Here is a 57671-nt window from a genome sequence, read left to right as displayed (position 1 = left end):
CCGGCCCCAGATCGTCTTTACCGAAGGCAGCGGCATGTGGATGACCGATAGCACCGGCAAGCGCTATCTCGATTACCTGCAGGGATGGGCCGTGAATTGCCTCGGCCATGCGCCGCAATGCATCAGCGACGCGCTGGTGGCGCAATCAAAAAAACTGATCAACCCGTCGCCGGCATTTTTCAATGAGCCATCGATTGCGCTGGCAGCGCGGCTGACCGCGAACTCGTGTTTCGACCGCGTGTTTTTTGCCAGCAGCGGCGCCGAAGCCAACGAAGGCGCAATCAAGCTGGCGCGCAAATATGGCAAAAAATTCAAGAACGCCGCCGGCGCCAACCGCTATGAAATCATCACCTTCGACCATAGCTTTCACGGCCGGACGCTGGCCACCATGTCGGCCAGCGGCAAGCCCGGCTGGGACACGATGTATGCGCCACAGGTCGACGGCTTTCCGAAAGCCGACCTCAACGACATCGCCAGTGTCGAACGCCTGATCACCGACAAAACCATCGGCGTGATGCTCGAACCGGTACAAGGCGAAGGTGGCGTGATTCCGGCCACACGGGAATTCATGCAGGCCCTGCGCGCATTGACCAAAGAACGCGGCATCCTGCTGATGGTCGATGAAGTCCAGAGCGGCATGGGACGCACCGGCGAACTGTTCGCGTATCAGCTGTCGGGCATTGAACCCGACATCATGACACTGGGCAAAGGCATCGGCGGTGGCGTGCCACTGGCCGCGCTGCTGTGCCGGGAACAGATCGCCTGCTTCGAACCGGGTGAACAGGGCGGCACCTACAACGGCAACCCGTTGATGACAGCCGTCGGCGTGGCGGTGGCTGATGCGTTGCTGGCGCCGGGTTTCCTGCAATCGGTGAAGGACAAGGGTGCGTATCTGCGCCAGGGTTTGCTGGCGTTGAGCGAGCAACACGGTTTGCAGGGAGAACGCGGCGAAGGCTTGCTGCGTGCCCTGAAGCTGGGCAAGGATATCGGTCCGCAAATCGTCGAAGCGGCGCGCAATCTGGAACCGCTCGGCCTGCTGCTGAACTCGCCACGTCCCGACCTGTTGCGTTTCATGCCGGCGCTGACGGTTACGCATGCCGAAATCGACCAGTTGCTGGCGATGCTGTCGACTGTCATGCGCCAGCTCGGACACTGACTCGTGTACGTGCCGCAGCACTTCCGCGAGGAAGACCCGGCGCTGCTGCTGGAGGTGATGCAGCGCTATAACTTTGCGACGCTGGTCTCGACCGTCGATGGCATGCCGTTCGCCACCCATGTGCCGGTGCTGGCGCGGCAGATCGATGGCGTGGTGCAGATCGACGGTCATGTGGCGCGGGCCAATCCGCACTGGCAGGCACTGGAAGCTGGCCCGTCGGCGCTGGTGATATTTCATGGGCCGCACACGTACATTTCTCCGACGCTGTACACAAAACCGAACCGGGTGCCGACCTGGAATTACATCGCCGTCCATGCCAGCGGCAACGCCGTCATCGAGCACGATGACGCGTCCAAACTGGCATTGCTGGCAGCGCTGGTGCAGCATCACGAGCCTGCCTATCACGCGCAGTTCGACCAGCTCGATGACGGCCTGCGCGCCGGCCTGCTCAATGCCATCGTCGCATTCACGATCCGGGTTGACCGACTGGAAGGCAAGTTCAAGCTCGGCCAGCATCGACTGGCCGACGACAAACCACAGATGCAAGCCTGGCACGACGCAGGCGGCGAGAATGAACAGGCCATTGCGCAGTGGATGCAGCGTCTTGGCCACTGGCCCCTACAGGGACCAATCAGTAACGGCCAGTGAGCTACATACTGCGATGGCATTCGTCGTAGCGCAAATCAATCTGCTGTTGTCGTTCGGTCGACAGAGCCGACGCTGGTCACTGATGTCATCGAAGCCAATGAAGGTCGTTTATTGATCCAGATAGCCGACCTAACGATCCTGTTCGGGATGCTGACGCAAGAAGCCGTGCTGGTGGAATGCGACGTTGTCGAGACCGAACCAGAAAAACTGGCGGCGTAAAAAAACCCGTCAGCGCGATTGCGGTGACGGGTCGATGGCAAAGGTTCGGTAGCGGATTACTTCTTCGGAATATACAAATCCGTAATCGTCCCCAACGCCATTTCGGCAGCGAACATCGGTGTCTCCGACAAAGTCGGATGGGCATGGATGGTCAGTGCAAGGTCTTCGAGGTCCGCGCCCATTTCCATCGCCAGCACCAGCTCGGCCAGCAATTCGCCGGCATTCACGCCAACGATACCGGCGCCAATCAGGCGCTTGGTGGCCGGGTCCCACAACAGCTTGGTCGAGCCTTCGTCGCGCCCCACCGCCAGCGCACGACCACTCGCCGCCCACGGGAAATTGACTTTTTCAAACGGAATGCCCTGCGCCTTGGCGTCGGTTTCGGTGACGCCCATCCACGCGATTTCCGGGTCGGTGTACGCGACCGATGGAATCGTCATCGCGTCGAACTGGACCTTGTGGCCACCGATGACTTCGGCAGCTACCTTGGCTTCGTTGGTGGCTTTGTGCGCCAGCATCGGATCGCCGCAGATGTCGCCAATCGCGAAGATGTTGGCGACGTTGGTGCGCTGCTGTTTGTCGACCGGGATGAAGCCGCGCTCGTTGACGATCACGCCAGCCTTGTCGGCCCCCACTTCCCTGCCGTTCGGACGACGGCCAACAGCCATCAGCACCATGTCGAACAGTTGCGGTTCTTTCGGTGCTGCATCGCCTTCGAAGGTCGCCAGCAAACCGTCGTCGCGGGCTTCCAGTCTGGTGACTTTGGTTTTCAGGAAAATCGCGTCGTAGCGTTTTTCGATGCGCTTTTGCAGTGGCCGCACCATGTCGCGGTCGGCAGCCGGAATCAGGCCATCGGCAAATTCGACGACGGTGATTTTTGTGCCCAATGCATCGTACACGCAGGCCATTTCCAGCCCGATGATGCCGCCGCCGATAACCAGCATTTTTTTCGGGATCTGGCGCAGTTCGAGTGCGCCGGTCGAGTCGATCACGCGTGCATCGTCGTACGGGAAACCCGGAATTTTCGCGACGGCGGAACCGGCCGCGATGATCGCGTGTTTGAACGCAATGACCTTGCTGCCATCCTTGGTCTCGACTGTTACCGTGTTGGCTGACGAAAATGCACCCTTGCCTTCGACGACCTGGACTTTGCGCGCCTTGGCCAGGCTGGTCAGACCGCCGGTCAATTTCTTGATGATGCCGTCTTTCCAGCTACGCAGCGTGTCGAGGTCGATTTCCGGCGACGACATCTTGATACCGAAGTGGGACATTTCTTCGGCTTCGGTAATCACTTTTGCGGCATGCAGCAGTGCTTTGGAAGGAATACAACCGACGTTCAGGCAGACGCCGCCGAGGGTCTGGTAACGTTCGATCAGGACGACTTTCTGGCCGAGGTCGGCAGCACGGAACGCAGCGGTATAGCCGCCCGGACCGGCGCCGAGTACCAGCGTGTCGCATTCGATATCGGCCTTGCCCGTGAAGCTGGCGGCGGCCGGAGCGGATGCCGGCGCAGTGGCCGATGCGGTTGCCGCTACCGGCGCTGCCGCTGCAACAGCCGGCGCAACTGCCGTCGGTGCCGCAGCAGGTGTGGCGGCCGCTGGCGCAGCAGCATTGCTCGCTTCCAGCATCAGCAACAGCGAACCCATTGCCACCTTGTCGCCGACCTTGATCTTCAATTCCTTGATGACACCAGCGTGGCTGGACGGAATCTCCATGCTCGCCTTGTCGGACTCGACCGTGATCAGCGATTGATCGACCTTGATCGTATCGCCCGGCTTGACCAGCAATTCGATCACTTCCACTTCCTTGAAATCACCGATATCCGGGACTTTCACTTCGATCAGACTCATGGTTCATGGCTCCGTTGTCATCACTCGCGCTGGCGCGAGGTGGTGTTGCATTGTCTGGTCCGCGCTGGCGCCACCATGGCGACGCCGCGCGCTGTATTCACTGGCTGTATTGCACTGGACTGCGCGACTGACCGGCTATTGTTACAGCAGCGTGCGGCGCAGGTCGGCCAGCGCATCCGACAGGTACACCGAGAAGCGTGCACCCATCGCGCCATCGACGACGCGGTGGTCGTACGACAGCGATGTCCCCATCATCAGGCGTGGCTGGAATTGCTTGCCATCCCAGACCGGCTTGATCGAGGCTTTCGACAAGCCAAGAATGGCGACTTCAGGCGCGTTGATGATCGGCGTGAACAGCGTGCCGCCGATGCCACCCAGCGATGAAATCGTGAAGGTCGCGCCCTGCATGTCGGCCGCCTTGAGCTTGCCGTCTCGCGCCTGCGCGGACAGTTCTCCCATCTCGGTCGCGATCTGTGAAATGCCTTTTTTGTCGACGTCCTTGATCACCGGAACCATCAGGCCGTTCGGGGTATCGGCGGCAAAACCGATGTTGTAGTAATGCTTCAGGATCAGGTTCTCGCACTTGGCATCCAGCGACGAATTGAAAGCCGGGAATTTTTTCAGCGCAGCGACACTGGCCTTGATGACGAACGCCAGCATGGTCAGCTTGACGCCGGACTTGGCCAGCGCCGCGTTCGACGACTTGCGGAATTCTTCGAGGTCGGTGACGTCGGCTTCGTCGAATTGCGTGACATGCGGAATCATGACCCAGTTGCGATGCAGGTTCGGACCACTGAGTTTCTTGATGCGCGATAGCGGCTGCAATTCGGTGCTACCGAACTTCGCGAAATCCAGCGATGGCCACGGCAGCAGGTCAAGACCGGCACCGGAACCGTTGCGCGGCACGCCCGACCCAGCCGGCGCGACGCTGCCCGCGATTACCGCCTTGACGTAGTTCTGGACATCCTCGTGCAGGATGCGGCCTTTCGGACCGGTACCGCCGAGCTGCGTCAGATCAACACCGAGTTCGCGGGCGAACTTGCGGATCGATGGCGAGGCGTGGGAGGGCTTTCCTGCGACCGGGGCTGCTGGAGCGGTGGTTGTTGCCACGGGTGCTGCCGCGACCGGGGCGGCGGCGGGTGCTGACACCGGTGCTGCCACGGGTACTGCTTCCGCAGCAGGCGCAGACACTGGTGCAGCAGGAGCGGCCGCTGCCGGTGCAGCCGTCTCTGCCGGTGCTGCCGCATCCGACGCTTCAAGCAACAACAGCAGCGAACCCATTGCCACCTTGTCGCCGACCTTGACTTTCAATTCCTTGACCACGCCGGCACCGCTGGATGGAATTTCCATGCTGGCCTTGTCGGATTCGACCGTGATCAGCGACTGGTCCACCTTGATCGTATCGCCGACCTTGACCATCAGTTCGATGATTTCCACTTCCTTGAAATCGCCGATATCCGGTACTTTAATTTCACTCACACTCATGGCGTTGGCTCCGTATTCTTTTGTCGGCCACGACTCCTCCCGGGAGCCGTGGCGGTATCAATGTGTTGGATGAATTACAGCGTGACCGGATTCGGTTTTTCCGGATTGATACCGTATTTTTCAATCGCCTGGGCCACGATCGATGCCGCGATGGCACCCTCGTCGGCCAGAGATTTCAGCGCGGCGATGGTCACGAAGTAGCGATTGACTTCAAAGAACTCACGCAGCTTGGCACGCGAGTCCGAGCGGCCGAAACCGTCGGTGCCCAGTACCTTGTAGCTGCGACCTTTGGGTACGAAGGCGCGTACCTGTTCGGCAAACGTGCGCATGTAATCGGTCGAGACCACGATCGGGCCTTGCGAGTCCTGCAGGCACTGGGTGATGTGCGCCACCCGCGGTGTCTCTGACGGATGCAGCATGTTCCAGCGCTCGACATCCTGGCCATCGCGCGCCAGCAAGGTGAACGACGGTGCCGACCAGACATCAGCGGCAATGCCGAAGTCATCCTGCAACAAATCGACGGCCGCGATGACTTCGCGCAGGATGGTGCCGGAGCCCATCAGCTGGACGCGCAGCTTGGATTCCTTCTTGCCTTCCTGCAGCAGATACAGGCCTTTCAGAATGCCCGCTTCCTGGCCTTCCTTGATACCGGGGTGGCTGTAGTTCTCGTTCATCAGGGTGATGTAATAAAACACGTCTTCCTGTTGCTCGATCATCCGCTTGAGACCGTCGTGCATGATGACGGCGACTTCATGCGCGAAGGTCGGGTCGTACGGTACGCAATTCGGGATGGTCGATGCCAGCACATGGCTGTGACCATCTTCGTGCTGCAAACCTTCGCCATTCAGCGTGGTCCGGCCGGCGGTACCGCCGAGCAGGAAACCGCGTGAGCGCATGTCCCCGGCAGCCCAGGCCAGGTCGCCGATCCGCTGCAGACCGAACATCGAATAGAAGGTGTAGAACGGCACCATGATCCGGTTGTTGGTCGAGTAGGACGTCGCCGCCGCGATCCATGAACTCATGGCGCCGGCTTCGTTGATCCCCTCTTGCAGGATCTGGCCGGCCTTGTCTTCGCGGTAGTAGCTGACCTGATCCTTGTCGACCGGCTCGTACAACTGACCTTGCTGGTTAAAAATACCGATCTGGCGGAACAGGCCTTCCATACCGAAAGTGCGCGCTTCATCGACCAGGATCGGTACTACGCGCGGACCGAGGACCGGGTCACGCAGCAGGATGGAGATGATCCGCACATACGCTTGCGTGGTCGAGATTTCGCGGCCTTCGGCAGTTGGATCGAGCACGGCCTTGAAGGCCGACAGTTCCGGCACGGGCATGGTCTCGTCGGCTTTGGGGCGGCGCTGTGGCAGGTAACCGCCGAGTGCCTGACGACGCTCGTGCAGGTACTTCATTTCAGGTGCGTCGTCGGATGGTTTGAAGAACGGCACATCGGCCAGGTCCTCGTCCCGAATCGGGATCGCGAAACGGTCGCGCATTTCGCGGATCGCTTCATCGTCGAGCTTCTTGGTCTGGTGAGCGGTGTTGCGCGCTTCGCCCGACTTGCCCATGCCGAAGCCCTTGACGGTCTTGACCAACAGGACGGTCGGCTGGCCGTGGGCTTCCTGGGCGATCTTGAAGGCGGCGTAAATCTTGTGCGGATCGTGACCACCACGAGTCAGGCGCCAGATATCGTCGTCGGTCATGTTGGCGACCATTTCGAGCAATTTCGGATGCTTGCCGAAGAAGTGCTTGCGCACGAATGCGCCATCCTTGGCCTTGTAATTCTGGTATTCGCCGTCGACGGTTTCCATCATCACGCGCTGCAGGATGCCATCCTTGTCCTTGGCCAGCAGTTCGTCCCAGCCCGGACCCCAAATCACTTTGACAACGTTCCAGCCAGCGCCACGGAAATCAGCTTCGAGTTCCTGGATGATCTTGCCGTTGCCGCGCACCGGACCGTCGAGACGCTGCAAGTTGCAGTTGACAACCATGACAAGGTTATCCAGACGCTCGCGCCCGGCCATACCGATCGCACCCATCGATTCCGGCTCGTCCATTTCGCCATCGCCACAGAAGACCCAGACCTTGCGGTTATCGGTCTTGGCGATTTCACGCGCATGCAGGTATTTCAGGAAGCGCGCCTGATAAATCGCCATCAGCGGACCGAGGCCCATCGAGACCGTCGGGAACTGCCAGAATTCCGGCATGAGTTTTGGATGCGGATACGACGACAAGCCTTTGCCATCGACTTCGCGACGGAAGTTCAGCATCTGCTCTTCGGTCAGGCGACCTTCGAGGTAGGCGCGGGCATAAATACCCGGTGAGGAATGGCCCTGAATATAGAGCAGGTCGCCGCCATGATCTTCGGTCGGGGCGTGCCAGAAGTGGTTGAAGCCGATACCCAGCATGTTGGCCAGCGAGGCAAAACTGGAGATATGGCCGCCCAGATCGCCATCAGCGCGGTTGGCCTTGACCACCATCGCCATCGCGTTCCAGCGCATCCACGAGCGCAGGCGCTCTTCGAATTCCAGATTGCCCGGGCAATGGGCGCCGAGATGGTTCGGGATGGTGTTGACGTAAGCGGTATTGCTGGAAAATGGAATGTGGGCACCGCGACGGCGGGCCAGGTCGACCATGCGCTCCATCAGATAGTGGGCGCGTTCGGGACCTTCGTTTTCAATAACGGACTCGAGGGCGTCGAGCCATTCTTGCGTTTCGATGACATCGGGATCGTTGGCGGCTTGCGCCAGGACTTGATCGAGCTGAGCTGACATTCATTGTCTCCTGATATTTTTTACCTGCATCGAACGGGCTTCGCTGTCAGGCATTCTGCAGTAATTCCGGGGGCACGGATATTGGTTCCGACAGATTCTATCAGCACTTTTTGGCTTTTTCAAATAGTGAATGATGTTTTCATAATGCGGAATAATGCTGCGCAGCGTCAAATTTTCCGGGTGACGATTGCCTGCGATGACACCTGCCGTTTCAATTGCAGATGCCGTGATGCTGGCGCGTGGCGGGCTTTATAATCGCGTCTTTATTGCCACTTCTGACCCCATCACCATGACAGCTCAATTGATCAGCGGCACCCGCCTTTCCCAGCAATTACGTGAAGAAGTGGCGCACCGCGCTGCAGCATTGACGGCACGCGGCAACCAGCCAGGCCTGGCCGTGATCCTGGTTGGTGAAGATCCCGCCAGCCAGGTCTATGTGCGCAACAAGGTCAAGGCTTGCGCCGACGCCGGCTTCCACTCCCTGCTCGAAAAATACGATGCCTCGCTGCCCGAGGCCGACCTGCTTGCGCGCATCGACGCACTCAACAATGATCCGGCGATCCACGGCATCCTTGTCCAGATGCCGCTGCCGAAGCACATCGATCCGACCAAGGTGATCGATGCGATTTCGACCGTCAAGGATGTCGATGGCTTCTCGGTACAAAGTGCCGGCGAACTGATGGCCGGCCTGCCGGGTTTTCGTCCTTGCACGCCATTCGGTTGCATGAAAATGATCGAAAGCACGGGCGTCCCGATCAAGGGCAAGCATGCCGTCGTGATCGGACGCAGCAATACTGTCGGCAAGCCAATGGCGATCCTGCTATTGCAAGCCAATGCCACTGTCACCATATGCCATAGCAGTACCCCGGATCTGGCGTACCACACCCGTCAGGCCGATATCGTGGTGGCGGCGGTCGGCAAGCGCAACACGCTGACCGCCGACATGGTCAAGCCTGGCGCCATCGTGATCGATGTCGGCATGAACCGCGACGACGATGGCAAGCTGTGTGGTGATGTCGATTTCAACGGGGTCAGCGACGTCGCCGGCTGGATCACGCCGGTGCCGGGCGGCGTGGGCCCGATGACCATCACGATGCTGTTAGTAAATACCCTTGAATCTGCCGAAAGAAACTGACCCGATGACTACTCCTTCCCTTGCCGCCAATCCCTTGCTTGATTTCTCCGACCTGCCCCGCTTCGACGCCATCACGCCAGCCGACGTGACACCCGCAATCGACAGCCTGATCGCCGAATGCAGCGCGGTGCTGGCGCAACTGGAAGCGCCGATGACGGAAGTCACCTGGGACAATTTTGTCGAACCGCTGGACCTGTCGACCGAAAGACTCGGCCGGGCCTGGGGCATCATCGGCCATCTGAATGGCGTGATGGACACGCCCGAACTGCGTGCGGTGTACAACGAAAACCAGCCCAAGGTCACCGAGTTCTGGGCCGCACTGGGGCAGAACCTGGCGCTGTTTGAAAAATACAAGGTGCTGCGGGAACGTGCCGATTTTTCCAGCCTGTCGCCCGCGCGCCAGAAGATCATCGACAACGCGGTGCGCGACTTCCGTCTGGGCGGCGCCGAGCTGCCCGACAACCTGAAGCCGCGCTTCGCCGAAATTCAGGAAAAGCACGCTGAAATTTCGACGCGCTTTTCCGAAAATGTGCTCGATGCGACCAACGATTACGCGCTGTTCATCGACAACGCCACCGAACTGGCCGGCCTGCCACAGGATGTGCTGGATGCCGCCCGCGGCGCAGCCGAAAAAGACGGCAAGAGCGGTTACAAGTTCACGCTGCACTTCCCCTCCTTTTTCCCGATCCTGCAATACGCCGATAACCGCGCCCTGCGCGAACAGGTGTATCGCGCCAATGTCACCAAGGCGTCCGAACTGGGTGCCAAACCCGACTGGGACAACACGCAGAACATTCTCGAATTGCTGAAACTGCGCAAGGAAGAAGCGCAGTTGCTCGGCTATGCCAATTACGCCGAGGTGTCACTGGCCTCGAAGATGGCGGAGTCACCGAAGCAGGTCATCGACTTCCTGCTCGACCTGGGTCAGCGGGCGCGCCCGTTTGGCGAGCAGGATCTGGAAGAATTGCGCACGTTCGCCCGCACCGAACTCGGTCTCGACAAGCTGGAATCATGGGACGTGGCCTATGCCTCCGAAAAACTGCGCGAACAGCGCTATGCCTTCTCCGAACAGGAAGTGAAGCAGTACTTCCCGCAAACCAAGGTCACCGAAGGCTTGTTCCGCCTGGTGCAAAACATGTTCTCGGTCGAGATCAAACCCGACACCGCAGCAGTCTGGCATCCGGATGTGAAGTTCTTCCGGATTGAGCGCAACGGCACATTGATCGGCCAGTTTTATCTCGATTTTTATGCCCGTAGTGGCAAGCGCGGCGGTGCCTGGATGGACGATGCGCGCGGACGCCGCCTGCATGGCCAGCAAGTGCAAACGCCTGTGGCGTACCTGACCTGCAATTTCACCGAACCGACCGTGGTCGACGGCAAACTGAAGCCGGCCTTTTTTACCCATGACGAAGTCATCACGCTCTTCCACGAATTTGGCCACGGCCTGCACCACATGCTCACGCAGGTCGACGACATCGGCGTCTCGGGCATCTCGGGCGTGGAATGGGATGCGGTTGAATTGCCGTCCCAGTTCATGGAAAATTTTTGCTGGGAATGGGATGTGCTGCAACACATGACGGCCCATGCCGATACCGGTGCGGCCCTGCCACGCGCACTGTTCGACAAGATCACGGCCGCGAAAAATTTCCAGTCCGGTTTGCAGACGCTGCGCCAGGTCGAATTCTCGTTGTTCGACATGCTGCTGCACCACGACTTTGATGCCGCCAGCGCGGTGGAATCCGAGTCGGTTGCCGCGCTTATCGACAGTGTGCGGCAACAGGTTGCGGTATTGATACCACCCGATTTCAACCGTTTCCAGAACGCGTTCAGCCATATCTTTGCCGGCGGTTATGCCGCCGGTTACTATAGCTACAAGTGGGCTGAAGTCCTGTCGGCCGATGCCTACGGTGCGTTCGAAGAAGCCCGTGCTGCAGAGGGTGACAGCGGTTACAGCGAAGCCGGCAAGCGCTTCCAGCGCGAAGTACTGGCGGTAGGCGGATCGCGGCCGGCACTCGCGTCCTTCACGGCATTCCGTGGCCGCGAACCGAACATTGATGCGTTGTTGCGACACAGCGGCATGGCAACGACACCAGGCTAAAAAGGGAATCCAAATGAAACTTGGCAGCACAATCCTGTCCCTGGTGCCGGTGCTGGCATTGGCTATAGCCAGCCACGCGGCGGCCCAGCAAATGTACAAATGGGTCGGTGCCGATGGCAAAGTCAATTACACCGACACGCCACCGCCGGCATCTGCAAAAAGCGCCGAAGCCAAAGGACCTGTGAGTGCGTCCGAGAACAGTCCGGCGCTGACCTACGAACTGGCGCAAGTCGCCAGAACCAGTCCGGTCGTGCTGTACACGATGTCCTCCTGCGTACCGTGTGACAACGCGCGTTCGCTGCTGTCGACACGCGGCATTCCCTACACCGAAAAAACCGTCGCCACCGTGGCCGACTCGGAACGCCTGAAGCAGGCCGGCGGCGATGGCACCATGCCGATGTTGTTGGTCGGACGCGCGAAGCAGATCGGATTCGAACCCGCCGCCTGGGGCACGATGCTGAGCGCGGCCGGATACCCCGAGAGCAGCCGGTTACCGTCCGGCTATCGCAACCCGCCACCGACGCCAGCGGACCCGGCGGCCCCGGTGGCACTAGGCGCGGGCAAGGCCAACAGCACCGGATCTGCTGCGGAAGCGGCCCCCGCACCGGTAAAACGGCCCCCTCCGCCCGGCGACAAGGGCGTACCGGGATTTCGTTTCTGATGCCGCACCGATGACACGCGTCGACTTCCACAGCAATATCCCCGACAAGATCAGCTACGCCTGCCGTCTGGTGCGCAAGGCGCGCACTGCCGATTGTCGCGTCGTATTAGTCGGGGACGCGGCCCAGCTCGCCCAGCTCGACACGGCACTCTGGACTTTTTCCGAGCTCGACTTCGTACCGCACGTGATGGCCACTGATCCGCTCGCTGCGCGCACTCCCGTGATCCTGGCGGTGAGCGCGGGCAGCGATGCCAACCTGCCGCACCATCAGATACTGATCAACCTGACCGGCCAGGTGCCAGCCGATTTCGCCCGTTTCGAACGCTTGTTTGAAATCGTCGCGAGTGATCCGGCTGACATTGCCAGCGGTCGTGAACGCTACAAGTTTTATCAGCAGCGCGGCTACCCGCTAACGCACTCCATTGCAGACAAATCATGAGCATGCATTCGTCGGATAGCGGCATCCCTTTGTTGACCGAAATCCTGCCCGTACCGGCGGACGACAGCCCGGCGCAGGATGGACCGGCAGCGGTGCTGGCGCATCCCGTTTTATTGCTCGACATCGCCGCGCCATTGCAAACGCCGAGCCCGACATCCGGCGACGCATCGGCCGCGTCCTCTGCGCTGCATTGGGATGAGCAGGATCGGGAATCCATGGAAGCGCGGATCAGCGATCGCATCACGCGACAGGTGCTGCGGCGCCTCGATTTCGTGCTGGAACAGCGGGTGCGCGACAGCCTTGCCGACGTGCTGCAAGTGGCCGTCGAAGGACTGACGCAGGAAATCCGGCGCGGTTTGCACCAGACGCTGGAAGACACGATAGGCCGCGCTGTCGCGCAGGAACTGTCGCACTTGCAAAAAACAAAGGATTAAGCTGAAATCTTTCGCCCATCGCCATTCCGAGCTAATTATCTTTGATTAATAAATATTTCAGGGTGCTTTTTGGCTACCTGAAGCAGGCAGAACTTTCTACAATTCACTGATCGTAAATTGGAGATTGCCATGAAAGTCATCGTATTGGGTTCGGGGATCGTCGGTACCGCTTCTGCCTGGTTTTTGAACAAATCCGGCCATGACGTCACCGTCATCGACCGTCAGCCCGGCGCGGCACAGGAAACCAGCTTTGCCAACGGTTGCCAGATTTCGGTATCGCATGCCGAGCCATGGGCCAATCCCGCTGCACCGATGAAAGTCCTGAAATGGCTGGGCCAGGAAGATGCACCGTTGCTGTATCGCTTCCGTCCGGAATGGCTGCAATGGCGCTGGGCCCTCAACTTCCTGCGTGAATGCACGCCTGGCCGCACCGCCGACAACATCCGCCAGATCGTTGCGATCTGCGAATACAGCCGCCAGACCCTGCAAGCCGTGCGTGCCGAAACCGGCGTGGACTACGACTGCCTGACCCGCGGCATCCTGCATTTTTACACCGACAAAAAAGACTTCGAAGAATCGCTGCCTGCCGCCAAGCTGATGCGCGACCTTGGCTGCCAGCGTGACTCGATCGGCGCCGATGAAGTGGTCCGCATCGAGCCGGCCCTCGCCAGCATCCGCGACAAGATCGTCGGCGGTGATTTCACCGCCACCGATGAATCCGGCGACATCTACAAATTCACCACCGGCCTGGCAAAAAAAGCCGAAGAAGCCGGCGTCAAGTTCCAGTTCAATACGCAGATCACGCGTCTTATCACCGAAGGCAGTGGCGCTTCGGCCAAAGTCACCGGCGTCGAAATCATCAATGAACACGGTCGCCATGAAGTAATGCATGCCGATGCATTCGTGATGGCGATGGGCAGCTTCTCGGTGCCGATCCTGAAACCGCTCGGGATCGATCTGATGATCTATCCGGGCAAGGGTTATTCGGCGACCTACAAGCTGACCAATCCGGAACTGGCGCCATCGGTTTCGCTGACCGACGACGGCTACAAGCTGGTGGTCTCGCGTCTCGGCGACCGCCTGCGCGTGGCAGGAACCTGCGAACTCAACGGCTACACCCGTGAACTCAACACCGCCCGTTGCGAAGCCATCACGCGCCGCACCCGCGAGCTGTTCCCGAATGCCTGCGACTACGACAACCCGACTTACTGGACCGGCCTGCGGCCGCTGACGCCATCGAACGTGCCGTACATAGGCAAGACCAAGTTCAGCAACCTGTTCCTCAACACCGGCCACGGCACACTCGGCTGGACCATGGGTTGCGGGTCCGGCAAGGCGATCGCCGAAATCATCTCGGGACGTCAGCCGGAAGTTGATTTTGCGTTCACCGGTATGCCACGTCGGCCAGCTGGTTCGAGCATCAACAGTGCGCCGGCTCGGGCCTGAGCCGGGAATCTTCCCGCCACACGCTTATTGGAATTACTGAATCACTGATTGACGTCGTACCGACCGAGGTCGCCAGGCGCACTGCCTGGCGACCTCGTTTGCGCTGTGACGCGAGCAAGTGCATGACTGACCGCGCACCGGAGTTACCGCAGCGCCATTTATAGCGACGTCCGCAACGAAAACAGCTCCGGAAACAGCACCACATCCAGCATTTTTTTCAGATAGCTTGCTCCAGCGGTACCACCGGTGCCCGCCTTGAATCCGATGATGCGCTCGATGGTGGTCAGGTGGCGGAAACGCCAGGTGCGGAATGCCGTTTCCAGGTCGACCAGTTTTTCGGCCAGCTCGTACAGTTGCCAGTAGCGCGCGGGATCGCGATACACGATCAGCCATGCGTTTTCGACGGAGGCGTCGGCGGCGGTAGGCCGGGTCGGATCGGCGGCGAGCCGCGCTGCATCGATCGGCAAACCTGCACGTGCCATCGCCGCAATCGCGTCATCATAAATCGATGGTTCGACCAGGGCGCTACTGAGGCTGGCATGGGCTTGCGGTGCGCTTTCATGCACTTTCAACAGCGCGGCATTCTTGTTACCGAGCAGGAATTCGATTTCGCGGTATTGATGCGACTGGAAGCCGGACGAGCTGCCAAGGTAAGGCCGGATTTCGGTATATTCCGGCGGCGTCATCGTGGCCAGTACATCCCAGGCATGCACCAGCTGGTCCATGATGCGGGCAACCCGCGACATCATCTTGAAGGCCGGCGGCAAGTTGCCCTGACGCAGTTGCACACGTATCGCATGCAGTTCATGCAGCATCAGCTTCATCCAGAGTTCGCTGGTCTGGTGCTGGATGATGAACAGCATTTCGTTATGGTTCGGCGACAGCGGTTGCTGCGCCGACAGGACCTGGTCAAGCTTCAGATAATCGCCATAGCTCATGGCATTACTGAAATCGAGCTTGGCGTCATGCCAGGCAGGAGCTGCGTTGAAAGGACATTCCATGCTGAGTTCTCCGGTACGTTGCCGTGAAAGATATCAGCCGTTCGGCCGCCCACCGCCCTCGCCCGACAGCGATGCGGTGGGTTGATGTGAAGTAAAACGAATTGAGTGCTTTGCAGGTCGACACTGCCATTCGAATGACATCCCTGCATTACGGCGTCTCGTACCGCCAGTTTCTTTCATTGTTCAGGGCGCCGCAAGGTGCGCTGCATGACTGTTGGGCTGCGAAGCTATGCCTTTCAAGGTCGGCCTATGTAACTCATTGATTTATATAGGCTTTCATTTTGAAAAATTAAAATCGCATGCCTGTAACTCATTGAAAATAAAGACAAAAATTCTTCACCTTGAGACGCATAGCTGCGAAGCCCAACCTGCGTCAGGTTGCTTTGCTGGTCGCCACGACGCGCGGTCTGCGGCCTGCGGTAGCTAAAACGGGTTGCGCTCCGTGGAGCCAAGCCGGGTACGGCCCGGCAGCCGGTCACTTCTTTTTGCTTCGCCAAAAAGCAGTAACCAAGAAAAAGGCGACCGCTAGACCGCTGCCCTGCGGGTTCCCAAATACCGTGCCCGGTCAGGGGGAGGGCCGCAAACTCGCTACGCTCAGACAGTGCGGCCCTCTTGTCCCCTGCCCGGACACGGTATTTGGCAGCGGCCTTTTATGCGGAATTCAACGTCAAAACCAAGCCCAGCCTTGATGATTGATTGATGGCCAGGCTCGCTTTGCGCGAGAAAGATGGCTTGTAAAAGCCTTGTAGGTTTTGGTTTTGACGTTGGTTTTGACGTTGGTTTTGACGTTGGTTTTGACGTTGGTTTTGAACTCGATGTCGATCACGACGAGGAAGTTTTCTCGCGCAAAGCGAGCACGACCATCTCGCTGGTTCCAAGGCTGGGTTTGGTTTTGACCTTGAATTCCGCTTAAAAGGCCGCTGCCAAAAACCGGGTACGGCAAGAGGATAAGAAGCCCGCACTGTCTGAGCGCAGCGAGTTTGCGGGCTTCCCTCTTGCCGTACCCGGTTTTTGGGAACCCGAAGGGCAGCGGTCTTGCGGTCGCCTTTTTCTTGGTTACTTCATTTTGGCGAAGCAAAAAGAAGTGACCGGCTGCCGGGCCGCACCCGGCTTGGCTCCACGGAGCACAACCCGTTTTAGCTACCGCAGACCGCACGCCGTGGCGACCTAGAAGGCAGCTTGACGCATGTTGGGCTTCGCAGCCCAACCTACAAAACAGCGAAGCAAAAAGAAGTGACCGGCTGCCGGGCCGCACCCGGCTTGCATCAACGGAGCGCAACCCGTTCTAGCTACCGCAAACCGCAAAGAAAGCTAACCGCATGTTGCGACTTTCAGCTCGTAGGTTGCCGTGAAAGATATCAGCCGTTCGGCCACACCCCCCCTCGACCGACAGCGATGCGGTGGGTTGATGTGAAGTAAAACAAATTGAGCGATTTGCAGGTCGAAACTGCCATTCGAATGACATCCCTGCATTACGGCGTCTCGTACCGCCAGTTTCTTTCATTGTTCAAGGCGCCGCAAGGTGCGCTGCATGACTGTTGGTTCAGGTGACCGCATCCTGCTGCGCGGCCACGTCGTATTCCTGATCATCGAGAATCTGACGCAGCACCTCGACCGCGTCCCAGACATCGGCATAGCCGATATACAGCGGCGTGAAACCGAACCGGATCACACCCGGCTCACGGTAGTCGCCAATCACGCCACGCGCAATCAGCGCACGCATCACGCCATATCCATGCGGATGCACGAAGCTGACATGGCTGCCGCGTTCGTGATGCGCGCGCGGCGTGATCAGCGCCAGTCCGTGACCGGCACAGCGACGTTCGACCAGCGCAATGAACAGATCGGTCAGCGCCAGCGACTTGGTGCGCAAGGCCGCCATGCTGGTGGTCGCAAACGTAGCGAGTCCGCATTCGATCAGGGCTAGCGAAACGATCGGCTGGGTGCCGCACAACATGCGACGTATGCCTTCAGCAGCGGTGTAGCCGGGTTGCATGGCGAACGGTGCCTGGTGACTCCACCATCCCGATAACGGCTGGCGGAAAGCCGCGTGATGGCGCGGTGCCATCCACGCGAAGGCGGGCGAACCGGGTCCGCCATTGAGATATTTGTACGTGCAACCGACCGCAAAATCCGCCTGCGCAGCTTGCAGGTCGACCGGCACGGCACCAGCCGAATGGGCTAGGTCCCAGATCACCAGCGCGGCTTGCGCATGCACCAGCGCCGTGACTGCAGGCAGGTCGTATTGATGGCCGGTACGGTAGTTCACGTGGGTCAGCATCACCACCGCGGTCTCGGCATCGATGGCCGTGGCCAGCTCCTGCGGCGAATCGACCAGGCGAATGCGATAACCGCGATCCAGCCATTCGGTGAGGCCCTGCGCCATGTACAGATCGGTCGGGAAATTGTCGCGCTCGCTGACGATGACTTTTCGTTGTGCCCCGTCCGGCAAGGCCGCCTGCATCTCCAGCGCGCCAGCCAGCAGCTTGAACAGATTGATCGAGATCGAGTCGGTAATCACGACTTCATCCACGCCAGCACCGATCAATCGCGCCAGCTGATTGCCCAGCCGCAGCGGCAGGTCGAACCAGCCGGCCTTGTTCCAGCTGCGAATCAGGTCGGTACCCCACTCCTGCGCAATGACTTGCTGCGCCCGTTGCAGCGCAGCCCTGGGCCGGGCACCGAGCGAATTGCCGTCGAGATAGATCACGCCAGCCGGCAGGTCGAACTGATCGCGCAGTCCCGCCAGCGGATCGGCGCGATCATGCTCGAGACAATCCTGACGTGTCGTGCAGTGCGTAATCGGGGGCAAGCTCATAGGATGGCTCCTGTGCATTCAGTTGCATCAATGGGGGGCGGAAGCCGCCGCAATATGGCTCTTACCGGACTCGCGTCCATGCCGGCCAGGCGCAGCGGCAAGGCGATCAATTCATAGTCGCCAGCGTCGACCGCATCAAGCACGATGCCTTCGAGTATGGCCATGCCGTGGCGACGTACGGCGTGATGCGCATCGAGGGTTTTGGATTCCTGCGGATCCAGCGATGGCGTATCGATACCGATCAGGCGCACGCCGTGCCGGGCAAGCAGCGCTATCGTCGCCGGAGCGACGGCGGCAAAGTCCGGGTCCCAGTGCGCTTGCGGCGCTGTGCGATAGGTACGCAGCAACACTCTGGCCGGCAACGCCACCAGAAAATCGCGAATATCGTCGGGCTGTACCAGCGTGACACCTACGCAGTCAATCACGCGGCATGGCCCGATATAGGCCTCCAGCGCTACCTGATCGATGCTCGCGCCGGCCATGTCGTAGTGCGAGGGCGCATCGCAATGCGCACCCGTGTGGGTCGACATCGTGACGCGGCTGACATGCACCGGGCAGCCGGCATCGATCTGCCAGGTGGGGCTGGTACTCAATGCCGTGTCGCCGGGCCAGACCGGCGTATCGGCGGACAACAGCGGGCTGATGTCCCACAAGGTTGGTGTAGGCAAGGTCACTTTGCGTGATTCTCCGTGGTGTGCAATTCAGGGCGCTCTTTTAGAGCGAGGCGGCTTACAGCATATCCGTTCGACTGTCGTGCTGCAGATGACCAGGCAAACCCATCGCATCAGGAACCCTCCACCGGCAGCTCCAGCGTTTCCTTGATTTCTTCCATCACGACATAACTTTTCGACTGCGCCGCGCCGGGCAGTTGCAGCAGCATATCGCCGAGCAATTTGCGGTACTCGGCCATCTCGCGTATCCGCGCCTTGATCAGGTAATCGAAATCGCCCGACACCAGATGACATTCCATGACGGCAGGAATACGCAGGACTTCGTGGCGAAACTGTTCGAAGGCTTTGGCGGATTTCTGGTTCAGCGTGATCTCGACGAAGACCAGCAGGTTCATGCCGATTGCAGCCGGACTGACGCGGGCGTAATAGCCTGCAATGACGCCATCGCGTTCCATGCGCTTGACACGCTCGATACACGGCGTAATCGACAGACCAACCTGCTCGGCCAGATCCTTCATGACCATGCGGCCGTCGCGTTGTAACAGACGCAGGATGTGCCGGTCGATCTTGTCGAGCGTCCGGGCCGATTCTTTTTGTACGCGCATGACAGTCTCGCAGGATGAATGACTAAAAAAAGAGTTTTATACGAAAACTAATACTGGTGATAAGCCACTACGATAGCTGCTTATCTGGACATTCTTTCAGTTGGCATTTTATCGGAGTCTGACATGCGGGTAGTTATTCTTGGCAGTGGCGTCGTCGGCATCACCAGCGCCTGGTATCTGGCCCGCGCGGGCCACGACGTCACCGTGCTCGACCGGCAACCGGCGCCGGCGCAGGAAACCAGCTTCGGCAATGCCGGTCAGATTTCACCCGGCTATGCCGCTCCGTGGGCCGCACCCGGGATTCCGCTGAAAGCCATGAAATGGATGGTGCAGGAACATGCGCCATTGTCGATCCGGCCCGATGGCACGCTGTTCCAGTTGCAGTGGATGTGGCAAATGCTGCGCAACTGCAGCGCCTCGCGCTACGCGGTCAACAAGGAACGGATGGTGCGCCTGTCCGAATACAGCCGCGATTGCCTGCGCGACCTGCGCAGCGCCACCGGCATCGACTACGAAGGACGCCAGCAAGGCACGCTGCAACTGTTCCGCACGCAACAACAATTCGACGATGCCGCCAAAGATATCAACGTCCTGAAAAGTGCCGGCGTGCCGTATCAACTGCTCTCGCGCGATGAACTGACCAGTGCCGAACCGGCACTCGCGGCAGTACGCCAGAAGCTGGTCGGCGGCTTGCGCCTGCCCAACGATGAAACCGGCGATTGCCAGTTATTCACCACGCGTCTGGCCGCGATGGCCGAAGAGATCGGTGTGAAATTCGCCTACAACACGCCGATCGATTCCCTGCTGATGGACCAGAACGGGATTGCCGGCGTACGCTGCGGCAGCCGCACCGTGACCGCCGATGCGTATGTGGTCGCGCTGGGCAGTTACTCGCGCGCGCTGCTCAAGGGCCTGGTCGACGTACCGGTCTATCCGCTCAAGGGATATTCGATCACGATCCCGATCGTCAATGCCGCGATGGCACCCGCGTCGACCATCCTCGATGAAACCTACAAGATCGCCATCACGCGATTCAATGACCGCATCCGTATCGGCGGCATGGCCGAAATCGCCGGCTTCGATACTTCGCTCAATCCGAAGCGACGCGCCACGCTGGAAATGGTGGTCAACGATCTGTTCCCGCACGGTGGTGATATTGCACAAGGCAGCTTCTGGACCGGCCTGCGGCCAATGACGCCGGACGGCACGCCAGTAGTCGGTGCCACACCCATTCCCAACCTGTTTCTCAATACCGGCCACGGCACACTCGGCTGGACCATGTCGTGCGGGTCGGCCAGCTTGCTGGCGGACCTGATCTCGGGTCGCCAGCCGGCGATTGCCGCTGACGACTTGTCGGTGTTGCGCTATGCCGGTAACCGTGGCACTGCCGAACCGGCCTTTGCCTGACAGGTTCGCGCAACACTAACAGTGTGAGCAGCGGGTGCCGCAACCGCTTTCACTTGCTTGTGCGCACCTGGATTTCCGCCAGCTTTTCATCGAAGACAATTTGGGTCGCGAACTTGGAGCGCTTCATCGGAAAACGGGACTGAAAGTGCCGCACGTTGCCGGAGCCTGAAATAACTCTGCGCACAAATTGATAGTAGGCGTCCATATCGATCACATGGACAGCCAGGAAATAATCGAAATCTCCCGACACGAAATAACACTGCATGACCTCGGTTTCCTTGTCCATCCGGACTTCGAATGCCTGCATGCATTCGTCAGACTGATTGGTTAGTGAAATTTCGAGAAAAGCCAGCATGCCGTAGCCTAGTGCGAACGGATCAACCAGCGACACATCGGCACCAATGATTCCTGCGGCGCGCAAATCGCGCAGACGACGCAAGCAGGTTGGTTGTGAAATATGAGCCTTGTCTGCCAAGGTCCGTGTCGGCGTCTGATTGTCCTTTTGCAGCAGGTTCAGCAGCTTGCGATCGACTTTATCGAGCGCGTAAAATTTAGGCATATAAAATTGAGCGAATGGAAAAGAAAACCGCACAAAAACGCTATGCGATCGGGTTTTTGTGTTGTAACGTCCTTGTTGTTCAGAATGCAGGAAAAACTGAATTGGCAGTGTTGCAGCAAGCTTGTTTTTTTTCAATCCTCAGGAGCGTAAATATGCAGTTCAAGACAAAAATGATTCCACTCGCTGGCGCGATTGCCTTTGCTCTGGCAGGGACTGCCTCAGCACAGGAACAAGTCATCAAGATCGGTCACGTTGGTCCAATTTCAGGTGCGATCGCGCATCTGGGTAAAGACAACGAAAATGGCGCAAAGATGGCAATCGACGAACTGAACGCCAAAGGCGTGATGATCGGCGGCAAGAAGGTCAAGTTTGAATTGCTTCCAGAAGACGATGCAGCCGATCCTAAACAGGGTACCGCAGTCGCACAGAAACTGGTCGATGCCAAAGTCAACGGCGTTATCGGTCACCTGAATTCCGGCACCACGATTCCAGCCTCGAAGATCTACTACGAAGCCGGCATCCCGCAAATCTCCCCATCGGCAACCAATCCAAAGTACACGCAGCAAGGCTTCAAAACGGCCTTTCGCGTAGTTGCCAATGACGGCCAGCTCGGTGGCACACTGGGCCGCTACGCAGCCCAGGTATTGAAAGCCAAGAAAGTTGCGGTCATCGATGACCGTACCGCCTACGGCCAGGGCGTTGCAGAAGAGTTCATCAAGGGTGTCAAGAGCAAGGGGTCAGGCGTCGAAGTCGTCGCAACCCAGTACACCAACGACAAGGCAACCGACTTCAATGCCATCCTGACGTCGATCAAATCGAAAAATCCTGATGTCGTGTTCTTCGGCGGCATGGATGCCGTTGCCGGCCCGATGCTGCGCCAGATGAAACAGCTTGGCATTAATGCCAAGTTCATGGGCGGTGATGGTATTTGCTCCGAAGCGCTGGCAACTCTGGCTGGCGATGCCATGGCAGACAACCAGGTCGTTTGCGCTGAAGCCGGCGGTGTCGAAGATGCCCAGAAAAAAGGCATGGACGATTTCAAGGCAGCCTACAAGAAGAAGTTTGGCATCGATGTGCAGATTTATGCACCGTACGTGTATGACTCCGTCATGACGATGGTTGATGCGATGGTTCAGGCCGGCTCGGCTGACCCTGCAAAGTACGCTCCAGTCCTGGCAAAAATCCAGCACAAGGGTGTGACCGGCAATATCGCTTTTGATGCCAAAGGCGATATCAAGGACGGCACACTGACCCTGTATACCTACAAGGGTGGCAAGCGTGTCCTGCTGGCTGTGACCAAGTAATTAGAACAAGCTCCATGAAGCGCCCCGACCGCAAGGTAGGGGGCGCTTTTTTTTTGCCCGTTTCTTCGGTCGAACTGAACGCGTGGGTCTGGCGAATGATAGCCAGCGCCGGCAAAAATCTTGCAAATCGCCTATCCTCTATGGCGGAAAAAACATCAAGACATTTTCCCGGTTCATCCCTAATCAACCACACGGACACTTTTCATGCGATCAACACCTTTTCATTTTGCAAAACGCAGTCTGCTGTCGCTGGCCCTCGCCAGTGCAACCGCCTGCACAATGATGGCGCCTGTATTGGTTCAGGCAGCAGCAACTCCACAAGTCAAGACGCAGGTGCCGGGATTCTATCGGATGGCGCTGGGCGATATCGAAGTCACGGCGCTGTATGACGGCTACATCGAACTCGATCAATCGCTGTTCAAAAACGCCACGCCAAAAGAAGTCCAGAAGCTGCTGGCCAATGCCTTTGTGAACAAAAAAGGTATCCAGACTGCCGTGAATGCCTACCTGATCAACACCGGCACCAATCTGGTTCTGGTCGACACCGGTTCGGCAAAGTGCTTCGGTCCGACGCTCGGTGCTCTGGCTGCCAACCTGAAAGCATCGGGCTACGAGGCTGCGCAAATCGACACCGTCGTGATTACCCATCTGCATCCTGATCACGCCTGCGGCCTGATCGCTGCAGACGGCTCGCTGGCATTTCCGAACGCGACCTTGCGTACCGCACAAGCGGAATCGGATTTCTGGCTGAATGAAGACACCGCCGCCAAAGCGCCCAAGGACTCGCAAGGGTTTTTCAAGATGGCGCGTGAATCGGTGCAACCCTACATTGCCGCTGGAAAGTTCAAACCATTCACTGGTGGTGACGCCATCGTTCCGGGTATCGTCTCCATCGCCACGCCGGGTCACACACCTGGCCATACCAGCTTTCAGGTGACATCGAAAGACCAGACCATGATCGTGCTGGGCGACCTGATCCATAGCTATGCCATGCAGTTCTCGCGTCCCCGCATCGCCATCGGCTTCGATAACGACAGCAGCAAGGCGATCCCGGCACGTAAAAAAATGTTCGACGAAGCGGCCAAAAAACAATACTTCATTGCCGGTACGCACCTGCCCTTCCCTGGCATCGGACAAGTCCGTATCGACGGCGCCAGCTATGGCTGGGTACCGGTGCAGTACGCACCATTCGGTATCGGCCGCTAAGCTGGATGCACTGCTGCGGGATCAAGTCCCGCAGCAATCTGATTACAGCGAGCAAAGTCTGACACGATTGCGAAGGGTAACCGACCGTTGAGCAAAAGCGCAGAGCGAGGCTGTAAGCCCAAGTTCAAGAACCGGGGGTATCGCGCCGTGGAGCAGGGCGAGCCGGCCTGAGACCGCACAGCTTTTGTAGTCAGGCCGAGGTGGTACAGGTCCCCGGGGATGCAGTGAAGGGGTGCGTTCTTACTTGAGGATATCTTGCCTTGGGCCTGGCCGGACGACGGCAGAAACCGGAACAAAAGCGCGGTAGAGGCCGTTCTAGCCGTATTTACTGATGCGCATGACCGAACCAGCAAGATCGTTAAGCCACCACTGCGATGGGTTCATCGCCCTTCTCGCGTAGAAATACTACGCTGCCAATTGCCGCACTGTTTCTCGCTAGACAGAGGTATCAACCATTGCCGGTTTGCACCTACTCAACCACGACGACATACGGGCCTGTGTATCCCGGACAGGCTCAGCGGAATCCGTCCCGCCGCATCACATTCAACGATTGCGGGCCAAATTCTCCTCCCTACGCATACAGCGACTAATCCATCCACGGCGGTAGCCGCCCCGCATCAGCAATAGTGACCAGTTGGTTATTTTCCATAAAATCGCAGGAATGCAAAATTGGCCAAAATCGCACGCCGCTAAAAAAACTTTTGGTACTCATCTGTAGCTCTGCAAACAAGGTGCGAAATTACATTTAGCCAATTTTTCCCGCTTTCCATTCGGGAAAGCCGCTCAAAGGATAATGTCCAACTTCGACTTTCGGTGGCTGTACACGCTGCGGAGGGCGCCGTTTTTGCCCCGCCACCAATAGTCCCTTGTCTTTCCTGCATCGCAATTCCGTGAGCCATTGGATAGACTTGAATACGCTTCCCGCAGTGGACTCGTCTCATTGGTCCGCCACCAGTGCACCGCCTGTGCACGCCCATACAACCGGAAAGAAATCAGCGATGCTCAATAATCTCAGAATCGGTATTCGGCTTGGTGGCGCCTTCGGCCTTGTCTTGTGTTTTGCAGCAGCGCTGGCAATCACCGGCATCCTGACGCTGTCTTCGGTCATGGGCAGCTTTCGGATTGTCACCAACAGCGTGCTGCCAAAAACCGAACTGGCGAATCAAAACATCCAGGCCGCCTATGATTATGCCCGCGCGTTTGCCTACATCGTTACTTCCGACGGTCGTCCGGGCGCCGATCAGGCGTCGATCGCACGTGCGCGCAGTGTTCTTGTCGATACCGTCAAACTGGTCAACGACAATACGAAAACGCTCGAGAAAATGCTGTCAAGCGATCAGGAGAAGGCACTGCTAGCCACTGTGGTGGCACAACGCAAGGCATACGGTGCAAGTCGCAATCAGGTACTGGAAATGAAGAAAGCGGAACAGAACGATCGCGCCGTTGAATTGATGTTCACCCAAACCAACAGCCTGCAAACGGTGTACATCCAGGCGATCAAGGACTTCATCGCCTATGAAAATGCCTTGACGAAATCCGGCATCGCCGCGGCAGAATCGACCTTTGCCAATTCACAGAGCGCGTTGCTGATTCTCTTCGCCGTGACTCTGATCCTCGGCATCTTCATCTCGGTGTCGATCACGCGCGGATTGCTCAAGTCGCTGGGGGGCGAGCCGGACTATGCCGCCGCCATCGCCGGCAAGATCGCCGACGGGGATTTGACGGTCGCGGTGCAAGTGGCGCCCCATGACGAGGCCAGCCTGTTATTCGCGATGAAAAGAATGTGCGACGGCCTGGTCGGGATTGTTGGTCAGGTACGCAGTGGAACTAATGTGATCGTGACTGCTTCGAGCGAAATCGCCAGCGGCAATCTGGATTTGTCGTCGCGCACTGAACAACAGGCCAGTGCGCTGGAAGAAACCGCCTCGTCAATGGAAGAATTGACGTCGACGGTCAAGCAAAATGGCGAGAATGCGCGTCAGGCCAATCAATTGGCGGCATCTGCATCGGAGATCGCCGTCAAGGGCGGCGCTGTAGTGGCGCAAGTCATTGGTACGATGAGCGAGATCAACGAATCGGCCAGGAAAATCGTCGACATCATCAGCGTCATCGACGGCATTGCGTTTCAAACCAATATCCTCGCCTTGAACGCCGCAGTGGAAGCGGCACGCGCCGGGGAACAGGGCCGCGGCTTTGCCGTGGTTGCCACCGAAGTGCGTAGTCTTGCGCAACGCTCGGCAGGTGCCGCCAAAGAAATCAAGCAGTTAATCGGTGACTCGGTGGAGAAAGTCGATGCCGGTAGCAGGCTGGTCAATCAGGCAGGTGCCACGATGGATGAAATCGTCGCCAGCGTCAAACGTGTGACCGACATCATGAGCGAAATTGCATCCGCCGGACGTGAGCAGGAAGCGGGTATCCAGCAAATCAACACAGCGATCACTGAAATGGATACGGTGACGCAACAGAATGCGGCTCTGGTCGAACAAGCAGCAGCCGCGGCTGAATCGTTACAGGATCAAGCCGCCGGCCTTGCCAAGGTCGTCAGTGTGTTCAAGCTTAACGACGACGTGCGTGCCCTCAGCAACCCTCTGGCAGCCACATCCGTACATTCTCGGGCTGCGACAGGCTTGCACGTCAAATCCTTGGCCAGTCGGACCACGCCGGCGCCGATTGCATTGACCTCGGTTGGTCACACGCGCAGCAAAGCGCGCAATATACGCATTGACAATTGAGTGCGGGATGCGGGCGAGACCGGCTCCAGTTGGTCCTGTCAACTGACTGCAGACGGCGAAATTTGATGAAATTGCGAGGTGGCAAATTCTGTTGATAACAGTCCCTTTTATTATCCTGATGATGGGGACACCCGGCAGGAGCAGCGGTGCTGTCCGATGTGTACGGAACTGCCTGCTGGCAACGCCGTGACAATGCACAACACGCCGTTTGGCATCGCTCGGACTGGATGTCGCCTGAAAAAACCGCCTTTTCTTTGCGACGTCGCAGCTTTTTTTCACCCGCATCCCGTCACTGGAACAAATGCCAACCACGCATTACTTCAATGACAGTATCCATTTCACTAGCGTGCGTGCTTCGGCTTCGCTGACCTGCGCATTGGCTGGCATAGGTACCGCGCCCCAGACTCCGCTGCCACCTTTCAATACCTTTTGCGTCAGCTTGTCTTCGGCATCCTTCTGACCTGCGTATTTGGCAGCGACATCCTTGAAACCGGGGCCGACGACTTTGTTGGCGACTGCATGGCAAGCCATGCAATTCTTGGACTTGGCCAGATCTGCGCTGGCGTATGCCGCATTCGACGCCAGGGCGGTGAATGCGAGAGCTACTAAAAATGAACGTTTCATGGCCATCTCCCTATCTATGATGCGACCGATTCTACCGAGGTTTTTCAAGAACGCTAGCGCGACTGATTGTGGCAAAACAACGGTTAGCCAAGGCATCGGTTGACCGCTTTGATTGACCGTTACTTCCTTTCACAATATCCTAAAAGAAATAGGAGTTGCCATGCCGATTATTATCCTCATCGTTGTCCTTGGGTCACTGCGGTATTTCGAAATCGGCCCGGTCGCTAATCTGTCCTGGTGGTGGATCGCAGCGCTGTTCGGAGTTGCGTTCATCTGGTTCGAATTCATCGAACGCATGCTCGGACTGGACAAGCGCAAGGCACATGACGATAACGATCGCATCCGCGAAGAGCGGGTCAAGAAAACCTTCGAGAAAAAACCTCCCGGTCGTCGCTGACCCGCCTCGCCGACACCATCCTATCAATCGGTCACCGCACCCTTGCTCGCCGACGACGCCAACTTCGCAAACTTTGCCAGCACTCCACGCGTGTAGCGTGGCGCAGGCGCTTTCCACAAAGCCAGTCGACGCGCGATTTCTTCATCGGCCACATTCAGCTGAATCAGTAGTTGCCGTGCATCGATGGTGACAGAATCGCCCTCCTGCACCACCGCAATGGTGCCGCCGTCGAAAGCTTCCGGTGAGACATGACCGACCACCATGCCCCAGGTACCGCCCGAAAAACGCCCATCGGTAATCAGCCCGACTGATTCGCCCAGGCCCTTGCCGATCAGTGCCGAGGTCGGTGCCAGCATTTCCGGCATGCCTGGTCCGCCCTTCGGTCCGAGGTAGCGCATCACCAGCACATCGCCCGGCTTGATTTGGTCTGCCAGGATCGCGTCCATTGCCGTGTACTCGTCTTCAAACACCCGCGCCGGTCCGGTAATAACCGGGTTTTTCAGGCCAGTGATCTTGGCGACGCAACCTTCTGGCGACAAATTGCCTTTCAGGATGGCCAGATGACCCTGCTTGTACAGCGCGTTTTCAATCGTATGAATCACCTGCTGGTCGGCACGCGGCACGTCCGGCACATCGGCCAGTTCTTCGGCAATGGTGCGGCCAGTGATGGTCATGCAGTCACCATGCAACAGGCCGGCATTCAACAACAGCTTCATGACTTGCGGAATACCGCCAGCCTTGTGCAGGTCGGTGGCGACATACTTGCCGGATGGTTTCAGGTCACAAATGACCGGCACCTTGCGGCGCACGGTTTCAAAATCGTCCAGTGTCCATTCGACTTCGGCAGCGTGGGCGATTGCGAGGAAATGCAGCACTGCGTTGGTCGAGCCACCGGTGGCCATGATCAGTGACACCGCGTTCTCGATGGACTTGCGGGTAATGATGTCGCGCGGCTTCAGGTCCATCTTGACTGCCTCGACCAGTACACGGGCCGAGGCGGCGCAGGAGCCGGTTTTTTCGTCGTCCGGATTGGCCATCGTCGAGGAGTACATCAGCGACATGCCGAGTGCTTCGAACGAGGACGACATCGTGTTGGCCGTGTACATCCCGCCGCAGGAACCGGACGATGGGCAGGCATTGCGCTCGATGCCATCGAAATCTTCCTGCGACATGCGTCCGGCCGAAAATTCACCGACTGCTTCGAAAGCTGAAACGATCGTCAGGTCCTTGCCCTTCCAGTTGCCCGGCTTGATGGTGCCGCCATAGACATAGATGCTGGGCACGTTGGTGCGCGCCATGGCGATCATCCCGCCCGGCATGTTCTTGTCGCAGCCACCGATGACGACACAGCCATCGAGCCACTGGCCGTTGACGGCGGTCTCGATACAATCGGCAATGACTTCGCGCGAAATCAGCGAATACTTCATCCCTTCGGTACCCATCGACATGCCATCTGAAATGGTCGGTGTACCGAACACTTGCGGATTGCCGCCAGCTTCCTTGATGGTGGAGATCGCGATATCGGCCAGCTTCTGCAAACCGGAATTGCACGGCGTGATGGTCGAATGACCATTCGCGATACCAATCATCGGTTTGTCAAAGTCGGCCTTCTCGTAACCCATGGCGTAATACATCGAACGGTTCGGGCTGCGCGAGACGCCCTGGGTAATGTTTTTCGAGCGGCGATTGAAAGCCATGGAAGTCTCCGGAAGCAAATAAAAACGCTACAGTGCCTTGCACACGGCTACCTGTCAAATATATGATTCGCACGTGATTGATATGTTTTGGATATAACGAAAACCTGGGCGAACACCAATGACGATCGAACTGCGCCAGTTGCGTTACTTCGTTGCCGTGGCTGAAGAATTGCACTTCGGCCGCGCTGCCGTGCGCCTGCACATGACGCAGCCGCCGCTATCGCAAACCATTCAGGCGCTCGAAGCCACGCTCGGCAATAGCCTGTTCGCCCGCACCAATCGCAGCGTCGCGTTGACGCCCGCCGGCAGCGCGCTGCTGACCGAAGCGCGGCGACTGCTGGCACAAGCGCATGCACTGCCGGAACTAGTGCATCAGGCCGCGTCGGGTGAATCGGGCCGACTGGTACTGGCGTTTGTCTCGACCGCCGATTACAGCGTGCTGCCGCCCTTCCTGCGCGAATTCCGTGAACACTATCCGCACGTGCAGATCGAATTGCGCGAAGCGACGACCGATATCCAGCTCGATGACCTGGCCCAGAACCGCATCGATGTCGGCCTGCTGATCCCGCCGCTGCCCGAAAAATCCGGTGCCGAACTGGCCTACCGGCAGGTGCTGTCCGAGCCGCTAATCCTGGCGGCGCCAACGGGCATCAAGGCGCTCGCCGGCAAAACGCCGGTGGCGCTGAAAACCGTCGCCGAATTCCCGCTGATTATTTTCCCGCGCCGGATCGCTCCCGCGTTCCATGATGCGATCCTCGCGACCTTTCACGAAGCCGGATTGACACCGCGCATCGGCCAGGAAGCGATCCAGATGCAAACCATCGTCGGACTCGTTTCTGCAGGCATGGGCATCGCGCTTGTGCCACAATCCGTGTCAAATTTGAAGCGCCCCGGCGTCGAATACAAGACCTTGCGCGGCAAGACGCCGTTAGTCGAAACCGGCCTCGCCTGGCGCCGCGACAACCATTCTCCGGTGCTGCATGCCTTCCTTGAATTACTGCGAAAGAAAACCTAAATGCTGATTCACCCGATGCCCGATCCGATCGCGATTCATCTTGGCCCGTTGGCCATCCGCTGGTACGGACTGATGTACCTGGCCGCGTTTGCGCAGTTCATGCTGCTGGGCCGCCTGCGTATCAGGCAGGCCCATATCGCCGTGATGGGCTGGAAAAAAGAGGACCTCGACGACATGCTGTTTTATGGCGTGCTTGGTGTCGTCATCGGTGGCCGGTTAGGCGAAGTGCTTTTCTATAACCCGCTCTATTACTTCAGCAATCCGCTAGAAATTTTCATGGTCTGGAAAGGTGGCATGTCGTTCCACGGTGGCTTCCTCGGCGTGCTGCTGGCGATGGCGATCTGGAGCCGGCGCCGTGGCCGGCACTTGATGGACGTGATGGATTTCATTGCGCCGCTAGTGCCCCTCGGTTACGCATTCGGTCGCATCGGCAACTTCATCAATGCCGAACTGCCAGGCCGCATCGCCGACGCAACCCTGCCATGGGCAATGATCTGGCCGAATGTCGATAACCTGCCGCGTCATCCGTCGCCGATCTACCAGGCACTGGTCGATGGCCTGCTGCTATTTATCGTGCTGTGGCTGTATGCACGCAAGGCGCGGCCACGGATGGCGGTCAGCGGTTTGTTCGCACTGGGCTATGGCTGTGCGCGCTTTTTTACCGAGTACTTCCGCACTCCCGATTATCTGGTACCCATCGGTCCGGTGACGATTTCGGCAGGACAGATGTTGTCGGTACCGATGATCGTGCTGGGTGTCGTGTTGCTGGTGGTGGCGTATCGCAGCAGTCCCGGAGCAGCACGATGAACAACAATCTCTACGCGCTGTTTGCGGCGCATTTTCCAGTGGACCGATCCACCTGCGCAATTGAAAACCATGACGGTCTGCAGTACAGCTGGGACGACCTGGAGCGCGCCAGTGCCCGCATCGCCAACCTGTTCGCCAGCCTCGGCCTGGCACCCGGCTCCCGCATTGCCGTGCAGGTCGAGAAATCTCCGGAAGCGCTGATGGCCTACCTGGCCACGCTGCGCGCCGGCTTCACCTTCGTTCCGCTCAATACCGCCTACCGCACGACCGAAATCGACTACTTCATCAACGATGCCCAACCGGCAGTGGTGGTGTGTTCACCGGCCAATTTCGGTTGGGTCTCGAAACTGGCTTTTTCGGCAGGCACGCGGCATGTTTTCACGCTGGACGATCAGCGCCACGGCTCGCTGCTGGAACGCGCAGCAACCCATCCGGACGCGTTCGACACCGTCGCCGTGACGCCCGATGATCTGGCCGCGCTGTTGTACACGTCGGGCACCACCGGCCGCAGCAAAGGCGCGATGCTGACCCATCACAACCTGGCATCGAATGCGCAGGTATTGCAGCAGTACTGGCACTGGCAAGCGGACGATGTGTTACTGCATGCGCTGCCGCTGTTCCACATCCACGGCCTGTTCGTGGCGTGCCATGGCGCGCTGCTCAACGGCAGCAAGATGATCTTCCTGCCGAAGTTCGACTGCGCCGAAGTGATTCGATATTTGCCTCAGGCCACGATCTTCATGGGCGTGCCGACCTTTTATGTGCGACTGCTGGCCGATCCGGCATTCGATCGCGCGGCATGCGCGTCGATCCGCCTGTTCATTTCAGGTTCGGCACCCTTGCTGCTGGAGACGTTTCGCGCCTTCACCGAACGCACCGGCATGACGATACTGGAACGCTATGGCATGAGCGAAACTGCCATGATGACGTCGAATCCGTATGATGGCGAACGCATCGGCGGCACGGTCGGATTGCCCCTACCGGGTGTCGAACTGCGTGTGGTGGGTGACGACAACGTGCCCTGCGCTGTCGGTGAGATCGGCGGTATCCAGGCCCGCGGCCCGAACATTTTCAGGGGCTACTGGCAGATGCCGGAAAAAACTGCGCAGGAGTTCACGGCCGATGGTTATTTCATGACCGGCGATGTCGGCTGCATGGATCCGAACGGTTACCTCAGCATCGTTGGTCGCAGCAAGGACCTGATCATTTCGGGCGGCTACAACATCTATCCGAAAGAAATCGAATCCTTCCTCGACGAGCTCGATGGCGTGCAGGAATCGGCGGTGATTGGCATACCCCATCCGGACTTCGGCGAAGCCGTGGTGGCTGTCATCGTTGCACAGCCGGGCACGGGTCTGTCGGAAGCGCAAGTCATTGCAATGATGAAATCGCAAATCGCCAATTTCAAGGTGCCCAAGCAAGTGCACTTTGTCGACGAGCTGCCGCGCAATGCCATGAGCAAGGTGCAAAAAAACGTCTTGCGCGAGCGCTTCGGCGGGTGAGGCTGTCGCGCTGCGGTAAGTGGGGTTACGCCAGCGCCTTGTAGAGCATGTAACTGGCCAGCGCATACAGCGTGACTGCAAAGACTTTTTTCAGAGTCTTGACGGGCAATGCATGCGCCGCCTTCGCACCAAGCGGTGCAGTCACCACGCTGGCCAGCGACACCACCAGCAATGCCGGCAGATAAATAAAGCCAAGCGAGCCCGGCGGCAAATCCGGCATCGACATGCCGAAATACACATTCGACAGCGTCCCCGCCAGGGCGATCGGAAAACCGAGAGCGGCGCTGGTGGCGACCGCATTGTGAATCTTGACGTTACACCAGGTCATGAACGGTACCGAGATGAATCCGCCACCGGCGCCAACCAGCCCTGCCAGCACACCGATGACTCCGCCCGCGCCGAACATTCCTACGCCGCGCGGCAACCCGCGCGTGCCTGCCGGTTTTTTATCAAACAGCATCTGGGTTGCGGACAGTGCCACAAACACGGCAAAAAAGAGCGCAAGTCCGGACGAGTTCATTTGCTTGCCGATCCACGGACCGATCCAAGAGCCGACCAGGATGCCCGGTGCGAGCAACCTGACCACGTCCCAGCGCACTGCGCCACGGCGGTGATGCGCGATCACCGATGACACCGACGTGAACATGATGGTGGCCAGCGATGTCGCAATCGCCATGTGGATGATCAGCTCTTTCGGAAATGCCTTGTAGGTCAGCAAGGCAGTGATGAATGGCACCAGCAGCATGCCGCCGCCGATACCCAGCAAACCTGCAGCAAAACCAACGGCGCTGCCAAGAACGAGAAATGCAATGATCAGACTGAGGTCCATCGGGTGGGCTCCTGCGCGGAAAAGGACGATTAGGTGGATTTTTTTTTCAAACGTATCAGGTCGCGGGAGCAATCAGATGCTGGTTGATCCAGCGCCAGTCGGCTGCCTCGACGCGCGAGATCGACAGACGATTGCCGCGTTTGAGTACTTGCATGTCGGCCAGCTCGGGCGCAGCGCGCAGTGCCGACAGAGGAATCAACGGCACTGCCCGCAATGCGCGTATGTCGACCATCATCCAGCGCGGATTTTCGGGCGTGGCTTTCGGATCAAAGTAATGACTGCGCGGCTCGAACTGCGTGAAATCCGGATAGGGTGTGCTGGCCACTTCGGCCAGTCCGACGATCCCGGGCGCGGCACAACTGGAGTGATAGAACAGCACGCCATCACCCACCCGCATCGCATCGCGCATGAAATTGCGCGACTGATAATTGCGGATACCGAACCACGGCATGGTCCGGGCCGGAGCGGCCAGCATGTCGTCGATGCTGACTTCGGTGGGTTCGGATTTCATCAGCCAGTAGGACATGGTTGTGGTCACTCTGTGTAATTGGTCAAAGACGGAAGATGCGTGCGGAACACAAGAAACCGGCAGGACTGAATATCGTCAGGACGAAAAAAAGCGGCTGCATTTTCATGCAACCGCTTCAACATAAATCCCCGCTGGTGCCGCTTTGCCGGCATCCCGAACCAAGAGGTTCAAGGTGGCTGCAGTCAGTTCAATTTTGGGCTCATCGGACTAGCGACAAGCACACCCACCAAACAATATTCCGCGGCCGATGCATTTAAATGGCTCAAGGAATATATGGCAATCGCGAGCACTGCAGGGAAATCAAAGTCTACTCTGATCGGTTCTTGTGTCAAACGTTTTAGCGGCTTTTTTTCACTGCTTTTCCTGACGCAGTCAGCATGAAAGCAAGGCGGTTTTCAGAACAGGTTTTCTTGCGGTGTCAAGGCCTGATCGAGTACCAGATGCATGCCCTGAATCTGTTGCTGCACCTCGGCCATCGACAGATCCGACAGCGGCCCTTGCGGCGCTTTGGTTGACAGCAATTCGGCAGCCACACCTAGCGCAGCCATGACGGCAATCCGGTCGTTGCCTTTGACTTTACCGCCATCGCGAATTGCGCACATGCGCTTGTCCAGATAGTCGACCGCGGATTGCAATACTGCTTCCTCGCCTTCTTTGCACACCAGCGTGTACGGCTGACCCATGATGGTGACTGGCAGCTGGATCATGCGGATTCCTCGGTGTCTGTTACTTCGATCGGGACAATTGGCGGATCTGCAGGTAACCGCTCCAGCAATGCGGCAACGCGGTCGTGCGCCTCCTGCATGCGTCGGGTCAGCTCGGCGTTGTCGACTGCGAGACTGACGGCATACTTCTGCAGCTCGGCATTTTCGCGGCGCAATGAAATAGCCAGCTCTGCGAGCTGACCGACTTTTTCTGACAGTTGTGTGAAATCTGAAATCATGCGGCACTATAGTTTGGCGAAGGAATTCTCGTCAACCGATTCAGGTGAAGCCCACTGGATTTTTGTCAAGCTGCGTCGCGAATTCATGAAGCGTCTGATTGCATCCTCAAATTTTTTACAACCGTCGTCGACGGTGATCAATGTATTGCGTGCGAGCTGACAAATAAAGACCGCCTGCGCCGCGAAATCAAGCATCGAGAAGTAAAGTCAAATGGAACCGCTACTACGATCTGTATCACTCAATTCAGGTGAGCCGTCGATGTCAATGCACCCGCCCGGCCCGCACCGGGTAAAAATCGGTTATAGTTTCCGAAATACTTAGCCGCAGGCCTCTTCACTCCCACCTGCAAGCCCCTTGAATTCCACCATTGCAGCACGATCTTCTTCCGTAGAGTTCATCACGGCAGCGTTGTGGCAAGTTCAGGAAATGGCGACGAAACTGCGGCGTTGACTCACCCCTGATTCACCACTGAATCACCTTTATTCCTCTATCAGACGACACCATGAGCGAAAATATCAAACACATTACTGATGCGTCTTTCGACATTGACGTCCTCAAATCCGACAAGCCTGTGCTGGTTGATTTCTGGGCAGAGTGGTGCGGTCCGTGCAAGTCGATCGCCCCTATCCTTGAAGAAATCGCCAACGACTATGATGGCAAACTGTTGATTGCGAAAATGGATGTGGATGCCAACCAGGCCATCCCGGCCAAGTTTGGCATTCGCGGCATCCCGACACTGATCCTATTCAAGAACGGCGTACCGGCTGCACAAAAAGTGGGCGCCATGGCCAAAGGCCAGCTGACCTCGTTCATCGACAGCAACATCTGATCCCGACAGCGACGGTGCGCCCGCATCGTCGCTGACGTCGTATCACCGAATAATTTCACCACGCAGTTCCCTCCCCCACCTCTACTTTCCCGTCACGGGATACTCATATTCAATAATGACCATGCACTTATCAGAACTCAAGGCGCTACACGTTTCCGCCCTGCTTGAAATGGCCATCGGCCTCGATATCGATAACGCCGCCCGCTTGCGCAAACAGGAGCTGATGTTTGCGATCCTGAAAAAACGCGCGAAATCCGGCGAACAGATTTTTGGCGACGGCGCCCTGGAAGTGCTGCCTGACGGCTTCGGCTTCCTGCGCTCGCCCGATGCCAGCTACATGGCATCCACCGACGACATCTATATCTCGCCATCGCAAATCCGCCGCTTCAATCTGCATACCGGCGATTCGATCGAAGGTGAAGTACGCACCCCGAAGGATGGCGAACGCTACTTCGCGCTGGTGAAAGTCGACAAGGTCAACGGCGAATCGCCGGAAGCCTCGAAACACCGCATCCTGTTTGAAAACCTGACACCGCTGCATCCGAACCAGCCATTGCGCCTCGAGCGTGAAATGAATGGCCAGGAAAACATCACCGGCCGCATCATCGACCTGATCGCGCCGATCGGCAAAGGCCAGCGCGGCTTGCTGGTGGCGTCGCCGAAATCCGGCAAATCGGTCATCCTGCAGCACATGGCGCACGCGATTACCGCGAACCATCCTGACTGCACGCTGATCGTCTTGCTGATCGACGAACGGCCGGAAGAAGTGACCGAGATGCAGCGTTCGGTACGTGGCGAAGTGGTCGCATCGACCTTTGACGAGCCAGCCACCCGTCACGTGCAAGTCGCCGAAATGGTGCTCGAAAAAGCCAAGCGCCTGGTCGAAATGAAAAAAGACGTGGTGATCCTGCTGGACTCGATCACCCGCCTGGCACGTGCCTACAACACCGTCATCCCGGCCTCGGGCAAAGTGCTCACCGGTGGTGTGGATGCCAATGCGTTGCAGCGTCCGAAGCGTTTCTTTGGTGCGGCCCGCAATATCGAAGAAGGCGGTTCGCTGACCATCATCGCGACCGCCCTGATCGAAACCGGCAGCCGCATGGATGACGTGATCTTTGAAGAATTCAAGGGTACCGGCAACATGGAGGTGCATCTTGAGCGCCGCCTGGCCGAGAAGCGCGTCTACCCTGCCATCAACCTCAACAAATCCGGCACCCGCCGCGAAGAGCTGCTGATCAAGCCAGACCAGCTGCAAAAAATCTGGGTACTGCGCAAACTGCTGTACAGCATGGATGAAATCGAAGCGATGGAGTTCATCCTCGACAAGATGAAGGCGACCAAGAACAACGCCGAATTCTTCGACATGATGCGACGCGGGAACTCCTGATCCGGCGCGGCGGCGTGAGTGCGTAAGCCATCTCACGCCCAACGACAACTATTTGCAGCGGAGCGGGTTAGCAATCCCCAATCCCTTGTATAATCCGCGATCCATTTAACGGCAAGTGATCATCAATCGGGTCAAGAAGCAGAACGACCGACGAAGTGGCGATTGGCTACCAAACAAACTACCGAGGCTTCAAATGAAAGACGGCATTCACCCAAATTATCGCGAAGTACTGGTCCACGATCTGTCCTGCGACTTCAAATTCATCACCCGTTCGACCGTTCAGACCCGTGAAATGGCTGAGTTCGAGGGCAAGCAATACCCGCTCGTGAAGATCGAAGTGTCGTCGGAATCCCATCCGTTCTACACCGGCAAGCACAAGATCGTTGACACCGCCGGCCGCGTCGACAAGTTCCGCAAGAAGTTTGGTACCGTGGGTTCAAAGACCCAGATCGCCCAGGACTAATTCCTGGTTGCAGCACGATAAAAAGGCAGCCTTGGCTGCCTTTTTTGTTGCACCCACATGGTTACCCAAACTGTTACGCCGCCTTTTCCTGCACAATAACGCCGACCCCACTCTCGGCTAATCGCTACCCGCCACGTCTTGATGAAGCCTGTCCGTCTACCCGCCTCTGCCACCCTCGCGCTGCCGCGCCTCGCCCTGTTCGCATTGTGCATCCTGTATATCCTGCCCGGCTTGATTGGCCGTGACCCGTGGAAGACCGATGACGCCGCAGGATTCGGCATCATGTGGACCATGGCGCATGGCAGTATTGCGGACTGGTTATGGCCCAATATTGTCGGACTGGCGATGCCCGACAAGGGACCGCTGGCGTTCTGGATGGGTGCGCTTTGCATCAAGCTGTTTGGCTGGCTGGTAGGCGATGCGATGGCAGCGCGACTGGCGACCATCGGCTTTTTCCTGCTGGGCTCCCTGTCGATCTGGTACACCACGTATTTGCTCGGACGTCGCAGCGAAACCCAACCCTTGAAGCTGGCTTTCGGCGGACAACCCGAACCCAACGACTATGGTCGCACGCTGGCCGATGGCGCATTGCTGATTTATCTGGGTTGCCTCGGCTTATTGTTGCACAGCCACGAAACCAGTGCAGAAGCGCTGCAGGTGTCGCTGGTTGCCATGACGCTGTACGCAGCGGTACGCTTGTCCGACCTGCCATCGGCGCGCACTGCCCTGGCCTGCGGCGCCACGCTGGGCCTGTTGGCACTGACCCGTGGCTGGGTGCTGCCCCTTGGCATTCTGCTTGGCATGACCCTATTGGCGACGCTCCTGCAGCGCGCCGTACTAAGGTGGCTGCTGATGCTGAGCCTGCCAACAGCGCTGGCCCTGACCGCTAGCTGGCCGCTGCTGGCGAATGTGATGCAGCCTTACGGCGGCTCGCCGACGAGTGCCTGGATGGATTGGAATCTGGAACAGATCGCACTCCCGACGCTGACTGGCTTGAAGTATTTTTTCAGATACGGGATCTGGTTTGCGTGGCCGGCCTGGCCGTTCGCTGGCTGGGCCGTGTATGCCTGGCGCAAGCAGTACAGCGCCCTGCACATCGCGTTACCCCTGATGTTTTTTGTCGTGGTCGTGCTGGTTGCGCTGATTAGTCCGAATCACGTCGAGGGCATCCTGCTGCCGATGCTGCCACCACTGGCGATACTGGCCGCATTCGGTTTGCCCACCATGAAACGCGGCGCCATCAATGCCGTCGACTGGTTCGCGGTGATGACGCTGTCGACCTCGGCTGCCTTCATCTGGATCGGCTGGATCGCCAAACAGACGGGCTGGCCGGCACAACTTGCGCGCAATGCATTTAAGCTTGCGCCCGGCTTCAAACCCGAATTCAATGGGCTGGCCTTCATCGCTGCCGCGCTGGCGACCGCAGCCTGGGTCGCGGTAGTGCACTGGCGCCTGTCGCGCAGACCTTCCGTGCTCTGGCGCGCCGTGGTGCTATCAACCGCCGGCGTGATCCTGTGCTGGTTGCTGCTAATGACGTTGTGGCTGCCCTGGATCAATTACGGCAAAAGCTACGCCGGTGTGGCACAGCAAATTGCGCTCAAATTGCCGGGCTCGACCGAGTGCGTCGACAGCAATGTCGGTCCGACCCAGCGCGCATCGTTTGCCTATTTTGGCGACGTCCGCTTTGCACCGTTCAATGGTGGCAACTGCGATTACGTGCTGCTTCAAGACAGCAACCGCAGTAGCGACAGCACCGACGCGCTGGCACCATTCGGTGAAGGTGTACGCTGGACAATGCTGTGGGAAGGCCGTCGGCCCTCCGACCGCGACGAGCGATTCCGGCTGTTTCAGCGGGTCGAGCGCTAGACAGTCATGCGACGCCGCAGTTGCTCGACCAGGTCAAGCAACTGCGGGCGCACTTCCTGCACCAGAAAATCCGCCGTCAAACTGAACGCCGGTCCACCGCAATTGATGCTGATCGGCGCGCTGCCATCCGGTGGCCGAAAGGCAATCGCAATCGCGTTCACGTCGGGCTGCCAGTCGCCGATCGAGGTACAACAGCCAAACTCCTGGTATTCGTCGATCGAGCGCAGCACGCCGTCGTGTACCTGCGGCCAGGCGGATGCGTCGAGCTCCCGGATCCGCGCCAGAATCTCGTTGCGCTCGCCTGTCGGCGCCTGTGCCAGATACGCGCGACCCATCGCGGTGCGCGCAATCGGAATACGCGACCCCACATCCAGACTGAGCGTCAAGGCCGACTGACTGCGGCAGTTTTCCACGTAAATCATGCTGAGCCGGTCCCGCATCCCCAGCGACACCATCGCCTGTGAAAAATCTGCAATCTGCTGCATCACCGGACGGGCCAGCTGACGCACATCCAGCCGGTGCAACATCGCGCTGCCAAGTGCCAGCGTGGCGGTACCGAGCCGGTATTTTCCGGCTTCGTCGTCGTAGTGCAGGTAGCCCAGCTTGGTCAGCGTATAGCTCAGACGCGACACGGTGGACTTGGGTAATTTGCAGCGCTCGGCCAGCTCTTGATTGCCCAGCATCTTCTCGCCGGATCGAAAGCACGCCAGCAAATCGAGTCCGCGTGCCAGCGCAGTCACGAAGTGACGGTCTTCCTTGATGACGGGCGATTTAGTCATGCGCGTTCTCGGCCAGCCGATGCAACTCGCGCTTGAGGATTTTGCCGCTGGCCGCCGATGGCAGGCCGGCCAGGACGATGACTTTTGCCGGCATCTTGTATGGCGACAGGTTGGCCTTCAAATAGACATGCAATGCAGCTTGGTCCAGCACACAGCCCGGCAGCAGTTCGACGAAGGCAATCACTTCTTCGTTATCGGCCACGCTGCGCCCAATCACCGCTGATTGCACGATGTCCGGATAGGCATTCAGTACCTGCTCGACTTCGGCCGGATAGACATTGAAGCCGGAGCGAATAATCAGTTCCTTGCTGCGTCCCACGATGGTGACCGCGCCATCGGCGGCAATTCGCGCCAGGTCGCCAGTGCGCAACCAGCCATCGGACGTGATGACCTCGGCGGTCAGCTCGGGAGCACGGTAATACCCGGCCATTACATTCGGGCCGCGCACCTGCAGTTCGCCGACACCGGCAGCGACTTCCTCCTGCCCCATCATGTCGAGTCGAATCTCGATACCGTCGATGGCCGGACCCACCGAACAATCCGTGCGCGGCGACTCCATCCGGGTCTGGCAGATCGACGGTGATGCTTCTGTCATGCCGTAGCCGTTGTGCAGCGGGATACCGAAACACTGCTCGAATCCTGCCTTGACCGATGCCGACAACGGCGCGCCACCGCATTGCGCCACCCGCAATTGCGGCGCCTCAAGCACTGCGCCCAGCGTCAACAACTTCGCGTACATCGCCGGTACGCCATGCAGCACCGTCACGCCATCGTGTTGCAACGCCTGCGCCATCGCGACCGGATCGAAGCGCGCCACCAGCCGCAACTCGGCGCCACTGACCAGCGACGCCATCAGCAATGCCGACAGGCCATACACATGCGACAGCGGCAGCACGCCATAAATCACATCGGTCGGCACCAGCGCCCTCACCTGCCGACTATTGGCGCCTATGAACAGCAGATTGGCATGGGTCAGCATCACGGCCTTCGAGGCGCCCGTCGTGCCCGAGGTATAGACCAGCACCGCGACATCCGGAACCGCTGGTTCAGGCACCGCCTCGGTATGCAACGGCCCGACCAGCAGGTTGCCAAGACCGTCCCACTGCTGCGGCGTGGCACCATGCTCGATCCCATGACGCGCCGCTTCGGGCGAGCCCTCGCTGAAATACAGCGCCACACGTGCACCGGAATGCTGTACGAAGTTGGTGATCTCGCGCGTCGACAACCGTGCATTGACCGTGGCCGACCAGGCCCGCAGCTGGCTCACCGCCAGTATCGCCACGGCCAGCGCCACCGAATTCTCGGCCACCAGCAACACGCGGTCACCAGCGCGCACGCCGGCCGCCTCCAGCTGCAACGCGACCTGAGAGACCAGTCCGCCCAGTTCTGCATAAGTGACATTGGTGCCGGCATCGCGCAGCGCCACACGCAATGGATGGGAGCGGGCCCAGGGCTGAAATGCCTGATCGATACGCAGCATGGAAAGCTTTCTCAGTAACGGAGCCGTCATTCTGCATTGCAGAACAATGAATGGCAAGTAGGCAGTGTCTGAGCGGCACCCGGAACACCGCGAATTTCCTGATGTTCCTTGCAGCATGTAGTTGTTGACAGCGTGCACAGCTCGCCATAAAGTACCGACACGTATTTATCAGTTCCACTGTGCAGAACATTTATCCGGAGTGAAGCATGTCCGAAGCAGTCAGTCAGCCCCTCCCCTCCCCACTCACCGTCGGCATCATCGGTTGCGGCGTGATGGGACGCGGCATCGCCCAGATTGCTGCACTGGCCGGTGCACGGGTCCATCTTGCCGATGGATTCGAGGGTGCCGCAGCGGCCGCCCGCGACACGCTCGCCACCACGTTCGATACCCTCGTCAACAAAGGCAAGCTGACGCCGGATGCCGCCAGCGCTGCGCTGTCGCGCCTGCATCCCTGCGCCGTGTTATCCGAGCTGGCCGACTGTGACTTGATCGTCGAAGCCATCGTCGAGGACCTTGCCGCAAAAAAGACCTTGTTTGCCACACTGGAAACCATCGTCAGCAGCACTACCATCCTCGCCTCGAATACCTCGTCGCTGTCGGTGACCTCGATTGCCGCCGGTTTGCAGCATCCGCGACGCGTCGCCGGCTTCCACTTTTTCAATCCGGTGCCGGTGATGAAAATCGTCGAAGTCATCGGCGGCATCCTGACCGACGAACAGATCGTCGAACAGTTGCTGGTGCTCGGACAGCAATGGGGCCACACCGCCGTGCGCGCCAAAGATACACCGGGCTTCATCGTCAATCATGCCGGACGTGGTTTCGGCACCGAAGGCTTGCGGGTGCTGTCGGAAGGCGTGACGGCGATCCCGACACTCGACCGCATCCTGCGCGACACCGCCGGTTTCAAGCTCGGCCCCTGTGAATTGATGGACATGACCGGGCTGGATGTCTCACATCCGGTAATGGAATCGATCTATCGCCAGTATTTCGAGGAGCCGCGTTTTCGTCCGCAAGGCCTGACGCGACAAATGCTGGTGGCGGGACTGCTCGGCAAAAAGACCGGGCGCGGTTTCTACCAGTACGATGCCGCCGGCAAAAAAATCACCGAGCCCGCCATCGCACTGCCGCAACGTACACCGAAATCGGTCTGGCTCAGCCGGGCCCATCCGGCACTGGCCGAACGCCTGCTCGCCGCCGGCCATGTCTTCGAATCCTCGGAGCGCCCCTCGGCCGAAGCGCTGTGCATCGTCACGCCGCTCGGACAGGACTGCACCGCCTGCGTGGTGAGCGAAGGACTCGACGCCCGTCGCACCGTCGCCATCGACGCCCTGTTCGACAGCTCTGTCCACCATGTCCTGATGACCAACCCGGCCACCGACCCAGACTATCTGGCGCAAGCCTGCAGCCTGTTCGGCAGCAACGGTGCGCACATCAGCGTGATCCGCGACAGCGCCGGACTAGTGGCGCAACGCGTAGTCGCCCACATCATCAACATCGCCTGCGAAATCGCCCAGCAAGGCATCGCACAGCCGGTCGATATCGACCGTGCAGTCGTGCTCGGGCTGGGCTATCCGCACGGCCCGCTGGCCTGGGGCGATCAGTTGGGCGCAGCAACCGTGTTGCACATACTGACCACAATCCAGCAACAGACCGGCGATGCACGTTACCGGCCCAGCGCGTGGTTGCAGCGGCGCGCCGTACTTGGTTTGTCACTGCTGTATCAGGAATCCTGAAATAGGTCACACTGACCCACCCCATTCTTACGAGGAACATCATGAAAAAATCCGCACAATTTCATTGGGACGACCCGCTGCTGCTGGACCAGCAACTGACCGACGAAGAACGCATGGTGCGCGATGCCGCACAGGCCTACTGTCAGGACAAATTGCAGCCGCGGATACTGGACGCCTTCCGCCACGAAAAAATGGATGCCTCGATTTTCCGCGAGATGGGCGAACTCGGCCTGCTCGGCCCGACCATTCCGGAACAATACGGCGGCCCCGCGCTGAACTATGTCTGCTACGGCCTGATCGCCCGCGAAGTCGAACGGGTCGACTCCGGTTATCGCTCGATGATGAGCGTGCAATCATCGTTGGTGATGACCCCGATTTTTGAATTCGGTACTGAAGAACAGCGCCAGCGCTTTCTGCCAAAACTGGCCACCGGCGAATACATCGGCTGCTTCGGCCTGACCGAACCGGACCATGGTTCCGACCCCGGCTCAATGGTCACGCGCGCACGCAAGGTCCCCGGCGGCTATGCGCTGACCGGCAGCAAAATGTGGATTTCGAATTCGCCGATCGCCGACGTGTTCGTGATCTGGGCCAAGGATGATGAAGGCGCGATCCGCGGTTTCCTGCTCGAAAAAGGCATGGCCGGTTTGTCGGCACCCGCCATCCACGGCAAGTTCGGATTGCGCGCCTCGCTGACCGGCGAGATCGTGATGGATAACGTGTTCTGTCCCGAAGAAAATGCCTTCCCGGATATCCGTGGCCTGAAAGGTCCTTTCACCTGTCTGAATGCTGCGCGCTACGGTATCGCCTGGGGTGCGTTGGGTGCCGCTGAATCGTGCTGGCATATCGCGCGCCAGTATGTGCTGGACCGCAAGCAGTTCGGCAAGCCGCTCGCGGCCAACCAGCTGATCCAGAAAAAACTGGCCGACATGCAGACCGAAATCACGATGGGCCTGCAAGGTGTGCTGCGGCTCGGACGCATGAAAGACGAAGGCACGGCTGCGGTGGAAATTACCTCAATGATGAAGCGCAATTCGTGCGGCAAGTCACTCGATATCGCACGGGTTGCCCGCGACATGCTGGGCGGGAATGGCATCTCGGACGAGTACGGCGTGATCCGTCACATGGTCAACCTGGAAGTCGTCAATACCTACGAAGGCACGCACGATATCCATGCGCTGATCCTGGGTCGTGCGATGACCGGCATCCAGGCATTCAGCAGCTGAAACAACCTGGCCGACACACTCAACATTAGACCGTAGAGACGAGACCCGCATGGATCTGAATTTCAGCAACGACGAGCAAGCATTCCGTTTGGAGGTACGCAATTTCATTGTGCACAATCTGCCTGCGGATATCCGGCAAAAGGTCACGCAGGGCTGGATCCTCGGGCGTGACGATTACCTGCGCTGGCAGCACCTGCTGCATGCGCAGGGCTGGGGCGCGCCATCATGGCCGCAGGCCTTTGGCGGCACGGGCTGGAATGCCACGCAACAGTATATTTTCGAAGAAGAATCGGCTGCCGCCGGTGCGCCGCGGGCAGTGCCGTTCGGCCTGAAAATGGTCGCGCCGGTGCTGATGCAGTTCGGCTCGCCAGCGCAACAGCAACGCCATCTGCCAAAAATTCTGGCAGGCCAGGAGTGGTGGTGCCAGGGCTATTCCGAACCGGGCGCGGGCTCCGACCTGGCATCGGTGAAGACCAGTGCGGTGCGCGATGGCGATGCGTATGTGGTGAATGGCCAGAAAACCTGGACCACGCTGGGCCAGTACGCCGACTGGATTTTTTGCCTGGTGCGCACCGATCCGGAGGTCAAGCCGCAACGCGGGATTTCATTCCTGTTGATCGACATGACATCGCCCGGCATCACGGTGCGTCCGATCATTACGATGGATGGCGCCCACGAGGTCAATGAAGTCTGGTTCGACAATGTGCGCGTCCCCGTCGACAACCTGGTCGGCACCGAAAATCAGGGCTGGACCTACGCCAAATTCCTGCTGGGCCACGAGCGCACCAACATCGCCGGCATCGGTATCGCCAAGCGCGAACTGGCGCGACTCAAACGTGTCGCAGGCCGGCAAATGAAGCACGGCAAACCGCTGCTGCAAGACCCGCTGTTCGGTGCGCGCGTGGCCCAGATCGAGATCGACCTGATGGCACTGGAGATCACCAACCTGCGCGTGCTGGCGGCCGAATCCGAACGTCGCACGCCGGGTCCGGAAGCGTCGATCCTGAAGATCAAGGGCACCGAAATCCAGCAGGCGATTACCGAATTGCTGACGCAAGCCGTTGGTCCGTATGCGCTGCCACTGCGACGCGATGCGATGGCCAGCGGTTTCGACGGCGAGGCAGTCGGACCCGAAGATGCTACGGCACTCGCTGCCAGCTATCTCAACATGCGCAAGCTGTCGATCTACGGCGGCTCGAACGAAATTCAAAAGAACATCATCGCGCAGATGATTCTGGGACTCTGACATGGACTTTACTTTTACCGACGAGCAGAACATGCTGCTCGATACGACTCGCCGCTTTGTCGGCAAGGACTACGACTTCGCCACACGCAGGGAGATCAAGGATGGCGCCGCGCACGGATTGAGCCCGGCCGTCTGGCAAGGTTTTGCCGACCTCGGCTTGCTCGGATTGCTGGTGCCCGAAGCCGACGACGGACTCGGCGGCAGCACCATCGACACGATGCTGGTGATGACGGTGATGGGCGAGGCACTGGTGCTGGAACCGTACCTGGCCAGCGCAGTGCTGGCGACCACGCTCGTAGCGCGCCTGGGCAACCCGACGCAGCGCGCGCACCTGTTGCCGGCACTGATGGCAGGAGAGTTGATTGCGGTACCGGCACTCGATGAAGCCGGCAGCCGTTTCGACTGGCGCGAGATCGCGACACACGCCACAGTCGACGGTGACGGCTTTGTGCTGCACGGTCACAAGTGCCTGGTCGTGCATGCTGCCTCGGCGCAGTTGCTGCTGGTCAGCGCACGCATGCCGGATGGCCGGCTCGGCGTGATCGGCATACCGCGCGATACCGCCGGCGTCCGGCTGGTGTCGTATCAGACCGTCGATGGCGTGCCCGCCAGCGAGGTGTTTCTGGTCAACGTGAAGGTGGCACGGGATGCCATGCTGAGCAGCGGCGACGCCGAATCGGCACTCTCCGACGTACGCGATCTCGGCCTCGCCGCCGTGTGCGCTGAAGCAGTGGGCATCGTCGACAAACTGCTCGCCGCCACCGTCGCCTACGCGCGCGATCGCCAGCAATTTGGCGTGCCCATCGGAAAATTCCAGGCCCTGCAACACCGCATGGCCGACATGGTCCTGCACATCGAACAGGCACGCTCGATGAGCTATCTGGCAGCAGTCCGGTGTACCGATCCGGATCTGGCGCTACGAGCACATGCCCTGTCGGCTGCCAAGGTCGTGATCGGCCAGGCCTGCCGCTTTGTCGGGCAACAGGCGGTACAACTGTTTGGCGGAATGGGCGTGACCGATGAGCTGATCGTCAGTCATTATTTCAAGCGACTGATGGCGATCGAACTGCAGTTTGGCAGTACCGACCAGCATCTGGAAGCCTTCGCAGCGCAATTGGTCAGCGCCTGATTGCAGGCCCTGCATTGCCCTTCCGAAAACCCTGAATGCCGCTATACCTTCATCGGCAGAATCACCATTTGCAAGCCGTCAAAATGCAGGCGCCGCTGGATCGCCAGCGCGGCCTGATTGTGCAGCAGGCGTATGAACCAGTTGTCGGCTTCGAAGATGAGCTTGCTGGTGAAGAAAATGGCGTTCGGATATTCCTTGCTGATTGACGCGCACAGGGTCGTCACTTCATTGACGACATCCGTCCCGAAGCCTAGATAGGACGCCGAAGCCATCCCGTGGCTGTGACAAAAATCAACGAAGAACTTCAGCGTCGCCTCGGCCTCTACCCGCATCAATTCGACCGCACCTTCGCCACCGTACGCATGCGAATCCACCGTGCGCGCATTGACGAAAATGAAGTTCTTGAAATGCCCCGGAAACATGCGCTGGACCCACAGCAGGGCGTGCAATCCGCCGCCACGCGAGGTGCCGACAATGAACACGGCAGTCTGGTCATCCGGGTTCGGCAACACCGGCCCCACTTGCGGACCGAATGGCTGGTTGGCAAACACCTGATCGACTGACCGGATCGCTTCCTTGGTTTGGCTGTAATGGTTGCGGATGTAAATACACAGCGCGGCGATGGCGGCAATAATGACTGCAGTGGCCCATCCGCCGTCCGTAAATTTCTCGATTAGCAGCACCACCAGAATGCTGGCGCAAATAACAAACCCCACCAGCGACAACAGGAAACGGCGCAGCCAGTGATCAAGTTCCTTGCGATGACGCCACCAGTACAGGCACAGGCCGAAGAGCGAGATGGCAAACGTCAGGAACACCGAAATCGAATACAGCACCACCAGCAGCGTGACGCTACCCCGGGTCCAGAACAGGATGGCCAGCGCCGCCACACCCATCACCAGAATGCCGTTTTGTGTCACCAGCCGGGTCGACAGGTAACGGAATTTATGCGGCACCCAGGAGTCCGCCGCCATGTTCGACAACACCGCTGGCCCACCCAGAAAACCGGTGTTGGCTGCCACGAACAGTAGCCCAGCCTCGAACGCCAGCACCACGATCAACACGATCCGGCTGGTCCAGTCACCGAGCCTGAGACTGTCGATGATGGCCTTGAACGTGGTCGCATTCAGGGTCTGTCCTTCGACCGGTCGTGCATCCCACAGCAGGTACAGCAGGATGATGCCGCTGGCCGTGAAGGCCAGCGAGAGTGCCATGTAGAACATCGTCATCTTGCCGGTATGGACGCGTGGCTCGGCCAGGATATTGACGTTATTGGAGACCGCCTCCAGACCTGTGTAGGTACCACCGCCTTGCGAGTACGCCAGCAACAACATCCCGGACACCGCGATCCAGCCGATATTACCGGCCAGCTGTGTCGTCTCGGCCAGCGTATTCGGTATCAACCCGGGCAGATTATCGGCATGGGCAACGATGCCATACACGATCAGGAATAAGTGCGTGACCACAAAGCCCAGAAAAATCGGCAACAGAATTTTGATCGCCTCTTTCATCCCGCGTAAATTCAGTACGATCAGCATGCCGATCACCAGCACTTCGGCCCACAATTTGTAGGCATGAAACCCGAGTGGCAGCAACGACGCCACCGCCTCCACACCAGCCGCCACCGAAATCGCCACCGTCAGCACATAGTCGAGAATCAGCGCGCACCCGGCCACCAATCCCATGTAGGGGCCTACCAGCCTGGATGCCACCCGATAACCGCCTCCACCGGTAGGAAACAGCTCGATCACCTGGTTGTATGCCAGCGCGATGATGAACACCGTCAGCGCGGTCGCAATCGCCATGTACAACCCGAGATGGGTGTGTTGGCCGAGCGCACGGAAGGTTTCCTCCGGACCGTAGGCCGACGACGACAAGCCATCCGCGCCGAGCCCGACCCAGGCCAGGAACGCCACCAGTGCCAGCGAATGCCGGGTCTCGCTTTTCAGCGGATCGAGCGCTTTGCCCAGGACGATTTCACGAATTTTTTTGAAACGCATCATTGTTAGCAGCCGCAGTGCACGGCAGGGTGAAATACACAGGAATCATAACCGCGAAGGCGACGGAGCAACCACACAATCAATGCGCTTGCGTGGTTGCTCCGCGCGGGTTAATCGGACATAATGCTGCCTGCGTCGCCCGAGTGATGGAATTGGTAGACGTAGCGGACTCAAAATCCGCCGCCGCAAGGCGTGCCGGTTCAAGTCCGGCCTCGGGCACCAGGATTTCAGCAAAAAGCGCAGACTTGTTCTGCGCTTTTTGCATTTCCTCTCTAAAATCCCCACCCCTTGAATTTCAACTCTCTACGCTGAATTCGGCGCCGCGAATTCTCTGCAAGAATCCCGCGCCCAGTGCTCACCGTGAAAAGGATGCGGTTTTTTAATCTGCTGCCAGCGACAGTCCCGGCAAAATCATCCGGCGTCGATATACTGGGCTTCGCTAACATCCCGATCATCATGCCAGCCGACCACAACGAAGCGACCAATCACCATGCCCGTATCACTGGACCATCTGCTCGTCGTCGGGATTTCTTCCCGTGCGCTCTTCGATCTGGAAGTTGAGGAAACCTTGTTTCAGGAACAAGGACTGGAAGCCTATCGCCAGCATCAGCTGGATCATGAGGACCAGGTTCTCAAACTGGGCGCGGGTTTTGCGCTGGTGCGGGCACTGCTGAAACTCAACGCGCTGACCCATAACCAGCGCTTTGTGGAGGTCGTGATCATGTCGCGCAACTCGTCCGAAACCTCGATGCGTATTTTCAACTCGATCGCTCATTACGACCTCGACATTACCCGTGCAGTGCTGTCGGGTGGCGCACCGCTGTCGCCATATTTGCGTGCATTCAATGTCAGCCTGTTCCTGTCACTGCATGAAGACGATGTGCAGGCAGCGGTGGACTCGGGCGTGGCGGGTGCACTGCTGTATCAGAAACCTGAAAATTTACTGGAAGAACTGGACCAGATCCGGATTGCTTTCGATGGCGATGCGGTTATTTTTTCCGATGAATCGGAGCGGATTTTCCAGACACAGGGCATTGAGGCATTCGAACGGCACGAGCGGGAAAATGCACTGAAGCCGTTACCCGAAGGTCCGTTTGCACGCCTGTTGAAGGCGCTGTCATTCATCCAGAATAATTTCAAGGCGACCAACGGAAAGCCGCAGCCAATTCGAACCGCGCTGGTGACAGCGCGCTCGTCTCCGGCACACGAGCGCGTCATCAGGACATTGCGGGCCTGGGACGTGACGATCGATGAGACATTTTTCATGGGAGGGGTCGCGAAGTCGGATGTGCTGGCGGCGTTCAAGCCGCATATGTTTTTCGATGACCAGCCGGGTCATTGCGACCGGGCATCGACGGTTGTACCGACCGGACGCGTACCGCTCAAGTTGCTCTGAATTTCGGCTCGGCGATGGCTCTGCGTTGCCCATGAAAAAAGCCGCCTGCCAGATTGGCAGACGGCTTTCAGTCCATCAGTGCGCCCGAAGCCTAGCGTTACCTGTCAGCGCTGGGCAATGGCATCCACCACGCACAATGCGGTCATGTTGACGATCCGGCGCACGGTCGCTGACGGGGTCAGGATGTGCACTGGCTTGGCGCAACCGAGCAAGATCGGACCAATCGCAATACCGTTACCCGCCGCCACCTTGAGCAGGTTGTAGGCGATATTGGCGGCGTCCATGTTCGGCATGACGAGCAAGTTGGCGTCGCCGGTCAACGGCGAGTCCGGCATCATCTTGTTGCGCAGCTTGGTGTCGAGCGCAGCATCGCCATGCATCTCGCCATCAATTTCGAGGCCCGGCGCGTCGCGCTGGATGATGGCAAGGGCCGCACGCATTTTCCTGGCCGATTCGCTGTTGCTGGAACCGAAGCTGGAATGCGACAGCAGCGCGGCACGTGGCAACAAGCCAAAGCGCTTCATCTCTTCTGCAGCAAGAATCGTGATCTCGGCCAGTTGCTCGGCGGTCGGATTTTCGTTGACGTGGGTGTCGACGAGTACCAGCTGGCGGTCCGGCAGGATCAGGCCGTTCATCGCGGCATAGACGTTCACGCCTTCGCGCTTGCCCAGTACCTGGTCGATGTAATGCAAGTGCAGCGCGGTGGTGCCGAAGGTGCCGCAGATCATACCGTCGGCATGATTCTTGTGGATCATCATCGCGCCGATCAGCGAATGGCGGCGACGCATTTCCAGCTTGGCCCACTGCTCGGTGACACCTTTACGGACAGTCATTGCGAGGTAGGTCTGCCAGAAATCGCGGTACCGATCGTCCTGATCCGGATTGATGACTTCAAAATCGATATGCGGTTTCAGGCGCAGGCCGAACTTTTCAATGCGCTGCTCCAGCACCGCCGGACGACCGACCAGGATCGGTTTGGCCAGGCGCTCGTCGACGACGACCTGTACTGCGCGCAAAACGCGTTCTTCTTCACCTTCGGCGAACACGATGCGCTTGAGTTCGTCGGGGGCGTTCTTGGCCAGCTGGAACAGCGGCTTCATGAACGTGCCGCTGTGGTAGACGAACTGCTGCAGGCGGTCGCGGTAGGCATCCATGTCCACGATCGGACGTGCTGCGACACCCGAGTCCGCAGCGGCCTTGGCGACCGCTGGCGCAATCTTCATCATCAGGCGCGGATCGAACGGTTTCGGGATCAGGTATTCACGACCAAAGCTGAGATTGGCAATGCCGTAGGTCGTCGCAACGATATCGGACTGCTCGGCCTGCGCCAGCTCGGCGATGGCATGGACCGACGCGATTTCCATTTCACGCGTGATGGTAGTGGCGCCGCAATCGAGCGCGCCGCGGAAAATATACGGAAAGCACAGGACGTTGTTGACCTGGTTCGGATAGTCCGAACGGCCAGTGGCGATGATCGCATCGCCGCGTACTGCCATGACTTCTTCCGGCAGGATTTCCGGTGTCGGATTGGCCAGTGCAAACACCAGCGGGTTGACCGCCATGCCCTTGACCATGTCTTGCTTGAGGACGCCACCGGCTGACAGACCGAGGAAGATGTCGGCGCCGGGCATCACATCGGCCAGCGTGCGTGCATCGGTGACCTGCGCAAAACGCGACTTGTCCGGGTCCATCAGTTCAACCCGGCCTTCGTAGACGACGCCGGCCAGGTCGGTGACGAAAATGTTCTTGATCGGGAATCCGAGATCGACGATCAGGTCGAGGCAAGCCAGCGCTGCGGCGCCCGCGCCACTGACGACCAGTTTGCAGTTGGCGATATCCTTGCCGACCACCTTCAATCCGTTCAGGATGGCGGCGCCAACGATGATGGCGGTGCCGTGCTGGTCATCGTGGAAGACCGGAATTTTCATGCGGTCGCGCAGTTTGCGCTCGATGTAAAAACATTCCGGCGCTTTGATGTCTTCGAGGTTGATGCCGCCGAATGTGGGCTCCAGCGAGGCGATGATGTCGCACAGCTTGTCCGGATCGAGTTCGTTGATTTCGATGTCGAAGACGTCGATGCCGGCGAATTTCTTGAACAGCACGCCCTTGCCTTCCATCACCGGTTTTGACGCCAGCGGTCCGATATTGCCCAGTCCGAGCACGGCGGTGCCGTTGGTGATGACAGCGACCAGGTTGCCACGCGCGGTGTAGCGGAACGCATTGGCGGGATCGGCGACGATTTCTTCGCAAGCAGCAGCGACACCGGGCGAATAGGCCAGGGCCAGGTCGCGCTGGTTGGTGAGTTGTTTGGTGGGGGTGACGCTGATTTTTCCGGGAGTGGGAAACTCGTGGTATTCGAGAGCTGCCTGGCGTAGTTGCTGGCGAATCTCTTCTTTTTTCTCGATCATCGAATCCATCTCTGCAGCCTTCCTGTTGAGTTTCATAACGTGGTCTTGGATTTTAGCAGAGCAGGAAGCCCGTTTTGATAGGTATTTGTACCAAGGGAGCCTTCCAAAAGTGATAGATGACCCTCTTCCGGAAGCGCAGTGGTCGCCGACAACGATCCGACGAATATCGACAATCAATTTCTGTCAGGTTACTAAAATTGGTATTCTGCGGTCTTGTCGGTAGCGTTGCTGCACAACCTCTTCCTGAACCAATGAACCAATGAACCCTGTCATCATTATCGGCGCCGGCCTTGCCGGCTACACGCTCGCACGCGAATTTCGCAAGCTCGACAACGTGTCTCCACTCACGATCATTACGTCAGACAGCGGCGGCTTCTATTCAAAGCCCATGCTGTCGAATGCCTACGCTCAGGGGAAATCGGCCAGTCAACTGGTCAGCCAGACCAGGGAGCAAATGGCGACGCAACTCGATGCAACGATTCTTGCCAAAACACGCGTCAACGCAATCGATCCCGCGCGCAAGTGCGTCAATACAGATCAGGGCGAGATGGCCTACGAACAGTGTGTGATTGCGGTGGGCGCACAACCTATCCGCTTGGCGATTCCCGGCAATGCCGCTACAGGGATACTGGCCGTCAATCACATCGACGACTATGCGGCGTTTCGCTTGCGGTGTGAGCGCGACCAGAGCGGCAAGGGAATCCGTATCGCCATATTGGGCGCCGGACTGATCGGATGCGAGTTCGCTGACGATCTGACCGGCGGCGGGCATCGGGTCACGCTGATTGATCCCAATACCTTGCCGCTGGCAGCACTGGCATCTCCTGCGCTCTCACGCGGACTGCAGTCGGCGCTGGAGAACAAAGGGGTGAAGCTGATGCTGGGAACTACCGCCTCGTCAGTCGACCAGGCTGATCGCGCGATTCGGGTTAGCCTGGCCAATGGCAGCAGTATCGATGTGGATCTGGTGTTATCAGCAGTCGGCTTGCGGCCGGATGTGGCACTGGCAGCTGCAGCCGGCTTGCAAGTTCATCGCGGCATCGTGGTCGATTCATTTGGTCGCACAACCGCACCTGCTATCTATGCGCTGGGTGACTGCGCAGAATACACGGCAGGTAACATGGCGATGGGTCAGATCTTGCCGTACATCGCTCCACTGATGACCGCCGCCCGCGCAATTGCCAGGACGCTCTCTGGAACACCGACTGTCATTGATCTGAAGCCCTCGCCGGTTCTCGTCAAGACACCAAGTTATCCGCTGGCGCTGGTTGCACCCGCGCCGCAGGAGGTGGCTTCAGGACACTGGATCGAGACGTCTGGCGGTGTGCAGACCATTGCTCGTTTTTATGATCGACATGGCGTCATGACCGGATTTGGTGTTGCCCCGCAGGATGCGGCAACGCGTCAGCAATTGATGGCAGCGCTCGGGACACCGGCAACTAGCTCGCCGGGAAGCAATTGAGGTCCGTTCCGCACTGATAAAAAGTCATTGCCGGTAGCGAAGCATCAGTACCGGCTGTTTCTTTTTTTTTGCAGTTCGGTTGTCCGTCACACTCGGCTCCGTAACCGTGTCGTACGTACGCTGTGGCACATTCGGCATCGCCTCGTTGGAAGCGATTACCTGGCTGACTTGCGCTCGGGTAAGGGTTTCCAGCACATTATCTGGCGCTGGGCCCCTGCCCGATGCAGGCTTCCGTGATGAAGGAGTGACGGCTGCATCAGGAACAACCGTTTCCACTACCGAGTTACGTACCGGGGGCAATACCGGAGCTAACTGATTTTTTTTTTGCGGAACCGCCTGCGATGCTTTCTCTGCTTCCAGAATCTCGCGGGCCTTTGCTGCAATCGCCGACTGCCTGTTTGCCTGTATGCCGGTGAGGCCGGAAATGCGCGGCGTGATCAGGAACAGGCGCTCACGGTTACTGACACTATCGGAATTATTCTGGAACAGGCCACCGAAGAGCGGAATATCGCCGAGAACTGGAATTTTTTGCCGGTTTTGTGTTTTTGCTTCCGAGTGGTAACCGCCGATGAGCAAAGTATGTTGTGGCTCGATGATCGCCTGCGTCGTAATGGTGGACCGTGTGACGTTGGTACTTGATGCAGCGTCGGCGGAAAAAGCGCCATCTTCAATATTGATGTCGAGCCGCACCCGTGTCAGGGCACCTTCACGCACAATGCGCGGCGTCACCTTCAGCATCGTACCGACATTGACATTGGCAAGATCGACGACACGCTCACCAACCAGTGGCAGGTAGCGGCTCTGGCTGAGATCCAGAACGGCCGCGATGTTTTCCAGTGTGGAAATCGTTGGCTTTGCCAGGACACGGGCGTCTCCCTTGTTTTCCATCGCCGTCAGCCGAGCGTAGAAATTAGCCGCATTCTTGATCATGAGCGTCGAACCCGAGATCGGCAAAGACGCGCCAAGTGAGTTTGTCGACGTGCCATTGAACGTGGCACTAATGTTGCCGGCATTGAAGCCCCATTCGGCACCGAGGGCATTGAGCTGACTCCGGTCGATGTCGACAATCAGTGCTTCGATCTCGATTTGCTGCGGTTCGATATCCAGCTCGGTAATGAGCGCCTGGTACATCGCCCGCTTGTTGCCACTGTCGTAAATGATGATCGCGTTAAGGGATTGATCTGCATCGATTTTCACGCCCTGGCTTTTTTGTTTTGAAGAACGTTTGGAGTCCTCCTGATCGCCATCGTCGCCATTCGAATGAGCACCGCCGTTGTAGTCGCGGGCCTGGGACAGCAGAGTGCGGCTGGACTCGCCATTACCCTGGCTGGACGACAGTTCTCTGGCGCTGCCGCGACCTGATTTCCCGAGACGCGACCGTTTGTCGCTGGACGATGTGAATTCGTTCTGACCGGAAAAGTTTTGTGGAGAGGAAGTATTCAGTAATCCCGACAAGATAGTCTTCACACCCGGAATCACGTTGTCGCCCTGGCCGCGGGTGCTGATCGTACGATCCGTTGCACTGGCGTATTTGAGCCGAAACACCATCAATTGTTTTTCGGTCCCACCGGTTTTTTTTGCTTCTCCCGTTGGCAGCAGTGTTTCACGCACCAGTTCGACATATTGACGCGGACCGCTGACGAGCACGGTGCCTTCATCCGGCATTTCCCCCCAACCGAATCGGGCATCGAATAAACCCAATCCGATGAGCGCTGCCTTGGCATCCTGTACGGCATCCTCTCCGACCTGAATGCGCATGGATGTCGCATCATTTGACCGGACGACATACAACGTGTCGTTGTACACAAACCATTTGAAGGCGTGCTTCGCTGACAACCTATCGAGAAACTCGGCGCCATTTGTTGCTTGAAACCGCCCTTGCAAAGTGACATCCGCAGGAATTGAGTTGAGCAACTTGACGCCGTATGTTGCACTGAATTCCTTGAGAACTCCATTGAGCGTCATGCCTGTTGCATTGATGGCAAAGCCGGTGGCTTTCCAGCTCGTGGGTACAGCGGCGGTCGCGATTGGCACAGAGGTCAGTGAAAGCATTAGCGTCAATAGCACTGACAGTCCACAGCGACGAAATACATTGACCGATTTGTCTGATCCGGCAGGCTGGATCCTTCGGACGAACTTTTGTGCGCGGTTCATAAAGCATCCTTTGAGCGATAAATGACAGAACAACGCGGTCAAACCAGCAAGCGCACGGTGAAGTTCAACGTGAAAGCAACGCTCTGAACCGCAATTCCTCCTTGGATCGGGAAGTGACTTTTGGCGATTCAGTAGTGGATCCCAAAAGGGATTGGCAGAGGTCTAGCTGATTGAGTAGTTGTTCAAGGGCTGGCTCTGCCGCTTGCCATGAATGTACATTCGGTAGCCAGTGAGTCAGCAGGACGCGGTTACCGGAACCATCAACCGCGATACCCGCGTCAAACAACAGCGCCCAGGAAAAACCTTGTTCGAGAAGTGTCTGCAATGCCTGCGGCGAGGATTTCGCACCTAGTTCAGCCGACAACACAGCGCCACCAGGAAACAGCTTCAGACAAATCTTCGCTCCGTCAAATTCGGTAATCCGATTGATGGACAAACTGCTCAAGACGTTATGAAGTTGCGCCTCAGTCATGACCGTTGCTCAATGCGACTCGCTCATGACTGTTTTTTTGGCCTTCTCATGCAATTTTAGCGTGGCATCCATCGCCTGCTGTGTAATCTGGCGCTTTTGAATCAGCGCGAAAAATTCGGCCGGGTCCGGCTCTTCACCATGCATCGCACTATCGAAATGATGATCAAGTTTTTCGTTGGCATCGTCGTAACGTGTATTGAGTCTTCGTAATACTGGATTTACGTCATTAGCAGCCATGTCAGCCTCGGGAAGTAGGTGTTCGGTTTTTCGGGTGCTCTTCCATGAGTCGCAACAAGCTTGCTTTAGTTCAAATTAAACAAGAAGTCGTTGCTTGATCGTCCGTGCAAGACCGAATCGTCGCTATCAGAAATACAAAAATTACTTTTGCGTTTTTCAACGGAAGGTGTCGAGCCAGTATCCGTTTTACAGTACCGGCCTGCCCACACTGCAAGCGTTGAAGTGAACCGGGAGGTCTCAGCTCGGTGAAGGTTTGTTCGTAGCGTATGTCTTAACGCTAAGGATTCGGTCCAAGGTTCGACGGTGAGGGATGCTGGAGCTTTATCTCGCAAGAATCAGCAGATTGGTGGTAAGCGCCTCACGAGCAACGTCTTGACCAGTGCTACTTTTAACGAATACGAGATTTAGCGCGAAG

Annotated in this window: 48 protein-coding genes, 1 tRNA gene and 1 other RNA gene (1 of these 50 running past the window's edge); 28 read left to right on the top strand and 22 right to left on the bottom strand. The window is 58.4% G+C overall.

All coding sequences use genetic code 11. The features are described from left to right. Window positions 1-1156 carry the 3' portion of an acetylornithine transaminase gene (locus tag ABD720_RS12875; RefSeq protein WP_344763734.1) on the top strand. Its footprint begins 47 nt before the window's first position, so only the last 1156 of its 1203 coding nucleotides appear in the window; its start codon lies beyond the left edge, outside the window; its stop codon occupies window positions 1154-1156. Window positions 1157-1159: 3 nt separating this feature from the next. Beyond that, window positions 1160-1804 (top strand): FMN-binding negative transcriptional regulator, encoded by a 645-nt coding sequence (locus ABD720_RS12870; RefSeq protein ID WP_344763733.1) that lies wholly within the window; start codon window positions 1160-1162, stop codon window positions 1802-1804. Between the two features lie 275 nt (window positions 1805-2079). Here ABD720_RS12870 and lpdA read toward each other — a convergent pair whose 3' ends face one another. From lpdA to aceE, 3 genes are all read right to left on the bottom strand, one after another. Next, complete coding sequence (gene lpdA, locus ABD720_RS12865) at window positions 2080-3873, bottom strand: dihydrolipoyl dehydrogenase (RefSeq protein WP_344763732.1); 1794 nt, start codon at window positions 3871-3873, stop codon at window positions 2080-2082. Between the two features lie 141 nt (window positions 3874-4014). Continuing rightward, the gene (aceF, locus tag ABD720_RS12860; protein WP_344763731.1) at window positions 4015-5358 is read right to left on the bottom strand and encodes a dihydrolipoyllysine-residue acetyltransferase; all 1344 of its coding nucleotides are present in this window, start codon (window positions 5356-5358) and stop codon (window positions 4015-4017) included. A 74-nt stretch (window positions 5359-5432) separates the two neighbouring features. Then, a complete protein-coding gene (gene aceE / locus ABD720_RS12855; protein WP_344763730.1) occupies window positions 5433-8129 on the bottom strand; it encodes a pyruvate dehydrogenase (acetyl-transferring), homodimeric type in 2697 nt (898 codons plus the stop codon). A 289-nt stretch (window positions 8130-8418) separates the two neighbouring features. Between aceE and folD the strand changes: the two genes are divergently transcribed. From folD to ABD720_RS12825, 6 genes are all read left to right on the top strand, one after another. Further along, window positions 8419-9264 (top strand): bifunctional methylenetetrahydrofolate dehydrogenase/methenyltetrahydrofolate cyclohydrolase FolD, encoded by an 846-nt coding sequence (gene folD, locus ABD720_RS12850; RefSeq protein ID WP_344763729.1) that lies wholly within the window; start codon window positions 8419-8421, stop codon window positions 9262-9264. Between the two features lie 4 nt (window positions 9265-9268). Beyond that, entirely contained in the window at window positions 9269-11362 is a 2094-nt protein-coding gene (locus ABD720_RS12845) for a M3 family metallopeptidase (RefSeq protein ID WP_344763728.1), read from the top strand. A gap of 13 nt (window positions 11363-11375) precedes the next feature. Beyond that, complete coding sequence (locus ABD720_RS12840; RefSeq protein WP_344763727.1) at window positions 11376-12023, top strand: DUF4124 domain-containing protein; 648 nt, start codon at window positions 11376-11378, stop codon at window positions 12021-12023. A gap of 10 nt (window positions 12024-12033) precedes the next feature. Then, window positions 12034-12462 (top strand): DNA polymerase III subunit chi, encoded by a 429-nt coding sequence (locus ABD720_RS12835; RefSeq protein WP_344763726.1) that lies wholly within the window; start codon window positions 12034-12036, stop codon window positions 12460-12462. Continuing rightward, window positions 12459-12896 carry a hypothetical protein gene (locus ABD720_RS12830; RefSeq protein WP_344763725.1) on the top strand — a complete coding sequence of 146 codons (438 nt, stop codon included), beginning with the start codon at window positions 12459-12461 and terminating at the stop codon, window positions 12894-12896. The genes ABD720_RS12835 and ABD720_RS12830 overlap by 4 nt, the downstream gene beginning before the upstream one ends. A gap of 129 nt (window positions 12897-13025) precedes the next feature. Next, window positions 13026-14342 (top strand): D-amino acid dehydrogenase, encoded by a 1317-nt coding sequence (locus ABD720_RS12825; protein WP_344763724.1) that lies wholly within the window; start codon window positions 13026-13028, stop codon window positions 14340-14342. A 158-nt stretch (window positions 14343-14500) separates the two neighbouring features. Here ABD720_RS12825 and kynA read toward each other — a convergent pair whose 3' ends face one another. Beyond that, the gene (kynA, locus tag ABD720_RS12820) at window positions 14501-15343 is read right to left on the bottom strand and encodes a tryptophan 2,3-dioxygenase (RefSeq protein WP_344763723.1); all 843 of its coding nucleotides are present in this window, start codon (window positions 15341-15343) and stop codon (window positions 14501-14503) included. Window positions 15344-16070: 727 nt separating this feature from the next. Here kynA and ABD720_RS12815 point away from each other — a divergent pair. Next, window positions 16071-16256, top strand: coding sequence for a hypothetical protein (locus ABD720_RS12815; RefSeq protein WP_344762248.1), 186 nt, complete (start codon window positions 16071-16073; stop codon window positions 16254-16256). 630 nt (window positions 16257-16886) lie between these two features. Here the strand turns inward: ABD720_RS12815 and kynU are convergent. The 3 genes from kynU to ABD720_RS12800 form a co-directional block, all read right to left on the bottom strand. Continuing rightward, window positions 16887-18161, bottom strand: a complete 1275-nt coding sequence (gene kynU, locus ABD720_RS12810) for a kynureninase (protein WP_344763722.1) — start codon at window positions 18159-18161, stop codon at window positions 16887-16889. Then, window positions 18158-18829: an arylformamidase gene (gene kynB, locus ABD720_RS12805; RefSeq protein ID WP_344763721.1), complete on the bottom strand. Its 672-nt coding sequence runs from the start codon at window positions 18827-18829 to the stop codon at window positions 18158-18160. Before kynB ends, kynU begins: the two co-directional genes overlap by 4 nt. Before the next feature lie 116 nt (window positions 18830-18945). Further along, window positions 18946-19437: an Lrp/AsnC ligand binding domain-containing protein gene (locus ABD720_RS12800; RefSeq protein WP_344763720.1), complete on the bottom strand. Its 492-nt coding sequence runs from the start codon at window positions 19435-19437 to the stop codon at window positions 18946-18948. A gap of 123 nt (window positions 19438-19560) precedes the next feature. Between ABD720_RS12800 and ABD720_RS12795 the strand changes: the two genes are divergently transcribed. After that, the gene (locus ABD720_RS12795) at window positions 19561-20844 is read left to right on the top strand and encodes a D-amino acid dehydrogenase (protein WP_344763719.1); all 1284 of its coding nucleotides are present in this window, start codon (window positions 19561-19563) and stop codon (window positions 20842-20844) included. A gap of 49 nt (window positions 20845-20893) precedes the next feature. Here the strand turns inward: ABD720_RS12795 and ABD720_RS12790 are convergent, their stop codons facing one another. Next, window positions 20894-21403, bottom strand: a complete 510-nt coding sequence (locus ABD720_RS12790) for an Lrp/AsnC family transcriptional regulator (RefSeq protein WP_344763762.1) — start codon at window positions 21401-21403, stop codon at window positions 20894-20896. 152 nt (window positions 21404-21555) lie between these two features. Here ABD720_RS12790 and ABD720_RS12785 point away from each other — a divergent pair, with 152 nt between their 5' ends. The 3 genes from ABD720_RS12785 to ABD720_RS12775 all read left to right on the top strand — a co-directional run bounded on the left by ABD720_RS12785 (window position 21556) and on the right by ABD720_RS12775 (window position 26645). After that, window positions 21556-22707: a branched-chain amino acid ABC transporter substrate-binding protein gene (locus ABD720_RS12785; protein ID WP_344763718.1), complete on the top strand. Its 1152-nt coding sequence runs from the start codon at window positions 21556-21558 to the stop codon at window positions 22705-22707. Window positions 22708-22911: 204 nt separating this feature from the next. After that, complete coding sequence (locus ABD720_RS12780; protein WP_344763717.1) at window positions 22912-23913, top strand: MBL fold metallo-hydrolase; 1002 nt, start codon at window positions 22912-22914, stop codon at window positions 23911-23913. A gap of 998 nt (window positions 23914-24911) precedes the next feature. Continuing rightward, window positions 24912-26645 (top strand): methyl-accepting chemotaxis protein, encoded by a 1734-nt coding sequence (locus ABD720_RS12775; RefSeq protein WP_344763716.1) that lies wholly within the window; start codon window positions 24912-24914, stop codon window positions 26643-26645. 315 nt (window positions 26646-26960) lie between these two features. Here ABD720_RS12775 and ABD720_RS12770 read toward each other — a convergent pair whose 3' ends face one another. After that, window positions 26961-27269, bottom strand: a complete 309-nt coding sequence (locus tag ABD720_RS12770; RefSeq protein WP_344763715.1) for a c-type cytochrome — start codon at window positions 27267-27269, stop codon at window positions 26961-26963. A gap of 160 nt (window positions 27270-27429) precedes the next feature. On the opposite strand from ABD720_RS12770, the gene ABD720_RS12765 reads away from it, so the two are divergent. After that, window positions 27430-27666: a TIGR04438 family Trp-rich protein gene (locus tag ABD720_RS12765; RefSeq protein ID WP_344763714.1), complete on the top strand. Its 237-nt coding sequence runs from the start codon at window positions 27430-27432 to the stop codon at window positions 27664-27666. A gap of 23 nt (window positions 27667-27689) precedes the next feature. Here the strand turns inward: ABD720_RS12765 and ilvD are convergent, their stop codons facing one another. Then, on the bottom strand, window positions 27690-29363 hold the full coding sequence (ilvD, locus tag ABD720_RS12760) for a dihydroxy-acid dehydratase (protein WP_344763713.1): 1674 nt from the start codon (window positions 29361-29363) through the stop codon (window positions 27690-27692). A gap of 118 nt (window positions 29364-29481) precedes the next feature. On the opposite strand from ilvD, the gene ABD720_RS12755 reads away from it, so the two are divergent. From ABD720_RS12755 to ABD720_RS12745, 3 genes are read left to right on the top strand one after another with little or no spacing between them, the layout of a single operon-like run. Continuing rightward, window positions 29482-30378 carry a LysR family transcriptional regulator gene (locus ABD720_RS12755; RefSeq protein ID WP_344763712.1) on the top strand — a complete coding sequence of 299 codons (897 nt, stop codon included), beginning with the start codon at window positions 29482-29484 and terminating at the stop codon, window positions 30376-30378. Next, window positions 30379-31185 carry a prolipoprotein diacylglyceryl transferase gene (gene lgt / locus ABD720_RS12750; protein ID WP_344763711.1) on the top strand — a complete coding sequence of 269 codons (807 nt, stop codon included), beginning with the start codon at window positions 30379-30381 and terminating at the stop codon, window positions 31183-31185. Further along, window positions 31182-32687 carry a malonate--CoA ligase gene (locus ABD720_RS12745; RefSeq protein WP_344763710.1) on the top strand — a complete coding sequence of 502 codons (1506 nt, stop codon included), beginning with the start codon at window positions 31182-31184 and terminating at the stop codon, window positions 32685-32687. The genes lgt and ABD720_RS12745 overlap by 4 nt, the downstream gene beginning before the upstream one ends. 25 nt (window positions 32688-32712) lie before the next feature. Here ABD720_RS12745 and ABD720_RS12740 read toward each other — a convergent pair whose 3' ends face one another. The 5 genes from ABD720_RS12740 to ABD720_RS12720 all read right to left on the bottom strand — a co-directional run bounded on the left by ABD720_RS12740 (window position 32713) and on the right by ABD720_RS12720 (window position 34988). Continuing rightward, window positions 32713-33516: a sulfite exporter TauE/SafE family protein gene (locus tag ABD720_RS12740; protein ID WP_344763709.1), complete on the bottom strand. Its 804-nt coding sequence runs from the start codon at window positions 33514-33516 to the stop codon at window positions 32713-32715. A 55-nt stretch (window positions 33517-33571) separates the two neighbouring features. Continuing rightward, window positions 33572-34042, bottom strand: a complete 471-nt coding sequence (locus ABD720_RS12735; RefSeq protein WP_344763708.1) for an EVE domain-containing protein — start codon at window positions 34040-34042, stop codon at window positions 33572-33574. 124 nt (window positions 34043-34166) lie between these two features. Next, window positions 34167-34346: non-coding RNA, 6S RNA (gene ssrS, locus ABD720_RS12730), on the bottom strand. A 94-nt stretch (window positions 34347-34440) separates the two neighbouring features. Next, a complete protein-coding gene (locus tag ABD720_RS12725; RefSeq protein ID WP_344763707.1) occupies window positions 34441-34752 on the bottom strand; it encodes a cell division protein ZapA in 312 nt (103 codons plus the stop codon). After that, a complete protein-coding gene (locus ABD720_RS12720) occupies window positions 34749-34988 on the bottom strand; it encodes a DUF904 domain-containing protein (protein WP_344763706.1) in 240 nt (79 codons plus the stop codon). The genes ABD720_RS12725 and ABD720_RS12720 overlap by 4 nt, the downstream gene beginning before the upstream one ends. A gap of 503 nt (window positions 34989-35491) precedes the next feature. Here ABD720_RS12720 and trxA point away from each other — a divergent pair. The 4 genes from trxA to ABD720_RS12700 all read left to right on the top strand — a co-directional run bounded on the left by trxA (window position 35492) and on the right by ABD720_RS12700 (window position 39534). Next, window positions 35492-35818 (top strand): thioredoxin TrxA, encoded by a 327-nt coding sequence (gene trxA, locus ABD720_RS12715; RefSeq protein ID WP_344763705.1) that lies wholly within the window; start codon window positions 35492-35494, stop codon window positions 35816-35818. 121 nt (window positions 35819-35939) lie between these two features. Then, window positions 35940-37205: a transcription termination factor Rho gene (gene rho / locus ABD720_RS12710; protein ID WP_344763704.1), complete on the top strand. Its 1266-nt coding sequence runs from the start codon at window positions 35940-35942 to the stop codon at window positions 37203-37205. Window positions 37206-37398: 193 nt separating this feature from the next. Then, window positions 37399-37668: a type B 50S ribosomal protein L31 gene (locus ABD720_RS12705; protein WP_344763703.1), complete on the top strand. Its 270-nt coding sequence runs from the start codon at window positions 37399-37401 to the stop codon at window positions 37666-37668. Window positions 37669-37809: 141 nt separating this feature from the next. After that, the gene (locus ABD720_RS12700; protein WP_344763761.1) at window positions 37810-39534 is read left to right on the top strand and encodes an ArnT family glycosyltransferase; all 1725 of its coding nucleotides are present in this window, start codon (window positions 37810-37812) and stop codon (window positions 39532-39534) included. Here the strand turns inward: ABD720_RS12700 and ABD720_RS12695 are convergent. Both ABD720_RS12695 and ABD720_RS12690 read right to left on the bottom strand, forming a co-directional pair. Next, a complete protein-coding gene (locus ABD720_RS12695) occupies window positions 39531-40313 on the bottom strand; it encodes an IclR family transcriptional regulator (protein ID WP_344763702.1) in 783 nt (260 codons plus the stop codon). The two genes, ABD720_RS12700 and ABD720_RS12695, sit on opposite strands and share 4 nt — an antisense overlap. After that, a complete protein-coding gene (locus ABD720_RS12690) occupies window positions 40306-41793 on the bottom strand; it encodes a class I adenylate-forming enzyme family protein (protein WP_344763701.1) in 1488 nt (495 codons plus the stop codon). The genes ABD720_RS12695 and ABD720_RS12690 overlap by 8 nt, the downstream gene beginning before the upstream one ends. A gap of 206 nt (window positions 41794-41999) precedes the next feature. Between ABD720_RS12690 and ABD720_RS12685 the strand changes: the two genes are divergently transcribed. From ABD720_RS12685 to ABD720_RS12670, 4 genes are read left to right on the top strand one after another with little or no spacing between them, the layout of a single operon-like run. Then, the gene (locus ABD720_RS12685; protein ID WP_344763700.1) at window positions 42000-43526 is read left to right on the top strand and encodes a 3-hydroxyacyl-CoA dehydrogenase; all 1527 of its coding nucleotides are present in this window, start codon (window positions 42000-42002) and stop codon (window positions 43524-43526) included. A gap of 41 nt (window positions 43527-43567) precedes the next feature. Then, on the top strand, window positions 43568-44752 hold the full coding sequence (locus tag ABD720_RS12680; RefSeq protein ID WP_344763699.1) for an acyl-CoA dehydrogenase: 1185 nt from the start codon (window positions 43568-43570) through the stop codon (window positions 44750-44752). 49 nt (window positions 44753-44801) lie between these two features. Beyond that, window positions 44802-45998 (top strand): acyl-CoA dehydrogenase family protein, encoded by a 1197-nt coding sequence (locus tag ABD720_RS12675; protein WP_344763698.1) that lies wholly within the window; start codon window positions 44802-44804, stop codon window positions 45996-45998. A gap of 1 nt (window position 45999) precedes the next feature. Further along, entirely contained in the window at window positions 46000-47127 is a 1128-nt protein-coding gene (locus ABD720_RS12670; protein WP_344763697.1) for an acyl-CoA dehydrogenase family protein, read from the top strand. Window positions 47128-47168: 41 nt separating this feature from the next. On the opposite strand, the gene ABD720_RS12665 is transcribed toward ABD720_RS12670, so the two are convergent. After that, complete coding sequence (locus tag ABD720_RS12665; RefSeq protein WP_425547976.1) at window positions 47169-49130, bottom strand: APC family permease; 1962 nt, start codon at window positions 49128-49130, stop codon at window positions 47169-47171. A 134-nt stretch (window positions 49131-49264) separates the two neighbouring features. Between ABD720_RS12665 and ABD720_RS12660 the strand changes: the two genes are divergently transcribed. Further along, a tRNA-Leu gene (locus ABD720_RS12660) sits at window positions 49265-49349 on the top strand. 268 nt (window positions 49350-49617) lie between these two features. Then, window positions 49618-50523, top strand: coding sequence for a 5'-nucleotidase (locus tag ABD720_RS12655; protein WP_344763696.1), 906 nt, complete (start codon window positions 49618-49620; stop codon window positions 50521-50523). A 104-nt stretch (window positions 50524-50627) separates the two neighbouring features. Here ABD720_RS12655 and ABD720_RS12650 read toward each other — a convergent pair whose 3' ends face one another. Then, window positions 50628-52940, bottom strand: coding sequence for an NADP-dependent malic enzyme (locus tag ABD720_RS12650; protein ID WP_344763759.1), 2313 nt, complete (start codon window positions 52938-52940; stop codon window positions 50628-50630). A gap of 250 nt (window positions 52941-53190) precedes the next feature. Here ABD720_RS12650 and ABD720_RS12645 point away from each other — a divergent pair, with 250 nt between their 5' ends. Then, entirely contained in the window at window positions 53191-54393 is a 1203-nt protein-coding gene (locus ABD720_RS12645) for an FAD-dependent oxidoreductase (RefSeq protein ID WP_344763695.1), read from the top strand. Between the two features lie 24 nt (window positions 54394-54417). Here the strand turns inward: ABD720_RS12645 and sctC are convergent, their stop codons facing one another. The 3 genes from sctC to ABD720_RS12630 all read right to left on the bottom strand — a co-directional run bounded on the left by sctC (window position 54418) and on the right by ABD720_RS12630 (window position 57256). Then, window positions 54418-56547 (bottom strand): type III secretion system outer membrane ring subunit SctC, encoded by a 2130-nt coding sequence (gene sctC / locus ABD720_RS12640; protein WP_344763694.1) that lies wholly within the window; start codon window positions 56545-56547, stop codon window positions 54418-54420. 64 nt (window positions 56548-56611) lie between these two features. Next, window positions 56612-57019, bottom strand: a complete 408-nt coding sequence (locus ABD720_RS12635) for a hypothetical protein (RefSeq protein ID WP_344763693.1) — start codon at window positions 57017-57019, stop codon at window positions 56612-56614. A gap of 9 nt (window positions 57020-57028) precedes the next feature. Then, window positions 57029-57256 carry a hypothetical protein gene (locus ABD720_RS12630; protein WP_344763692.1) on the bottom strand — a complete coding sequence of 76 codons (228 nt, stop codon included), beginning with the start codon at window positions 57254-57256 and terminating at the stop codon, window positions 57029-57031. Between the last annotated feature and the right edge of the window lie 415 nt (window positions 57257-57671).

The sequence above is a fragment of the Actimicrobium antarcticum genome, assembly GCF_039536745.1.
Taxonomy (GTDB): Bacteria; Pseudomonadota; Gammaproteobacteria; order Burkholderiales; family Burkholderiaceae_D; genus Actimicrobium; species Actimicrobium antarcticum.
The sequence above is the reverse complement of the archived record's forward strand: the minus strand, read 5'-3'. Positions and strand labels throughout refer to the sequence as shown.

Excerpts from the sequence above, each read along its gene's own strand:
- ABD720_RS12720 (WP_344763706.1), bottom strand. The coding sequence starts at position 34,988 with ATGATTTCAGATTTCACACAACTGTCAGAAAAAGTCGGTCAGCTCGCA.
- ABD720_RS12705 (WP_344763703.1), top strand. The coding sequence starts at position 37,399 with ATGAAAGACGGCATTCACCCAAATTATCGCGAAGTACTGGTCCACGAT.
- lpdA (WP_344763732.1), bottom strand. The coding sequence starts at position 3,873 with ATGAGTCTGATCGAAGTGAAAGTCCCGGATATCGGTGATTTCAAGGAA.
- folD (WP_344763729.1), top strand. The coding sequence starts at position 8,419 with ATGACAGCTCAATTGATCAGCGGCACCCGCCTTTCCCAGCAATTACGT.
- ABD720_RS12840 (WP_344763727.1), top strand. The coding sequence starts at position 11,376 with ATGAAACTTGGCAGCACAATCCTGTCCCTGGTGCCGGTGCTGGCATTG.
- ABD720_RS12845 (WP_344763728.1), top strand. The coding sequence starts at position 9,269 with ATGACTACTCCTTCCCTTGCCGCCAATCCCTTGCTTGATTTCTCCGAC.
- ABD720_RS12630 (WP_344763692.1), bottom strand. The coding sequence starts at position 57,256 with ATGGCTGCTAATGACGTAAATCCAGTATTACGAAGACTCAATACACGT.
- ABD720_RS12785 (WP_344763718.1), top strand. The coding sequence starts at position 21,556 with ATGCAGTTCAAGACAAAAATGATTCCACTCGCTGGCGCGATTGCCTTT.
- ABD720_RS12765 (WP_344763714.1), top strand. The coding sequence starts at position 27,430 with ATGCCGATTATTATCCTCATCGTTGTCCTTGGGTCACTGCGGTATTTC.
- ABD720_RS12645 (WP_344763695.1), top strand. The coding sequence starts at position 53,191 with ATGAACCCTGTCATCATTATCGGCGCCGGCCTTGCCGGCTACACGCTC.
- ABD720_RS12735 (WP_344763708.1), bottom strand. The coding sequence starts at position 34,042 with ATGTCCTACTGGCTGATGAAATCCGAACCCACCGAAGTCAGCATCGAC.
- ABD720_RS12700 (WP_344763761.1), top strand. The coding sequence starts at position 37,810 with ATGAAGCCTGTCCGTCTACCCGCCTCTGCCACCCTCGCGCTGCCGCGC.
- ABD720_RS12790 (WP_344763762.1), bottom strand. The coding sequence starts at position 21,403 with ATGCCTAAATTTTACGCGCTCGATAAAGTCGATCGCAAGCTGCTGAAC.
- ABD720_RS12635 (WP_344763693.1), bottom strand. The coding sequence starts at position 57,019 with ATGACTGAGGCGCAACTTCATAACGTCTTGAGCAGTTTGTCCATCAAT.
- ABD720_RS12825 (WP_344763724.1), top strand. The coding sequence starts at position 13,026 with ATGAAAGTCATCGTATTGGGTTCGGGGATCGTCGGTACCGCTTCTGCC.
- ABD720_RS12675 (WP_344763698.1), top strand. The coding sequence starts at position 44,802 with ATGGATCTGAATTTCAGCAACGACGAGCAAGCATTCCGTTTGGAGGTA.
- ABD720_RS12755 (WP_344763712.1), top strand. The coding sequence starts at position 29,482 with ATGACGATCGAACTGCGCCAGTTGCGTTACTTCGTTGCCGTGGCTGAA.
- ABD720_RS12815 (WP_344762248.1), top strand. The coding sequence starts at position 16,071 with ATGGCTTGTAAAAGCCTTGTAGGTTTTGGTTTTGACGTTGGTTTTGAC.
- ABD720_RS12680 (WP_344763699.1), top strand. The coding sequence starts at position 43,568 with ATGAAAAAATCCGCACAATTTCATTGGGACGACCCGCTGCTGCTGGAC.
- ABD720_RS12650 (WP_344763759.1), bottom strand. The coding sequence starts at position 52,940 with ATGGATTCGATGATCGAGAAAAAAGAAGAGATTCGCCAGCAACTACGC.
- ABD720_RS12770 (WP_344763715.1), bottom strand. The coding sequence starts at position 27,269 with ATGAAACGTTCATTTTTAGTAGCTCTCGCATTCACCGCCCTGGCGTCG.
- ABD720_RS12690 (WP_344763701.1), bottom strand. The coding sequence starts at position 41,793 with ATGCTGCGTATCGATCAGGCATTTCAGCCCTGGGCCCGCTCCCATCCA.
- sctC (WP_344763694.1), bottom strand. The coding sequence starts at position 56,547 with ATGAACCGCGCACAAAAGTTCGTCCGAAGGATCCAGCCTGCCGGATCA.
- ABD720_RS12655 (WP_344763696.1), top strand. The coding sequence starts at position 49,618 with ATGCCCGTATCACTGGACCATCTGCTCGTCGTCGGGATTTCTTCCCGT.
- ABD720_RS12725 (WP_344763707.1), bottom strand. The coding sequence starts at position 34,752 with ATGATCCAGCTGCCAGTCACCATCATGGGTCAGCCGTACACGCTGGTG.
- ilvD (WP_344763713.1), bottom strand. The coding sequence starts at position 29,363 with ATGGCTTTCAATCGCCGCTCGAAAAACATTACCCAGGGCGTCTCGCGC.
- aceF (WP_344763731.1), bottom strand. The coding sequence starts at position 5,358 with ATGAGTGTGAGTGAAATTAAAGTACCGGATATCGGCGATTTCAAGGAA.
- rho (WP_344763704.1), top strand. The coding sequence starts at position 35,940 with ATGCACTTATCAGAACTCAAGGCGCTACACGTTTCCGCCCTGCTTGAA.
- ABD720_RS12745 (WP_344763710.1), top strand. The coding sequence starts at position 31,182 with ATGAACAACAATCTCTACGCGCTGTTTGCGGCGCATTTTCCAGTGGAC.
- ABD720_RS12665 (WP_425547976.1), bottom strand. The coding sequence starts at position 49,130 with ATGATGCGTTTCAAAAAAATTCGTGAAATCGTCCTGGGCAAAGCGCTC.
- lgt (WP_344763711.1), top strand. The coding sequence starts at position 30,379 with ATGCTGATTCACCCGATGCCCGATCCGATCGCGATTCATCTTGGCCCG.
- ABD720_RS12800 (WP_344763720.1), bottom strand. The coding sequence starts at position 19,437 with ATGCGCGTACAAAAAGAATCGGCCCGGACGCTCGACAAGATCGACCGG.
- ABD720_RS12780 (WP_344763717.1), top strand. The coding sequence starts at position 22,912 with ATGCGATCAACACCTTTTCATTTTGCAAAACGCAGTCTGCTGTCGCTG.
- ABD720_RS12830 (WP_344763725.1), top strand. The coding sequence starts at position 12,459 with ATGAGCATGCATTCGTCGGATAGCGGCATCCCTTTGTTGACCGAAATC.
- ABD720_RS12795 (WP_344763719.1), top strand. The coding sequence starts at position 19,561 with ATGCGGGTAGTTATTCTTGGCAGTGGCGTCGTCGGCATCACCAGCGCC.
- trxA (WP_344763705.1), top strand. The coding sequence starts at position 35,492 with ATGAGCGAAAATATCAAACACATTACTGATGCGTCTTTCGACATTGAC.
- ABD720_RS12670 (WP_344763697.1), top strand. The coding sequence starts at position 46,000 with ATGGACTTTACTTTTACCGACGAGCAGAACATGCTGCTCGATACGACT.
- aceE (WP_344763730.1), bottom strand. The coding sequence starts at position 8,129 with ATGTCAGCTCAGCTCGATCAAGTCCTGGCGCAAGCCGCCAACGATCCC.
- kynU (WP_344763722.1), bottom strand. The coding sequence starts at position 18,161 with ATGAGCTTGCCCCCGATTACGCACTGCACGACACGTCAGGATTGTCTC.
- ABD720_RS12835 (WP_344763726.1), top strand. The coding sequence starts at position 12,034 with ATGACACGCGTCGACTTCCACAGCAATATCCCCGACAAGATCAGCTAC.
- ABD720_RS12740 (WP_344763709.1), bottom strand. The coding sequence starts at position 33,516 with ATGGACCTCAGTCTGATCATTGCATTTCTCGTTCTTGGCAGCGCCGTT.
- ABD720_RS12695 (WP_344763702.1), bottom strand. The coding sequence starts at position 40,313 with ATGACTAAATCGCCCGTCATCAAGGAAGACCGTCACTTCGTGACTGCG.
- kynA (WP_344763723.1), bottom strand. The coding sequence starts at position 15,343 with ATGGAATGTCCTTTCAACGCAGCTCCTGCCTGGCATGACGCCAAGCTC.
- ABD720_RS12775 (WP_344763716.1), top strand. The coding sequence starts at position 24,912 with ATGCTCAATAATCTCAGAATCGGTATTCGGCTTGGTGGCGCCTTCGGC.
- ABD720_RS12685 (WP_344763700.1), top strand. The coding sequence starts at position 42,000 with ATGTCCGAAGCAGTCAGTCAGCCCCTCCCCTCCCCACTCACCGTCGGC.